The organism is Bradyrhizobium sp. 141, from assembly GCF_023074055.1.
GTDB lineage: Bacteria > Pseudomonadota > Alphaproteobacteria > Rhizobiales > Xanthobacteraceae > Bradyrhizobium.
The window spans coordinates 165,931-221,662 of sequence record NZ_JADPKR010000045.1; the positions used below are offsets into that span (position 1 = coordinate 165,931).

Sequence of the window (55,732 nt, forward strand, 5' to 3'; positions counted from 1 at the left end):
CGCAACATGGCGATCTTCTCCTGCGACATCGACTCCTTCGACTTCAAGGCCTCGAAGCCCGAGAAGGTGGTCGAGACCGTGATGAAGAAGCTCGACACCAAGGGCAAGGGCATCATCCTGATGCACGACTTCCAGAAGCACACCGCGGAGGCTCTGCCCGAGCTGCTCAAGCGCCTGAAGGCGGGCGGCTACAAGGTGGTGGCGATGCGCGCCAAATTCCCGGCATCGTCACTGCCCGAGTACGACCAAGAGCTGCTCAAGGACGCCAAGCTGCCGACCGTGAGCCGGCGCCCCGTCAACTCGGTGGTGACGACCGTTTCCGAATAGACGGCCATTGTCTTTCCGGATCGAAGGCTACGTCATTGTCTCAGCGGACGGCATGCTCGCCGACGCGGGTCACGTCATGCCCGACAGCCTGAAGTTCGACGGCGACAAGCTCTTCTTCGAGCAGGCGCTCGATCGCGCCGCGCTGATCGTGCACGGCCGCAACTCGCATGAGCAGCAGCCGAACTCACCGAAGCGCAAGCGGCTGATCCTGACCCGCAAGATCAAGGCGCTCACCGTTGATCCGGAGATGCCGAACGCGACGCTGTGGAATCCGGAACACGCGAGCTTCGAGGAGGCCTGCGCCTTTGCGGAGGTCGCCTCCGGCATGGTCGCCATCATCGGCGGCCCAGCCGTGTTCGACATGTTCATGGACCGTTACGACACGTTCTGGCTGTCGGAAGCCCCGCATGTGCGCCTGCCCGGCGGCGAAGGCTGTTTCGTCAGCGTGCCCCAGCGGACGCCGCACGAGGTGCTGGCGTCACGCGGGATGAAGCCGGACGCGCCCTACGTACTCGATGCGGCGCATGAGGTGACCGTCACCCCGTGGCGTAGGGCGTAGGCGCTATACGTCCCCGTACGCCGCTTCGGCCGGGCGCGTAGTGCGGCCGTATCCCATGATCATGAACAATGCGCCGATGATCGAGAGGTTCTTGAGCGCGTCGACCACCATCTTCGCGTTGTCGGGCGGCGCCTGGTTCCAGAAGTCATCGAACAGCACGGTCGCAACCGCAACGTAGATGATCAGCAGCATCGCGAAGAAGCGCGCGCCGAAATTCAGCGCGATCATCAGCCCCGCGATGATCTCGAGCCCGCCGACGGCAATCGCCAGCAGTTGCGGCGTGGTCATCGCGGTCGCGGTCTCAACCTGCTTGGCGTAAGGCGCAATCACCTCGTGCACTACGACCTTGGTGGCGATAAAGTCGGCCGTCGCCTGGATGGCAAAGAGCTTGGTCGCGCCGGTGTAGATGAACAGCACGGCGAACAGGATCCGCCCGAAAGTCACGAACGCTGGCATGATCGTCCTCTTGGCAAGCTCAGAGCACGGGGGTGCTCGGCAGGATTATGAAGAGTCGTGCGCCGGTTTACAAACGGGGAAATGGAGAACTGAAAGGAATCCAAAAATTGGCGGCCTCTTACCTTCTCCCCTTGCGGGAGAAGGTGGCTCGCCGCGAAGCGGCGAGACGGATGAGGGGTATCTATCGGCACCGGAACTCGCGAGATCTCGACTCGCGGAAACAACCCCTCATCCGGCGCTTCGCGCCACCTTCTCCCGCAAGGGGAGAAGGATTCAAACCGTCTGCGCGGCTAAAGCTCGCCTCAAGTAAACAACGTCGGCTGCCGCGCCGCGCGCTCCTGCGCTTCCACCACGGCGACGGCCGTCATGTTCAGAATGCCGCGCGCCGTCACGGAGGGCGTCAGAATATGCGCCGGGCGCGCCGGCCCGACCAGGATGGGGCCGACGGGAAGCGCGTCCGCCAGCGACTTGATCATCTGATAGGCGACGTTGGCGGTGTCGAGGGTCGGCATGATCAGGATGTTGGCCTCGCCCTCCAGCTGCGAGTGCGGCAGCACCATCTTCCGCGCAGCAGCGGAGAGCGCGGTGTCGCCCTGCATCTCGCCGTCGGCCTCGATCTCCGGATGCTTGTCCTTCAACAACTGCGTCGCCCGCCGCATCTTGCGCGAGGAATCGGTGTCGTAGCTGCCGAAATCCGAGTGCGAGACGAAGGCGATCTTCGGCTTGATATTGAAGCGCTGGACGTGGACCGCGGCGAGCGATGCGATCTCGGCGAGCTCCTCCGCGCTTGGATTGGGTCGAACCTGCGTGTCGGCGATGAAGAAGGCGCCCTTGCTGGTGATCAGTAGCGCCAGCGCCGCGTAGTCGCTGATTCCAGGCGAGAAGCCGACGATCTCGCGCACATGGCGCAGATGGCTCATGTAGCGGCCCTCGACGCCGCAAAGCATGGCGTCCGCCTCGCCGCGCGTGACCGCGAGCGCGGCGATCACCGTGTTGTTGGTGCGCACCACAGTCCGCGCCGCATCCGGCGTCACGCCGCGGCGGCCGGCGACCTCGACATAGGACTGCACGTAAGAGCGGTAGCGCGGATCATCCTCGGGATTGACGAGGTCGAAATCCTTGCCGGCGCGGATCGAGAGGCCGAAGCGCTTGATGCGCGCCTCCACGACCGAAGGACGGCCGACCAGGATCGGCCGCGCCAGGTTCTCCTCCAGCACCACTTGCGTGGCGCGCAGCACGCGCTCGTCCTCGCCTTCGGCGTAGATCACGCGCACCGGCTGGGTCTTGGCCTTGGCGAACATCGGCTTCATGACGAGGCCGGAGCGGAAGGCGAAGCGCTCGAGCAACGCCGTGTATTCGTCGAAATTGGTGATGGGCCGCGTCGCGACGCCAGATTCCATTGCCGCCTTCGCCACCGCCGGCGCGATGCGCAGGATCAGGCGCGGATCAAAGGGGCTCGGGATCAGCGAACCCGGGCCGAAGCCTTGCATCTCGCCGGTGTCGAAGCCTTGTGCGACGGCATCCGACGGCGCCTCGCGCGCGAGCTGGGCGATGGCCTCGACGGCTGCGTGCTTCATCTCCTCGTTGATGGCGCTGGCGCCGACATCGAGTGCGCCGCGGAAGATGAAGGGAAAGCACAGGACGTTGTTGACCTGGTTCGGATAGTCGGAGCGCCCGGTGCAGATCATGGCATCGGGGCGCACCTTGCGCGCCTCCTCCGGCATGATCTCAGGGGTCGGGTTGGCGAGCGCCATGATCAGCGGCTTGTCGGCCATGGCCTTGGCCATGTCGGGCTTAAGCACGCCCGGGGCCGAGAGGCCGATGAAGATGTCGGCGCCGCCGATGACGTCGCCGAGCGTACGCTTGTCGGTCTTCTGCGCGTAGACCGCCTTCCAGCGGTCCATCGTGGTGTTGCGGCCCTCGTGCACGAGCCCGTCGATGTCACAGACCCAGATGTTCTTGCGCTGCGCGCCCATCGACACCAGGAGATTGAGCGTCGCGATCGCCGCGGCCCCTGCCCCCGACGCCACGATCTTGACGTCCGACAGCTTCTTGCCGTTCAGCCTGAGACCATTGGTGATGGCGGCGGCGACGATGATGGCGGTGCCATGCTGATCGTCATGGAAGACCGGGATCTTCATGCGCTCCTTCAGCTGCGCCTCGATCTCGAAGCATTCCGGTCCGCGGATGTCTTCCAGATTGATGCCGCCGAAGGTCGGCTCGAGCGCGGCCACGGTCTCGACCACGCGGTCGATGGTGTCGGCGGCAATCTCGATGTCGAACACGTCGATGCCGGCGAATTTTTTGAACAGGACCGCCTTGCCCTCCATCACGGGCTTGGAAGCCAGCGGGCCGATATTGCCGAGGCCGAGCACGGCGGTACCGTTGGAGACCACGGCGACCAGATTGGCGCGGGTGGTCAGCGTGGCGGCTTCCGCCGGGTTCTTGGCGATCTCGGTGCAGGCCGCGGCAACGCCCGGAGAATAGGCCAGCGCGAGGTCGCGCTGGTTGGCAAGCGGCTTGCTTGCCTGGATCTCGAGCTTGCCGGGGCGCGGCAGACGGTGATAGGCGAGCGCCGCCTGGTGGAGATCATCAGAATAGGACGACATGCGGTGTCTCGCCTCGCGTTACCGGCCTCAAAATGCACGATCCGGAGCGGCTGTCCAAGCCGACCGTATTTCCGGGTCATGGAAACGGGATGAAGCACGGCGGGCGCCCCGGTGGCAACATCCGATTGCGCGCCCATCAACAGGACGCGCGGTCAAACGCTTGAAAACCATAGCTTTCTCTGGACCGCGCGGCGTTTCGCGAATATGGCAGGTTGCGCGGTGCAAAAGAGCAATCGGAGTAATGGAATGAGGCGAATCCTGATCGGCCTGATCGCACTCCTCGTGCTCGGTGCGGGCGGATGGTTCGGCTTCAACTTCTATGTCCAGCATCGCGCCACCGCCGAAGTCGAGGCCGCGTTTGAACGGATCCGTTCGAGCGGCGGCAAGGCGAGCCATGGCAAGATCGGGTTCGAGCTCGCGACCCGGACGCTGACGATCGAGGATATCGCGATCGCTCCCGGCGAGCCGCCGCAGGCCCAGATCAAGATCGCCGGCATCAAGGGCACCGGCGTTCGCCTGATCGACGATAACAACTTCTCGGCCGACAGCATCGACGTCACGGGTTTCGAAGTCGCGCTGGATCAGGTCGGCGCCGCGAAGCTGAAGGCGTCCTACAAGATCCCGCAACTGACCTTACGTGACTATGCCGGCCCCGTTCACGCCGGCAATGCGCCGACGGGCGACTCCCTGATCGAGCTTTACCGCTATGTGCTCGATCAGTACGCCAGCATCACGGCATCATCAGTCACGGCTCCGACGCTGACGATGACCTTCGATGCGAGCGGCAGCGCCGCCGGCAGCGGCGAGGTCGCCTATTCCGGGCTGGCGATCCAGAATCTGAAGCGCGGCAAGATCGATGCAATGAAGGCGGACCGCGCCGTCTTCACCATCAACATTCCGCAACCGGGCAAGCAGGACAAGCTGACCGGCGACCTCTCCAACATCATCGTCAACGATTTCGACGCCACCGCGATCGCCGCGGCGCTCGATCCGCAGAAGAGCGGCGACGACAGCTACCATCGCGTCTACCGGCAGATCGCGGCCGGGCCCTATGTGCTCAAATCGACGCAAGGCATGCGGATGGAGATCGACGGCATCACCTTCGAGGACATCGCGGTGCAGCCGTCAAAATTCCGGCCGGCCGAGATCGTTGCGCTCATGCCGACGGACCGGTCTGTCGTTCAGACCGCCGCACAATCGCGCGAGATGATGGAGAAGCTCGCCGGATTCTATGAGGGCTTTCGCATCGGCAGGATCGAGATCGGCAAGACATCCATGGGCACGCCGCAGGGGACGGCCAGGATCAATGCCGTCAGATACCGGGAGGGCGAGTTCGCGGTCGAAGGCGTCGATACACCGTCGCCGCAAGGGCAGTTCAAGATGGAGCGCTTCGCGCTGAAATCGTTCAGCGCGGCAAACCTGATGCGCTGGGCGGCAGGGCTCAGCAGCCACGGGCAGCCGCCCTCGCCCGACCAGATGCTGGGCCTATTCCGCGTGCTCGAAGGCGCCGAGATCAAGGGCGTGGTGGCGCCCTACAAGACCACGCGGCAGTTCGTCACCATCGACACGCTCAGCCTGAACTGGGGTCAGTTGGTCGGATCGATCCCGAGCAAGGCCAATCTGGTCGTGAAGATGGTCACGCCCACCGATCCCGCCAATCCGGCGCAGCGGCCGCTGATCATGGCGGGCGTCGACAAGCTCGCGATCAACCTCGATCTCGGCGCGGCCTGGACGGAATCGTCGGGCGCGTTTGAGCTCGCGCCCGCCACCATCGACCTCGGCAATCTCGCCAGGGCGCAGGCGCGCTTCGCACTCGCCAACGTTCCGCGCGGTGTGTTCACGACCGATCCGGTGCAAGCCATGAGCGATGCCGGGAAGATCGAGACCGGCGCAATCGAGCTCTCGTTGCGCGACAGCGGCGCCGTCGATCTCGTCGTGGCGCAGTTTTCCCGCATGCAGAATGTCAGCCGCGATGCCGCCCGCAGCGCCATCGTCGAGATGATCCGCGCGCAGGGCGAGAAGCTCACGGCCTCCCATCTCGATGCCAGGGCCGCGGTCGATGCGCTCGCCGGCTTCGTCGCGACCTCAGGGCAGACGCTGACCATCAAGCTGACCCCGCTCGGCAAGCTGCCGGTGCTTCAGCTCATGGATGTCCTCAACCACGAGCCAATCGTCGCGCTGGCGCAGTTCCGGATCGAGGCGTCGACGGGGTTGTAGAAGCGCGCGCGACAGTCTCGTGTCCCGGACGCGGCGCGGCATGAAATGACGCGACGCAGAGCCGGGACCCAGAAAGCCTGATGTTCGCTGAGACGTGGGCCCCGGCTCTGCAGCGCACCGCTGAAGAAGCGCTGCGCTGCGTCCGGGGCACGGGGCTCGCCCTCACTTCTGCGGCAGGTTGACCCGCACATGCAGCTCGCGGAGCTGCTTCGTGGTGGCGTCCGAGGGCGCGCCCATCAAGAGGTCCATGGCCTGCTGGTTCATCGGGAACAGCGAGATCTCGCGCAGATTGTTGGTGCCGCACAGGAGCATCACGATGCGGTCGACACCCGCCGCCATGCCGCCATGCGGCGGTGCGCCGTACTGGAAGGCACGGTACATGCCGCCGAAGCGGTCGACCACTTCCTGCTCGCCGTAACCTGCGATCTCGAACGCCTTCACCATCGCTTCCGGCACGTGGTTGCGAATGCCGCCCGAGGCGATCTCGTAGCCGTTGCAGGTAATGTCGTACTGGAACGCCTTGATGGTCAGCGGATCCTGGCCCTTCAGCGCGTCGAGGCCGCCCTGCGGCATCGAGAACGGGTTGTGCGAGAAGTCGACCTTCTTGTCGTCCTCATTGTATTCGTACATCGGGAAGTCGACGATCCAGGCGAGCTCGAACCGCTCCTTGTCGGTGAGGTTCAACTCCTCGCCGACCTTGTTGCGGGCCAACCCTGAGAATTTCCAGAACTTGTCGGGATCGCCGGCGACGAAGAAGGCGGCATCACCCTCCTTCACGCCGATCTGCGCACGGATCGCAGCAGTGCGCTCTGGCCCGATGTTGTTCGCGAGGGGACCTGCGCCCTCGCCGCCCTCGCGCCACATGATGTAGCCGAGGCCGGGCTGGCCCTCTCCTTGCGCCCACGAATTCATGCGATCGCAGAACGCGCGGCTGCCGCCGCCCGGTGCCGGGATCGCCCAGACCTGGTTCTTCGGGTCCTCGAGCATACGCGCGAACACCTTGAAGCCGGAGCCGCGGAAATGCTCGGAGACATCCTGCATCTCGATGGGGTTGCGCAGGTCCGGCTTGTCGCTGCCGTATTTGCGCAAGGCTTCCGCGAACGGAATCCGCCGCCAGCCCTTCGTCACGGGCTTGCCTTTGGCGAACTCCTCGAACACGCCGGTGATGACAGGCTCCATCGCCGCGAACACGTCTTCCTGCGTGACAAAACTCATCTCGACGTCGAGCTGGTAGAACTCGCCGGGCAGACGGTCGGCGCGCGGGTCCTCGTCGCGGAAGCAGGGCGCGATCTGGAAGTAGCGGTCGAAGCCCGACATCATCAGCAGCTGCTTGTACTGCTGCGGCGCCTGCGGCAGTGCGTAGAACTTGCCGGGATGGATACGCGAGGGCACCAGGAAGTCGCGCGCGCCTTCCGGCGAGGACGCGGTCAGGATCGGGGTGTTGAATTCGAAGAAGCCCTGCCCCTCCATGCGCCGACGCATCGACTTGATGATCTCGACGCGCGTCATGATGTTCTGGTGCAGTTTTTCGCGACGCAGATCGAGGAAGCGATATTTGAGCCTGATGTCTTCAGGATATTCCTGGTCGCCGAACACCGGCAGCGGCAAATCGCCGGCCGGGCCCAGCACCTCGATCTCGCTGACATAGATCTCGATCTTGCCGGTCGGCAGATCGTCATTGTCGGTGCCTTCGGGGCGGCGGCGGGCCTTGCCGTCCATGCGCACCACGAATTCCGAGCGCAGCTTCTCGGCCAGTGAGAACGCCGGCGAGTCCGGATCGATCACGCACTGGGTCAGGCCGTAATGGTCGCGCAGGTCGATGAACAGCACGCCGCCATGGTCGCGGACGCGATGGACCCAGCCTGACAGGCGGACCGTCTCGCCGATGTTGCTCTCGCGGAGCGCGCCGCATGTATGTGACCGGTAGCGATGCATGGTCGTCCCAAAATCAATGTCTGAGGAAGCGAATCGAACCGCCTTGTCATGGCCGGTCCGAAGTTGCGGCAGGGTTTACCCGACGAGACCGGGGGCGGCAACCAAGGGAACGGCCTGTTTTGGGCCGGAAGCCCCCATTTTTGGCATATCAGAGGCCGAGCCTTTGCCATCGGGCGTTCCAGCCCTATCTTGAGGCCATGACGGTTCATTTCCCCTTCCAGAACTCCTATTCGGCGCTGCCGGACAGCTTCTTTGCCCGCGTCGCGCCGACCCCGGTCGCGGCCCCCCGGCTGATCAAGCTGAACTGGCCGCTGGCGACCCAGCTCGGGCTCGATCCCGATTTGCTGGAGACCCCGGAAGGCGCGGCGATCCTGGCCGGCAAGACGGTTCCCGACGGCGCCGACCCCATCGCCATGGCCTATGCCGGTCACCAGTTCGGGCAGTTCGTGCCGCAGCTTGGCGACGGCCGCGCCATCCTGCTCGGCGAGGTCATCGACAGAGACGGCGTCCGCCGCGATATCCAGCTCAAGGGAAGCGGCCCCACCCCGTTCTCCCGCCGCGGCGACGGCCGCGCCGCGCTCGGTCCGGTGCTCCGCGAATACATCGTCAGCGAGGCCATGTATGCGCTGGGCATCCCGACCACGCGCTCGCTCGCCGCCGTCGTCACCGGCGAACACGTCATCCGCGAGACCGCGCTGCCCGGCGCGGTGCTGACGCGCATCGCCTCCAGTCACATCCGCGTTGGCACCTTCCAGTTCTTCGCGGTCCGGCGCGACACCGAGGCGATCCGCCGGCTCGCCGATCATGTCATCGCCCGTCATTACCAGGACTTGCTTCGTGTCGAGCGGCCCTATCACGCGCTGCTCGCGGCCGTCGTCGCGCGTCAGGCAGAGCTCGTCGCGCGCTGGCTCTTGGTCGGCTTCATCCACGGCGTGATGAACACGGACAACAGCTCCATCTCCGGCGAGACCATCGACTACGGCCCCTGCGCCTTCATGGACGCCTACAATCCCGCGCAGGTGTTTTCCTCGATCGACGAGATGGGCCGCTACGCCTACGCCAACCAGCCGCGCATCGCGCTGTGGAATCTGACAAGGCTCGCCGAATGCCTGCTGCCGCTATTCTCGGACGAACAGGAGAAGGCGGTCGCCGAAGCCCAGGACATTCTCGGCGCCTTCTCGGACGAGTTCAGCGCCGCCTATCAAGCCGGCCTGCGCAAGAAGGTCGGCCTGTTCACGATGCGCGACGGCGACGAGGCCCTGATCCAGGACCTGCTCGATGCCATGGCCAAGAACCAGGCCGACTTCACCCTCACCTTCCGCAAGCTCGGCGATGCCGCGGGCGATGACGCGGCCGACGTGCGCGCCCAGTTCATGGAGCCCGCGGCGTTCGACGAATGGGCCGGCCGCTGGCGCGCGCGCATCGCGCTGGAGCCGCAGACCGCCGCCGAACGGCAAGCCGCCATGCACGCCGTCAATCCCATGTTCATCCCGCGCAACCACCGCGTCGAAGCCGTGATCCAGGCCGCCGTCAACGATGACAATTACGCGCCGTTCGAGGAGCTGGTGAAGGTGCTGGCGAAACCGTTCGAGGACCAGCCGGAGTATGCAGCCTACGCCGATCCGCCGCTGCCCGATCAGCGCGTGTTGCAGACGTTCTGCGGGACGTGAGGCGAGCCGACGGCACCACCATCTCTAATTGACGCAGTGCATGGATGTCGCCTTGCGCGGTCCATCCCTGTTCTGCGGGCGTTGTGGACACGTCCTGTCCATGGGAACCGCTGTCATCAAACTGAAACACACGCGCTCTAACCGCCTGTCAGGGTCGTCTTGCCGGAGGCGTCCATCCTCCAACGGTCCCGACACAGCGCGCCATGCCCTTCAAGTTCATCCACCTCACCGACACGCATCTGGCGAATCCCGGCTTGACGCTCTATGGCCTCGACCCGCGCGCCCGGCTGGACGCTGCAATTGCCGACATCAACCAGCATCAGTCGGACGCCGCCTTCGCGGTCGTGACCGGCGACCTCACCCATTGGGGCGAGCCTGAATCCTACGCCAATTTCGCCGAGGCGATGGCGGCGCTAAGAATCCCGTACATCGCCATGGTTGGCAATCATGACCGCCGCGTCACCTGCCTCGACGCGCTGAAAGCCGCGCCGCGCGATTCCAACGGCTTCGTGCAGGGCACACGGACCACCGAGCACGGCCTGTTCGTCTTCCTGGACACGCTGGACGAGAGCAGCCATGCCGGCGAAATGTGCGCCAAGCGCTTCGGCTGGCTGGCGAGCACGCTCGCCGCCGCGCCCGCCGACCAGCAGTTCGTCGTGTTCATGCACCATCCGCCCTTCCCGGTCGGCGTCCACGCGATGGACGAGATCGGGCTGAAGCAGAGTGCCGAATTCGCCGAGGTGATTGCGCCCTATCGCGCGCGCATCCGCCATCTCTTCTTCGGCCATGTGCACCGGCCGATCTTCGGCAGCTACGGCAAGATTCCCTTCTCCACGCTGCGCGGCACCAACCACCAGGTCTGGTTCGAGCTCGACGCCAACGCGCCGCATTTGGCCAGCCACGAGCCGCCGGCCTATGGCGTCGTGTTGATCGACGACGAGAATCTCGTCGTGCATAGCCACGACTTCCTCGACACCAGTCTGCGCTTCCCCTTCGAGCCACCGGCGGGAATGGACGGCCGCGACTATGTGCTCAAGTTCCCGGCGCGGTGAGATGAGCCTCGCTGAACCCGCGGCTCTCCCGGTCGCGACCTCGGCGGCGCCGCGCCTGGATGTCCTGAAGCGCCTCACCACCCGTTTCAAAGCCTCGTTGCCGGCCTATTTGCTGCTGCTGCCCTCGCTTCTCTTCCTCGTGCTGTTCACCTATGGCGCGATGGGCCGCGTGTTCGTCGATGCGCTCTATCAGCGCGCCACGCCCAAGGCACCGGTCCGATTCGTCGGTCTCGACAATATCGGCGCGGTGCTGGCCGACCCCGCCTTCACCGGCGCCGTCATCAACAATCTCATCTACGCCGTCGGCACCGCGGTCCCGAGCATCGCCCTGGCGCTGCTGTTCGCGCTGGCGCTGTCGCGCACCCACGCTGTCAGCACTGCGCTGCGCGCCGCGCTGTTTTTGCCGGTGCTGATCCCGATGGTCGCGGCCTCCGCGCTGTTCATGTTCATCTTCCTGCCCAATGTCGGCCTGCTCGACTACTACATCGGCCGCCTGCTTCCCGTGCTGCCGAACTGGCTCGGCGACCCCGACATCGCGCTCTATGCGATCATGGTCATCACCATCTGGAAGAACGCCGGCTATTACATGCTGTTCTTCCTCGCCGGCCTTCAGGCCGTGCCCGAGGACGTGATGGAGGCCGCGCATCTCGACGGCGCCGGGCCTTACATGCGCCTGCGCCACATCATCCTGCCGGAGCTCAAGCCCACCTTCCTGTTCGTTACGGTCATCGCAATCCTGAACGCGGTGACGCAGGTCGACCACGTCTTCGTCATGACCCAGGGCGGCCCGTCGAATTCAACCAATCTCGTGCTGTTCTACATCTACCAGCAGGCGGTCGAGCATTACGACATCGGCAAGGCCTCGGCGGCGACGCTGCTGACACTCGCCGCGCTGATGAGCCTCACGGCGCTCTCGTTCCGCACCATGGCCAACCGCGAGGGCGGGGCATGACGCTGTTCAACCGAGTGTTCAGAGACTCCCCGCTCGCCACCCGGGGCGAGATCACGCCAAAGCTCGGCTTCGCGCTGACCGTGCTGCTCGCGATCGTCTGGCTCATCCCCTTCCTGTGGATGGTCGTGGCGACGCTGCGCCCGGCCTCCGACGGCATCAACGCCATGGCGGAGCTGATGCCGAGCCTGAAGCCGACGCTCGACAACGTCAAGGATGCCTGGGAGATCGGCGATTTCCCGCGCTACACAATCAACACCACGATCATCTGCGCCGGCATTTTGCTGGTGCAGTTCGTCACGATCACGCTGGCGGGCTTTGCCTTTGCGCGCCTGAACTTCGTCGGCAAGACGCTGATCTTCTATCTGTTCCTGATGCAGCTGATGCTGGTGCCAGTGCTGCTGATCGTGCCGAACCTCTCGCTGGTGGCGCAGCTCGGCCTCTACGACACGCTCACCGGCGTGATGATGCCGTTCTTCGCCTCCGCCTTCGGCACCTTCCTGATGCGCCAGGCTTTTGAGGCCATTCCGACCGAGCTGGAAGACGCCGCCCTGATCGACGGCGCCAGCCTGCTCCAGCGCATCCGCCACATCTACGTGCCGCTGTCGATGCCGAGCTTCTCGGCCTTCGCCATCATCTCCGTGACCAGCCACTGGAACGATTTCCTGTGGCCGCTGATGGTGATCAATTCGCCGGACAAGCGGCCGCTCACGGTCGGCCTCTCCGTCTTCACCAAGACCGCCGAAGGCACGCAGGCCTGGGGCACCATCGCCGCCGGCACGTTGATGGTGATCGCGCCGCTGCTCGTCACGTTCCTGATCTTCCAGAAGCGCTTCATCAGCTCTTTCGTCACCTCAGGCATCAAATAGGAGATTTCCGATGCTGTTCTCCCGCAGGCTCACGCTGGGCCTCGCCATCGCAGGCACAATGGCAGGCGCCCTCGCCTTTCCGGCTCTCGCCGGCGAAGGCCCGGCCGAGATCGATTTGTTCTTCCCCGTCCCCGTCGACGGCAAGCTCGCCCGCGACATGGGCACCCTGATCAAGGAGTTCAACGAGACCCATCCGGACGTCAAGGCGACCGCGGTCTACACCGGCTCCTATGACGACACGCTGATCAAGACGCGCGCCGCGATCAAGGCCGGCAAGCCGCCGTCCGCCGTGATCATGTCCGCCAACTTCCTGCTCGACATGCAGATCGAGAACGAACTCACCAATCTCGATGCGCTGATCAAGGCCGACGGCACCACCAAGGAGCAGTTCCTCGGTCAGTTCTTCCCGGCCCTGCAAGGCAACGCGGTGATCAACCGCTCGGTCTACGGCGTGCCGTTCCACAATTCGACGCCGCTGCTCTACATCAACGCCGACAAGGCCAAGGAGGCGGGCCTCGATCCGACCAAGCCGCCGCAGACCTGGGCCGAGCTCACCGATTGGGCCAAGAAGCTCACCAAGCGCGAGGGCGACAAGGTGACCCAATGGGGCATCGCGATCCCCTGCGCCTATGACTATTGCGGTTGGATGATGGAAACGCTCACCATGAGCAATGGCGGGCGCTACTATAACGAGGAGTTCGGCGGCGAGGTCTACTACGACACCCCCTCGATGCTCGGCGCGCTCACCTGGTGGAACGACCTCGTCTACAAGCACAAGGTCCACGCACCCGGTGCTACGCCCGGTCCGGCCGTCAGCACCTCCTTCATCTCCGGCAATGCCGCGATGATGATGCTCTCCACGGGCTCGCTCACTTATGTACGCGACAACGCCAAGTTCAACTACAAGGTCGCCTTCATCCCGCGCAACGTCCGCAACGCCGTGCCGATCGGCGGCGCCTCGCTGATCATTCCGGCAGGCCTCGAGGCCGACAAGCAGAAGGCGGCCTGGACGCTGATCAAGTGGATGACTTCGCCCGAAAAGAGCGGCTGGTGGAGCCGCGCCACCGGCTATTTCGCGCCCAACATGGCCGCGTACAAGACGCCTGACATGGTCGACTTCCTGAACAAGAACCCGGATGCCAAGACCGCCGTCGAGCAGCTCGACGTCGCAAAGCCGTGGTTTGCGACCTACAAGACCGTGCCCGTGCGCAAGAACCTCGAGGACGAGGTGATGCTGGTCCTCAACGGCAAGAAGCAGCCGAAGGAAGCCCTCGCCGCCGCCCAGAAGGCCGCCGACGAGACGCTCAAGCCGTACAACGCGGAGACCTCGCTGAAGCTGCCGTAAGGTCGCCGATAACACGCCAACAGCTTCGGCGCTCCGCGGTGCGGGGCGCCGAAGTCGTTTCTGGAGGACGCTCGCTCAGATCGTTACGACGATCTTGCCGAACTGCGTGTTCGACTCCAGGAAGGCCGATGCCGCTACGCAGGGCATGGGGCTCGCCTGGCTGCCCTATTGGCTGGTCCGCGAACGCCTCGGCACCGGCGCGCTGGTCGGTCTGTTCAAAGGCCGGCCGGAATTCCTGTACGACTGCCACGCGCTATGGCCACGTTCGCCCCGGATGCCGTCAAAACTTCGCGCTGCGGTCGACGTGCTCGCAGCGGCCCTGCCGAAGCTCATGACGTGATGCGGCCTCGATCCGCATTAACCCCCCGTCCACCATCCGGCCCGGCCCGGCCGCCGGTAACCATTGGAATTAACAGACCCTCAACGCACCCCCGACAAATCTATCAATGTTTCTGGAGATTTCGCCGTGGATCTGTTGGTTTTCGAGTTCCTGGGATTGGCATTGGTCGCCATGTGCGTGGTCGTGGTGGCGCTGCCCTGCGCCCGCAAATCCTCGCACCGGGTCCGCTACGAATAGGAATTTCGTCGGAAAAAGCGATTCCGGCCCAAATGCAAGGCTCGAATTCGCATCGAGCCCCTTGACATCACAGCGCTTTCGGCAGAACGGCTGATATCAAGTGTCATGGGCCGTTCATGGATTTGATTACCACCACCGCTGACCTCGCGGCTGCCTGCAGCCGGCTGGCCAAGCACCCCGTCATTACCGTCGATACCGAGTTCCTGCGCGAGACCACCTACTACCCGCTGCTGTGCGTGGTGCAGATGGCCAGCGCCGAGGAAGCCATCGTCATCGACACCCTGGCCGAGGGGATCGACCTCAAGCCGTTCTTCGAGCTGATGGCCAACGAGAGCGTGCTGAAGGTCTTCCACGCCGCCCGCCAGGACATCGAGATCATCTGGCACCAGGCGGGCATTATCCCGCATCCGGTGTTCGACACCCAGGTGGCGGCGATGGTGCTCGGTTACGGCGACAGCATCGCCTACGACGCGCTGGTCGAGAAGGTCGCCGGCCACCGCCCGGACAAGACCCACCGCTTCACCGACTGGTCGCGCCGGCCGCTGACCAAGGAGCAGATGCACTACGCGGTGTCCGACGTCACGCACCTGCGCGACGTGTTCGCCGCGCTCGACGCCGACCTCAAGAAGCGCCGCCGCAGCGAATGGGTTTCCATCGAGATGGAGGTCCTCACCTCGCCCAAGACCTACGACTTCCACCCCGAGCGCGCCTGGGAACGGCTGAAGACGCGGGTGCGCAAGCCGAAGGACCTCGCGGTGCTGATGGAGGTCGCGGCCTGGCGTGAGCAGGAAGCCCAGAGCCGTGACGTGCCGCGCGGCCGCGTGCTGCGCGACGAGGCGGTCACCGACATCGCAACGCATGCGCCGAACACGCTGGAAAAGCTCGCCCATCTGCGCTCGGTGCCGAAGGGATTTGAGAAGTCCAAATGGGGTGCGGACATCGTTGCCGCGGTCGAGCGCGGGCTGGCGCGGGATTTTGCGACGCTGCCGAAGCTGGAGAAGCCGCGCAACAACAACAATGGCGCCGCCATCGTCGAGCTCTTGAAGGTGCTGCTGCGCATGACCGCCGAGCGCCACGCGGTCGCCAGCAAGGTGATCGCGACGGTCGACGATCTCGAAGAGATCGCAGCCGACGACGAGGCGGACGTGCCGGCGCTGCGCGGCTGGCGCCGCGAGCTGTTCGGCGATGCCGCGCTGAAGCTGAAGCGCGGCGAGCTGGCGCTGGCGATCGAGAAAGGCCGCGTGATCGGGGTGCAGCGGGCGTAGGCCACGCCGCTTCCACACCGTCATTGCGAGGAGCTCTTGCGACGAAGCAATCCAGAGTCTTTCCGCGGAGGCGGTCTGGATTGCTTCGCTACGCTCGCAATGACGGAATTTAACGCAACAGCGTGCCCTATGCCGGCGTCAGCTTCGCGACTTCGCCTTTCATATCCTCCAGCACGCCCGAGATCGCGGCGACCAGATCGTCGATCTGGGCCTTGGTGACGATCAGCGGCGGGCAGATGGCGATGGCGTCGAGCATGTTGCGCGAGATCACGCCGCGCTCCTGGAGCATGCGGCTCGCGATGCCGCCGACCGCGCCGGGCGTCGCGGCCGCTGTCTTGCGGCCCTTGTCGAGCACGAGCTCGATCGCCGCGATCATGCCGACGCCGCGGACCTCGCCGACCAGCGGATGGCTGGTGAGCTCGCGTAAGCGGCCCTGCATGTAGCCGCCGAGCTCGGCGGCATGCGCGACCAGGCCGCGCTCCTCGATGATCTTGAGGTTTTCCAGCGCAATCGCCGAGCCGACCGGATGGCCGCCCGCGGTGAAGCCGTGGCCGAGCACGCCGATCTTGTTGCTCTCGTCCGCGATCGGCTCGAACATGCGGTCGTTCAGGATGATCGCCGACAGCGGGAAATAGCTCGAAGTGATCTGCTTGGAGACCACGATCGCATCGGGCTTGATGCCGTAGGTCTCGCAGCCGAACATCTTGCCGGTGCGGCCGAAGCCGCAGATCACCTCGTCGGCGACCAGCAGGATGTCGTACTTGTTCAAGACCTTCTGGATCTTGTCCCAATAGGTCGCCGGCGGCACGATGACCCCGCCCGCGCCCATCACCGGCTCGCCGAAGAACGCCGCGATCGTGTCGGGCCCCTCCTTCTGGATCAGCGCGTCGAGCTCCTCGGCCCGGCGCGTCGCAAACGCCTCCTCGCTCTCGCCGGGGGCGCCGTCCTTGTAGAAATGCGGCGAGCCCGTGTGCAGGATGTTCGGCAGCGGCAGATCGAACGAGCGATGGTTGTTCGGCAGGCCCGTGAGGCTGGCCGAGGCAATGGTGACGCCATGATAGGCGCGCATCCGGCTGATCACCTTCTTGCGCTGTGGCTGGCCGAGCGCGTTGGAGCGATAGGCGATCAGCTTCAAGACGGTGTCGTTGGCTTCCGAGCCGGAATTGGTGAAAAACACCTTGCTCATCGGCACAGGCGCGAGCGCGACCAGCTTCTCGGCGAGGTCGATCGAGGGCCCGTGCGATTTGGCGGAAAACGTGTGATAGAACGGCAGCGCCTGCATCTGCTTGTGCGCGGCCTCGACCAGCCGCTTCTCGTTGAAGCCGAGCCCGACGCTCCACAGGCCGGCCATCGCCTCGAAATAGCGCTTGCCCGACGCATCGAAGACATAAGGACCATCACCGCGCTCGATCACCAGCGGACCGGCCTGCTGATGCGTGCGCGCATTGGTATAGGGATGGAGCTGATAGGCCACATCCCGGGCCTCTTGCGAATTGGGCAGCATGGACATTTGCGAAGATCCTTGAAAGCGTCACGTCGCAGGCAGAGCCGGCGTCATCACTCGATGATCAACTACCTTGGCTATTGCGACAGCGCGAAGCTTGCAACGCCAATTCGTCGGCAGCAAGCGCTCAGCAGCGTTGCACAAAGCCACATGTTGGGATTGCGCAGCTCTCACGCCGCGTCGTCGTCATGCCCGTCGTCGGCACCGGCAACGGCTTCCCTCACCTCCACCAGCGCCATCGAGAGCAGATAGACCGTCGTCGGCAGACCTAGCCTGCGCGCCGACTCGGTGGCATGCGACAGATCGCTCGCCAGCTCCCTGAGCTCGTCTCCCCGTGACAATCTCTCACCCCATCCGCCGGTCGCGGCCGCCTACACCGCAACGGCGCCGCTGGTTCTGATCAGTTCGGCGCTGGACTGGATTGTAGCAAAGTTCCCGATGACATTCACTACCGCATGCTTGTAGGCGGCCGCATCGCCCGTAGCTGGGTGCCGGCAAGCCACGGCGTCAGTGACCACGTGGTAGCGATGGCTGCGGTGAAACCCGTCCACGGCGGTGGCCAGAATGGTCTCGTCCAGGGAAAAACCGATCAGAATACAGCGCATGGCGCGGATATTGGACATGTAGTCCACAAACCGGGCCGAGCTGTAGGCGGACGGCAACGGGTGCTCGAACGTCATCTCCCCCGGCCGCGGCCTGGTCTCCCCGATCCAATCGGTCAGCCTGGATGCCGGATTGAACCAGGCGGCCTGCGCGATGCGCTTCAGATGCATCACCGGCCACAGATTGCCGCGCCACAGCGTCAGCAGTTCCAGGCAACGCGCCGTGGCGGCGTCGCCGTCGCGGATGACGTGGCGGCGCCCGGGGGTCAGGTATTCGACCTGAAGATCCCCGCAGACCAGGATCGGCGGATCATCGTGGATAGAAGCCAGCATCGTGTTGCGCAGAGCTGCACCAATTTCAACGGTCGGCGAGCGCGAGGTCCCGCAGCGGTGAGGACACCGCCCGCCCCGCCGAGGCGTCGAGCACGCCCGGCCGGTCCCAATCGCCCTCAGGACGGATGATCACATAGGGATCGCTGTCGAGCGTGATCGCGTCCGGGCCCGGCTCGATCTCCAGCAGCATTTCCGTGTAGGAAAAATCCGAGAAGGTGATCTTGCGATTGTGGCCGAGCGGCTTGGCGCCGAAATGGGCCCAGAAATCGACCAGCCTGTCCTGCGCCTGACCGTAGATCTTGCGAAAGCCCTTGCGCTTCACGTAGTCGACGCTGGTCTGCACCAGCTTGAACGAGACGCGCGAGCGCCGGTATTGGTGACGCACCGCGAGCCGCTCCACCTTGGCGAAATCGCCGAAGAAGCGCACCCGCAGGCAGCCCGCAGGCTCGTTGCCGACGAAGCCGATGAAGTGCGCGGCGACCATGTCGTTGCCGTCGAACTCCTCCTCGAACGGACAATCCTGCTCGGCGAGATAGACCGCGGAGCGGATGGCTGTGACCAGCATGAGATCGCTGGGATCGCGCGCGAGGCGGATGGTGATATCGCGGGAACAGGGCTTGGCGAGAGGAATCCTAGTACCGTGCATCTGCAAAACTCCTTGCTTGGATGATCGCGCCGGGCATGCGCATCGGCTGCCGATGCCAGGGCCGCTCGTAGCACCAGAGATCGGGCTGGAAGCTCGGGACCGGCGCAAAGCCGGTGGCCTTCATGATGTCGCGTCCGGCCACCGTTGACGGCTGCGCATAGCAATCCGCATTGCCAAACCTTAGCTGTCGCAGATGCGCCGCAGCCTTGCCGAGACCGGCGATACCGCGCCCCGTCGCCGCGATCGCCCAGATGTAGATGGCGGCGACGTCCTCCTTCGCGGAAGCGAGATAGTGCGTCTCGGGCGCGGTAAGGCAGATCTCGTCAAGCAGCAGCGCATCGTGCCCGCGGTCATTGAGAAACAGGAAGGCCATGCCGCCGACGAGATGGCCCTTCCGGCTGAACGTCAGGATGCTCTGGGGATCGAACGTGAAGTATCGCGCAAGCTCGGCTGCCCCGATCTGCACGCCCGGCACCAGCCGGTGCGCCATCTGCGCAAGCGCGGCAATTTCGGAAAATTGCGCGCAGCGGACATCGACATCCGGGCTCAGCGGCAAGGCATCGAAATCATGCCTTGCGGCAAACGAACCCCTTTCCATACCCATATCGCGCCTCTATCGTTCGAGGCTTTCGTGCCCCGCTATGCCAATGAGCTTAGCGGCTGGAGATCAGGAGTATGCAGCAGTTATTGCACCGGGGTGCTGCGATGATGCAGCACCGTGAAGAAGCCCTGGGCGCGTCCTGGGACGATTTGAAATTGTTTTTAGCTTGCGCAAAATATAAAAGTTTTCGCAATGCCGCCGAGGAGCTCGGGCTCACCTCCACCACGCTGATGCGCCGGATCGACCGGCTCGAAGAGAGCATCGGCTGCAAGCTGTTCCTGCGCGACCAGAGCGGGCTCACGCTCAGCGACGAAGGCACCGCGATGATCGCCGACGTCACGCATATGGAGCGTCACGCCTTCAACGTCTTCCGCCGCGCTTCGCGATCGTCGAACGACACCTCGGGCACCGTGCGCGTCGCGGTGACGGAAGGCCCGGGCAATTTCTGGATCCTGCCGCGACTGATCGACTTCCAGAAGACCTACCGCAGGATCACCGTCGATTTGCGCTGTGCGATGGAGCAAACCGACGTCGCGCGGCTTGAATCGGACATCGCGATCCAGCTCGAGCCGCCGACCAATCCCGACCTGATCGTCGCCAAGCTCGGCCGCCTGCACATCTATCCCTTCGTCTCCAAGGAGTACGAAAACCTCTACGGCGTGCCGGCGACGCTCACCGAGTTGCAGAACCACCGCATCATCAAGCAGAGCGCGCCGCAGGTCGACGACGGCGCCTATGCCCGCGTGCTCGGACTGAAGTCGCTCGAGGGCATCGTCGGGATCAAGACCAATTCCTCGGTCGGCGTGCTCTATGCCGTCGAGCGCGGTGCCGGCATCGGCTTCCTGCCGACGGTCTCGATCGCGCTCGGCGCGCCGCTCGTTGCCGTCGATCTCGGCGTCAGCCACCATGCCGATCTCTGGCTCACCTATCACAAGGAATTCCGAACCTCCGAGCGCCACAAGATCGTGGTCGATTGGCTGAAGAAGATCTTCGATCCCAAGTCCTATCCGTGTTTCCGTGACGAGTTCATCCATCCGAACGCGCTGGTGCCGATGATGACCGCCGCGCGCGAGGGGTTTGGATTGACGGGATATGTCGCGGCGACGCCGGCGTAAGCTTCAACTCACCACCGGTATTCGAAGCCGACCGTGCCCTGGTGCGACGTCAGCTCGTTGCGGAACTTGCCGTCATAATTGACGTAGAGCCGCGCCACGCTGGTCAGGCTCAGCGAAGCCGAGGCGCCGGCATCCATGCCGTAACGGCTCTCGCCGATGCCGGGAACGACGATGCTCTGAGTTCCCAGGCTGACCTGGATCGATCCAAGGTCCTGGTGGAAATTGTCGACGAACTTGCCATAGGCGGACAGATCCAGGATCTTCTGGTCGATAACGAAGTAGCGGCCGATCTCGGCCCCGATCATGACGCGCGCGCGTGAGAGCGCGGTCGAGCCGACGTTGAGCGGATCGAGGCCGCCAGCCTCCTGAAACGCCGCGCTGGTGGCGCGCACATATTCCAGCGCGCCCTTGGGCACGACGCGCATCTGGTCCTTGGTCCAGTAATAGCTGATCTCGGTCAGCGCGCCGTCGACCGCGGCGCGATAGCTCGCGCTCGCAAGGCCAAGGCCGGTGTCGCGGCTGGAACGGACCTTGCCGAAACCGTGCACCACGGCGAAGGCCCAGGTCCACGGACCCTTGTCGACCGAGCCGTTGAAGCCGATTTGCGTCAGGTCGAGCGTTGCCGACTGCAGCGCCAGCGGCACGTCGACGTCGGTGTGGCTCTGGTCGACGGAGAAGCTGAGATTGACGCCAGGGGCCACGCGCGCGCCAAAACCGGCGACGCCGCCAACCGTCTTGCGCCTGTCGCCGACGAAGTCGCCTTGCGCGTCGGTGCGGACCGAGATGCCGTAGCCCTCGAACCAGGTGCGGTAACGCGGATCTTCCGTGCTCGCCGACGCCCCGCCGCCGCCGGGATTGGTCCGGAACGCCCGGTTAACGCCGCCGGATGCCTGGTTGCCGAGCCGCTCCAGGAAATTGGAGCCGAGATTGAGCGCGCTGCTGCCGGTCGACTGGTCGTAGTTGGTCGACGTCGGCGACGGGACCGGGGTCGGTGACGGCGTGGGCGTCGGGGTCGGCGTGGGCGTTGGGCTTTGCGCAAAGACTGGCGATGCCGCCGACATCGTCGCGACGATCGCAAACGCCATCGCGATCGCTGCCACGGCCCTGCGGACGCGGTCGAGCCCGATCGTCTGCCGTGTTTCGGAGGGCTGCGAGGTGCAGCACATGACGACTAATCCCAAAGCGGAGGGCGGCCCGCAAAAATGCAACACGAGCGGCTCGCGCATGCGGCGATTTGTGCCGAAGTGCCACGGAGGGTCAACCGGTTGGCTCGTTGTCACCGAGCCTATTGCCCTCGATTGTGGTTCCGCGGCCACAGGTCGCAAATAGCAGACGATGGTCCCCGCCCCCATCTTGAAAATTACGCGCAGCTTGCTAACGGGCGGTTTTCATGTTGCAATGTTGGACACAATCGGAATTGGCCGCGCTGCTGTGCGTTTCACGACATTGAGCCTCAAGACTCGAACAGACTTCCGGAAGCCCGTTTGTGGCGTGGCACGCGAAAAGCGGCCGCGTCTTTTTTATATCTAGTGGAGGAGACTAGCGATGCCGCAAAAGGGCACCGTCAAATGGTTCAACCCGACCAAGGGCTATGGGTTCATCAAGCCAAACGGCAGCGACAAGGACGTGTTCGTCCACATCTCCGCCGTCGAGCGTGCCGGACTCTCTACCCTCAACGAGAACCAGGTGGTTGAATACGACCTCGTGGAGAACCGCGGCAAAGCATCCGCGGAGAACCTCAAGGTCTCCTGATTTCTCTCAAAGCTGAAACGCGAGAGATCATGACGTTGCCCCCGGCTCTGCCGGGGGTTTTTGTTTGTGAGGACCGCCGCGAGGACGGCGCTTCAGCTCACCACCGGTGCAACCAGAAAATTCTCCGACGCCGAACTGCCCGCCGTCTTGCAGACATCGCCCTCGATCCGGACCTTGCCGGTCGCAAGCAAGCGCAGCGCTTCGGGATAGATGCGGTGCTCGACTTCGAGGATGCGCTCGGACAGCGTATCTCCCGTGTCGTGATCGCTGACGGGAACCGCGCCCTGCATCACGATCGGACCGGCATCAGTCTCGGGGATCACGAAGTGCACCGTCGCGCCGGACAGTTTGACGCCGGCGCGCAGAGCCTGGCCGTGCGGGTCAAGGCCGGGAAAGGACGGCAGCAGCGAGGGATGGATGTTGAGCATCCGCCCGTACCAGGCCCTGGTGAACTCGGCCGTGAACAGGCGCATGAAGCCGCCGAGACAGATCAGCTCGATACCGTGCTGGTCGAGCGCCGCCTGCAGCACCTTTTCGAAGCCGGCGCGGTCCTTGCCGAACGGCTTGCTCTCGATCACGAGCGTGTTCACGCTGCTCGCTTTGGCCCGCTCTAGTCCGAGTGCATCGGCCTTGTTCGAAATGACGAGCGAGATTTCGGCCGGGAAATCCGCCGCGCCTGCTGCCTTGATCAGCGCGGCCATGTTGGAGCCGCGGCCGGAGATCAGGATGGCGACGCGGCGCTTCATCACAGCGCCCGTCATTACAGTGCCATGTCGAGGTGACCGTTATAGACGACGCGGTGCTCGCCCTCGGCTGGGATCACGGTGCCGAGCTGCGCCACCGTCTCCCCGGCGTCGGTGAAGACCTCGATCGCCTTGTCAACCTTGTCCGGTTCGACGATTGCGATCATGCCGATGCCGCAGTTGAAGGTGCGCAGCATTTCCAGCTCGGCGATGCCGGCCTGCGCCGCCAGCCATTTGAACACCGGCAGCACCGGCAGGCGCGCAAGATCGATGCCGACGCCGAGTGTCTTCGGCAGCACCCGCGGAATGTTGTCAGTGAAGCCGCCGCCGGTGATGTGGGCGAGCCCCTTCACCGCGCCGGTCTCGCGGATCGCGCGCAGGCAGGATTTGACGTAGAGCTTCGTCGGCGTCAGCAGCGCGCCGCCGAGCGTCATCACGGGCGCGAACGGCGCCTGCGCCTCGAAGCCGAGGCCGGATTGCTCCACGATCTTGCGCACCAGCGAAAAGCCGTTGGAATGCACGCCCGACGAGGCGAGGCCAATCACGGCGTCGCCTGCGGCGATATCCTTGCGCGGCAGCAGCGTACCCCGCTCCGCGGCACCGACGGCAAAGCCGCCGAGATCGTAATCGCCGTCCTTGTACAGGCCCGGCATCTCGGCGGTCTCGCCGCCGATCAGAGCGCAGCCGGATTCGCGGCAGCCCTCCGCGACGCCCGCGACGATCGCGGCCGTGGCCTCGGGGTCGAGCTTGCCGCAGGCGAAATAGTCCAGGAAGAACAGCGGCTCGGCGCCCTGCACCACGAGGTCGTTGACGCTCATGGCGACGAGGTCGATGCCGATCCCGCCGTGCAGCCCGGTCTCGATCGCGATCTTGACCTTGGTGCCGACGCCGTCGGTGGCGGCCACCAGGACGGGGTCCTTGAATCCGGCCGCCTTGAGGTCGAACAGGCCGCCGAATCCGCCGATCTCGGCGTCGGCGCCGGGCCGTGCGGTGGCGCGCACCATCGGCTTGATCAGGTCGACCAGGCGGTTGCCCGCATCGATATCGACGCCTGAATCGGCGTAGGTGAGGCCGTTTTTGCGGTCGGTCATGCCCGATTTCCAGTGGGTTTGCGGCTGGTTACGTCGAATTCCGGGGACGCGCAATGGCTCGCATGGCGCACCGCCGTATACTATGTAGAGATATCAACCGGTTCAGCCTCCCGAGAGGCCGGATTTGAGGTCAGACCGGGTGCCGGGAAGCGCTTTCGTGAGTATACCGAACATCATTACCCTGGGCCGCATCATGCTGGTCCCGATCATCGTCTGGGCCATCGTGTCGAGCCAAATGGAGGTGGCGTTTGCCGTCTTCCTGATCGCCGGTATCAGCGATGCCGTGGACGGCTTCCTGGCCAAGCGCTTCAACATGACGAGCGAGCTCGGCGCCCTGCTCGATCCGCTCGCCGACAAGGCGCTGCTGGTCTCGATCTACATGGCGCTCGGCATCTGGGGCGCAATTCCGCGGTGGATCGTGATCCTGGTGGTCTCGCGCGACATCATGATCGTCGCCGCCGTCATTGTATCCTGGCTGTTCGACCGGCCCGTCGAGATGAAGCCGTCGAAGGTGTCCAAGCTCAACACCGTTGCCCAAGTTGCGTTCGCCGCCTTGGTGCTGGCGGCGCTTGCCTTCGGCTTCAAGCCGGCTCCTTATGATATCATCCTGATGGGTCTCGTCACGGTCTTCACGCTCTCCTCGGTGTCGCTCTATCTGGTCGAGTGGCTGCGGCACATGAGCACGATCGAGGCCAAATGAGAGAGGATACGGCCCCGCAAAAGGCCGACTCCCGCTCGATACGTCTGATCTCTTCAAATGACGCCGGCGCGCCGGCATGGAGCAAAGCAAGCGTGCCAGGCCGCGTCCACCCCCGACAATTGGCGTTTTCGCTTCCGCATGCGGAGAGCCTCAGTCGGGACAATTTCCTCGAAGGCCCCGCCAATGCGGCCGGTCTCGGCCTGATCGACAGCTGGCCGGAATGGCCGAACCGGATCATGTGGCTCGCCGGCCCGGAGGGAAGCGGCAAGAGCCATCTCGCCACGATCTGGGCCGAGGTATCAGGCGCCCGCTCGACCTCGGCCGCTGCATTGACCGCCACAGCCGTTCCGGGCGCGCTCGCCACCGGCGCGCTGGTCGTTGAGGATCTCAAGGCGGGGGAATTCGACGAACGCGCCCTCTTCCACCTGATGAATCTCGCCCGCGAGGACGGTGCCTGCGTTCTCTTCACCGGACGCGAGGTGCCGGCCTCGCTGGAGATCGAGCTTCGCGACTTGCGCTCACGTCTGCGCGCCGTACCCGTGGTCGCGTTGCTGCCGCCCGACGACCAGCTGTTCCGCGGACTGATCGTCAAATTCTGCGCCGACCGCCAGCTCGCCGTGGACGAGAGCGTGGTCGGCTACCTCGCCACCCGCCTGGAGCGGTCCTCGGCCGCCGCCCGCCACGCCGTGGATCTGCTCGACAGTGAAGCCCTCCGGCTCGGGCGCCCTGTCACAAGGGCGCTGGCCGCCGAGCTCTTACGGGACGGCTGATCGGTTCGTGGACTTCCAGAGCCGCTTGACGCGGCGCAGCGGCGGAACATCAATGTCATCGAAACGTCATCGCTCTAACACATGCTCCCGCCGGTTTTGCGCGTAAGTCGCAAATTGGGGCGAACTGGATGGACCGACTTCTGATGGATTCTGCGCAAGCTGTTGAAGTTAAAGAGAAAGCCCCCGAGACCGAGAGCTTGCCGGCGATCGCGTCGAGCCCCGAACGATTCATCAACCGCGAGCTCTCCTGGCTGCATTTCAATCGCCGAGTCCTGGAGGAATCGGTCAATCCCAGCCACCCCATGCTCGAGCGGGTGCGATTCCTGTCGATTTCAGCGAATAACCTCGACGAATTCTTCATGGTCCGCGTCGCCGGCATCAAGGCCCAGGTGCGCGAGGGCATTGCCGAACGCAGCCCCGACGGCCTGACGCCATCCGAGCAGCTCGCGCTGATCAACCGCACCGTCTCCGAACTTGCTTCCGACCAGCAGGCGATCTGGCGCGACCTGCGCGGCACGCTGGCCGATGTCGGCATCGTGCTGGTTGAGGGCAAGGAAGTCACGAAGGCGGAACGGACCTGGATCGAGGACTACTTCCTCAGCAACGTGTTTCCGCTGCTGACGCCGCTGGCGATCGACCCGGCCCACCCCTTCCCGTTCATCCCGAGCCTCGGCTTCACCATCGCGCTCCAGCTCACGCGCGCCGCCGACGGCAAGCAGATGAACGCGCTGATCCGCATGCCCGGTAAGATCGACCGCTTCATCCGCCTGCCGGCTGACGGCAAGGTCGTCCGGCTGATCTCGCTGGAACAGGCGACCGCCCTGTTCATCAACCGCCTGTTCCCCGGCTACAATCTGCACGGCCAGGGCGCTTTCCGCATCATCCGAGACTCCGAGCTCGAAATCGAGGAAGAGGCGGAAGACCTCGTCCGCCTGTTCGAGACCGCGCTGAAGCGCCGCCGCCGCGGATCGGTGATCCGGCTCGAGATCGACGCCAAGATGCCGGAGGAGCTGCGCAGCTTCGTGCAGCACGCGCTGTCGGCCGCCGACGACGAGGTGTTCCTGGTCGACGGCGTGCTGGCGATGAACGAGCTCTCGCAGCTCACCCGCCTCGACCGGCCCGATCTCGAATTCACCCCTTACGTACCACGCCATCCCGAGCGCGTACGCGAGCACGGCGGCGACATCTTTGCCGCGATCCGGCAGAAGGACCTCGTCGTCCATCACCCCTACGAATCCTTCGACGTGGTGGTGCAGTTCCTGCAGCAAGCCACCCGCGACCCCGATGTCGTCGCAATCAAGCAGACGCTCTACCGCACCTCCAACAACTCGCCGATCGTGCGCGCGCTCGCGGAAGCCGCCGAGGCCGGCAAATCCGTCACGGCGTTGATCGAATTGAAGGCGCGCTTCGACGAGGAAGCCAACATCCGCTGGGCGCGCGATCTCGAACGCGCCGGCGTGCAGGTCGTCTACGGCTTCCTCGAACTGAAGACGCACGCGAAGCTCTCGATGGTGGTGCGCCGCGAAGGCGGCAGCCTCACGACTTACGTCCATACCGGCACCGGCAATTATCACCCGGTCACCGCGCGCATCTACACCGACCTCTCCTACTTCACCTCCGATCCGACCATCGGCCGCGATGCCGCGCGCGTGTTCAATTTCATCACTGGCTATGCCGCGCCGAGCGATCTGGAAAAGATGGCGGTGTCGCCGTTGACCTTGCGCAAGCGCATCATCGAGCACATCCAGGGCGAGACCGCGCATGCGCGGCACGGCCGCCACGGCGCGGTCTGGATGAAGATGAATGCGCTGGTCGACCCCGACATCATCGACGCGCTCTACGAGGCCTCCCAGGCCGGCGTGCAGGTCGAGCTCGTGGTACGCGGTATCTGTTGCCTGCGCCCCGGCATTCCCGGCCTGTCCGAGAACATCCGCGTCAAGTCGATCATCGGACGCTTCCTGGAACACGGCCGAATCTACTGCTTCGGCATGGGCCAGGGTCTGCCGAGCGCCAAAGCGGCTGTGTATATCTCGTCCGCCGACATGATGCCGCGCAACCTCGACCGCCGCGTCGAGGTGCTGTGTCCGTTGCAAAATCCCACGGTGCATCAGCAGGTTCTCGAACAGATCATGGTCGCGAATCTCAAGGACAATGAGCAGAGCTGGCAATTGTTGCCGGATGGGTCCTCAACGCGTATGAAGACCGCGAAAGGCGAGGAGCCTTTCAATGTCCACAACTACTTCATGACAAATCCGAGTCTGTCTGGCCGTGGAAAGTCGCTCAAGGAATCCTCGCCGCGTCGTCTCACGCGCCGGAACGAACGCCATCAACCCTGATCGGGGATTTCCGACGTGAAGCGGCCGCGCAAGCGCGGCTCGAGCGTCGCGGTCATCGACATCGGCTCCAACTCGGTCCGTCTCGTCGTCTACGAGGCGCTGACGCGTAGCCTCATTCCGATCTTCAACGAGAAGACGCTATGCGGCCTCGGGCGCGAGGTGCAGAGCACCGGCCTGCTCGCGCCCGACGCCGTCGACAAGGCGCTGACCTCGCTCAAGCGCTTTCGCGCATTGTGCCGCGTGATGCAGGTCGGACGCGTGTTCGCGATCGCGACCGCAGCCTGCCGCGACGCCTCCAACGGTCCCGATTTCATCGCCAAGGCCGAGCGCATCTGCGCCGTGAAGATCGAGATCCTGTCGGGCCCGCGCGAGGCGCGGCTGTCGGCGCTCGGCGTGATCTCCGGCATCCATCATCCCGACGGCATCGTCGGCGACCTCGGCGGCGGCTCGCTCGAATTGATCGACGTGCGCAAGAACAGCGTGCGCAGCGGCGTGACGCTGCCGCTCGGCGGACTTGCGCTGCAGGATCTCGCACACAAATCGCTCAAGCGCGCCGACCGCATCGTGCGCGAGGCGCTCGACGAGGTGCCGCAGCTCACCGCTGGCCGCGGCCGCACTTTCTACGCAGTTGGGGGCACCTGGCGCGCGCTCGCGCGCATTCACATCATCCAGAGCGGCTATCCGCTCCAGGTGATGCACGGCTATTCGATTTCCGCGGCTGAGGCGCTTGATTTCTCGCGCCGCCTCCGCCGCCTGGCGGCCGCAAACATGCTCGCCGATATCGAGAGCGTCGCCGATGCGCGCCGCCCGCTCCTCACCTATGCGGCGCTGGTGCTCGAGCACATCATCCGCGTGGCGAAGCCGAAGACCATCTTGTTCTCGACCTTCGGCGTGCGCGAGGGCCTGCTGCACGAGAAGCTGCCGGAGGCGGAACGCAACAAGGACGGCCTGATCTGCGCCGCCGAAGAGCTGAACCAGCTGCTGTCACGCTCGGCCAAGCACGCCCACGAGCTGATCGCCTGGACCGACCGCCTCGCGCGCGTGGTGAAGCTGCGCGAGACTGAGGAGGATCGGCGGCTGCGCCACACCGCGTGCCTGCTGTCCGACATCGGCTGGCGCGTGCATCCCGATCATCGCGGCGAGCAGACGCTGAGCCTCGTCGTCAACGGCAATTTCGGCGCAATCACCCACACCGAGCGCGCCTTCGTCGGCCTGTCGGTGTTCTATCGCTATGCAGGCCTGAGCGAGGAAAACCAGCCGCCGGTCACCATGCAGGAGCTGCTGACGCCGGCGCAGCTCGAACGCGCGCGCCTCTTGGGCGCTGCGTTCCGCGTCGCGCATCTGATCTCGGCGGCGCGGCCTGGCGTCTTGCCGGCAACGCATTTCCGGAGCGTGGGACGCAAACTGATGCTGGTGTTCGAGCACCGCCTCGGCGACCTCGTCGCCGACCGCGTCGGCAGCCGCTTCCGTCAGCTCGCCCGCCTGATCAATCGCGCCGGCTCCATCGTGAGGCGGTAGCATCGGCTGAGGAAGTGCTCATCGCTCCCAGCGGGAGAGGTGACGTGCGCATCCCTCGGAAAAGCCTACTCCGCCGACGCCCTGGCGTGCCGCTCGGACGATTCCAGTGCGGCGGCGCTCAGGCTGCGCCGGCGCCAGATGGTGCCGACGACCAGCACGACGACAACGCCGAGGATCGCGCAGAGATATTCGCCGCCGGCGCCGCCATGGCCGAATTGCGGCGGGATGCGCAAGGCTCCGAGCATCGTGTCGAGCGAAGCACCGAACGGGCCCTCGAACAGTGTGTGCAGCTTCGGCGCGACGGCGGGATCGGTCGCGATCACCTCGCCCGCGATCCAGCCAAGCAGCGCAGCACCAGCCCAGACCAGGACCGGCAGCTTTGCGAGCAACGCCATGATCAGCGCCGCACCAGCGACGATCAGCGGCACGCTGATGGCAAGGCCGAGGATCAAGAGCGGCACGCTGCCATTGGCCGCGGCGGCAACCGCAATGACGTTGTCGAGACTCATGACGATGTCGGCGACCACGACGATCTGGATGGCCTGCCACAGATGCGAGGCGGACTCGACGTCGTCCTCGTTCTCGTTCTCCGGCACCAGGAGCTTGGCCGCGATCACGATCAGCGCGAGACCGCCGACGAGCTTGAGATACGGCAGCTCCATCAGGGTCGCGACGATGCCGGTGAAGATGATCCGCAGCAGCACGGCTGCGCCGGCACCGAAGATCATGCCCCACAGCCGGTGCCGCGGCGAGAGACCGCGGCAGGCGAGCGCGATCACCAGCGCGTTGTCGCCGGAGAGCAGGATGTTGATCCAGATGATCTTGCCGACCGCGATCCAGAAGGTCGGTTCGGCCATCTCGTTGCGGAACTGGGTGAAGAACGCCCCGATCGTAGCGGGATCGAAGATCTGCCAGAGCCAGTTCACAATACGTCCTTTCGCCCGTGTCGGCCTAAACTATCGGCTGATAGATCAGCCGACGATCTCGTTGCCCGAGAAGAACTGCGCGATCTCGATCGCGGCGGTCTCCGGCGCATCCGAGCCGTGCGCGGAATTCTCGCCAATCGACTTGGCGTAGAGCTTGCGGATGGTGCCGTCGGCGGCCTTGGACGGATCGGTCGCGCCCATCGCGTCGCGGTACTTGGCGATGGCGTTCTCGCCTTCCAGCACCTGGACCACGACCGGGCCCGAGGTCATGAACTCGACGAGCTCGCCGAAGAACGGCCGCGCCTTGTGAACGGCGTAGAAGGTCTCGGCCTGTTCCTTGGTCATGCGGATGCGCTTCTGCGCGACGATGCGCAGGCCGGCCTTTTCGATCACGGCGTTGACGGCGCCGGTCAGGTTACGCGCGGTCGCGTCGGGCTTGATGATCGAGAAAGTGCGTTCGATGGCCATAATCTTGTCCTTGGGAAGAAAGCGGTGGTTGTCGAGTTGCGGGGCTTATATCGGCGCCTTTGCGATCCGGCAAGCGACCGCCGGGATGACGTCACAGGCGCTTCGCCGCAGGACCGGGGCCGGCGATGTCGGCATGGATTACGACAATTTCACCCAGATGAACCCAATCTGAAGCCCCCATTCAGGCTTTGGTTCAGTCCGCCGGCTTAAGCTCCTTCCCATCGAAACCAAAGCCTGGCCATCAGGCGGACCGTTTCGGCGGCCTTTCCATCGACGCGGATTGCCCCCGCGCCGGCAGTTTTGAGGAGATCACCATGTTGAGGAAACTTTCGCTTGCCGCTGTCGCCGCGGTTGCGCTGGGCGCCGCGCTGGCGCCGACCTCGGCTTCGGCCCATTGGCACGGTGGCGGCTGGCACAGCGGCGGCGGTGGCTGGCACCACGGCCGTGGCTGGGGCGGACCGCGCTTCTATGCCGGCGGCCCCGTCTCCTACGGTTATGGCGGCTGCTATGTGCGCCGGTTGGTCCCGACCCCCTGGGGACCCCGCTGGCGGATGATCAACCGCTGCTACTGAGCCCGACAGCACCTTCCTAAAAAACCCACAGGTATCTGCGCCCCCACAGGTACCTTCCAAGAGGAGCCCCGGCGATCCCCCCGCCGGGGCTCCGCATTTTGGGCGGATATGGCGGGATTTATACAATTTTGACGAGAATGCCGTGATCCCGCGGAAGGGGCGAAACCATTTTGGGGGTCAATGACTTGGTACCGTGACTTTACTTTAAACACACGGAACCGCGCCATGGCTGGGCCTTTTGCCAATGACAGCGAACAGATCGACCGGCGCACCAGCCGCTCGATTTGCGATGCCGTGGGCGAACGGCTCCAGCAGAGCCTGCGGCCCGAGCCCCGGCTGCCGACGCACCTCGAGCAGCTCCTGAACGAGCTGAGGCAGCGCGACTGCGACCCGCACTGAGCAGCGGGTCCGGAAAAACGGGTTGCGTTTGACCCCGCCTGCGGTGACAAGGCCGCATGCTTGCTATCACCGACCTCTCCATCCGCCTCGCCGGACGCCTTCTGATTGACCAGAGTTCCGTGCAAATCACGCCCGGATCGCGCGTCGGCATGGTCGGACGCAACGGCACCGGCAAGTCGACCCTGTTCAAGGTCATCCGCGGCGAGCTCGCGGCCGAGCACGGTTCGGTGACCCTGCCGCCGCGCTGGCGCGTCGGCAGCCTGGCGCAGGAAGCCCCGAACGGACCCGAAAGCCTGATCTCGGTCGTGCTCAAGGCCGATCTCGAGCGCGACGCGCTGCTCAGTGAAGCCGAGAGCGCGACCGATCCGCACCGGATCGCCGAGATCCAGACCCGCCTCGTCGACATCGACGCGCATTCGGCGCCGAGCCGTGCCGCCGCGATCCTCTCCGGCCTCGGCTTCTCCGCCGCCGACCAGCTCCGCCCCTGCGCCGAATTCTCCGGCGGCTGGCGCATGCGCGTCGCGCTCGCCGCGACGCTGTTCGCGGCCCCCGACCTTCTGCTGCTCGACGAGCCCACCAACTATCTCGACCTCGAGGGAACGCTGTGGCTGGAGGATCACCTCGCGCATTATCCGCGCACGGTGATCGTGATCAGCCACGACCGCGACCTGCTGGAGAGCTCGGTCGACCAGATCCTGCATCTGGAGCGCGGCAAGCTCACGCTCTACAAGGGCACCTACTCCTCGTTCGAGGAGCAGCGCGCCGCCCGCGAGCTGCTCGACGCCAAGCAGGTCAAGCGCCAGGAAGCCGAACGCGCCCGCCTGCAAGCCTTCGTCGACCGCTTCAAGGCGAAGGCCTCGAAAGCGCGGCAGGCACAGTCTCGCGTCAAGATGCTGGAGCGGCTGAAGCCGATCACGGCGCTGGTCACCGAGGACGTGCGCGAGATCAGTTTCCCGGCGCCGGAGAAGATCCTGTCGCCGCCGATCATCGCGGTCGACAACGCCGCGGTCGGCTACGATCCGGCAAGCCCCGTGCTCAATCGCGTCACCCTGCGCATCGACAATGACGACCGCATTGCGCTTCTCGGCGCCAACGGCAACGGCAAGTCGACGCTCGTGAAACTGCTCGCCGGACGGCTGGCGCCTTTCTCGGGAAGAGTGACGCGCGCGGACAAGCTGTCGATCGCTTATTTCGCGCAACACCAGCTCGACGAGCTCAACGAGGATGCCTCCGCCTATGACCATGTCCGCAAGCTGATGGGCGAGGCGCCCGAGGCCAAGGTGCGGGCGCGCGCCGGCGCGATCGGCTTCTCCGGCAAGGCGGCCGACACCAAGATCGGCAAATTGTCGGGCGGCGAGAAGGCGCGGCTGCTGCTGGGCCTGGCCACCTTCTTCGGCCCCAACATGATCATCCTGGACGAGCCGACCAACCATCTCGACATCGACAGCCGCGCCGCGCTTGCGGAGGCCATCAATGAATTTCCCGGCGCCGTCATCATGGTCTCGCACGACCGCTATCTGATCGAGGCCTGCGCCGACCGGCTCTGGATTGTCGCCGACCGCACCGTCACCAATTACGACGGCGACCTCGACGAATACCGCCGCCTGGTGCTGTCCGCGCGCAACGGTGACCCCGCCCCGCGCGAGCGCAGCGCGGCCAGCGAAAAACCGCAGCGTGCAAGGTCGGACAATCGCGGCTCGCTGAAGAAGCGCATCGCCGATGCCGAAGCCGAGATCGCCCGCGTCAGCGACATCATCACCAAGATCGACACCGCCCTCGCCTTGCCCGACATTTTTACGCGCGATCCCAAGCAGGCCGCGCAACTGTCAAAGGCGCGTGCGAATGCAGCGGACGCGCTCGCACGCGCGGAGGAGCAATGGCTCGAGGCCAGCACGCAGTTTGACGCGGCCGCGGGCTAGCGCCCCCCGATCAAATTCGGAAAAACAACCCCATGCACCGTACCGGTGTTTTAACACCTCCGCCTAAGCACTTGAATTAGCTTACCGCCACCCCGAGGCGACATCGCCCGGAGCGGCAATTGCGCGCCCAACGGATCAATCCGCGAACTGCCCGGCCGCCTTGATGATCGGCGCCCAGCGGTCGATTTCACTCGTCAGCATCGCGCCCAGCGCCTCGGGCGTCGCCTTGTCCTGTGGGACCGGCTCGGTGTTGATGTCGTTGAACCGGGCGATCAGCGTCGGCTCCTTGAGCGCCGTCTGGAGCGCCGCGGTCAGCTTCTGAACGATCGCCGGCGGTGTCCCCTTGGGGGCATAGAGGCCGTGCCAGACGCCGAGCTCGAACCCCTTGAGGCCGGCCTCGTCGGCCGTCGGCAGATCGGGCAGGCTCTTCAGCCGCTCCTTGGTGGTGACCGCATAGGCCTTGACCTGCTTGGCCGTGATCGGACCGGTGGTGTTCGTCGCCTGGTCGCAGGTGAGATCGATCTGCTTGCCGAGCAGATCGTTCATGATCGGGCCGTTGCCCTTGTAGGGCACCGTGGTGAGCTGCTTCTGGATCGCCGTCATGAACAGCATGCCGCAGAGATGCGATGCCGCACCGAGCCCGGCATTGGCGTAGGTCAGCTTGTCGCCCTGCTGCTGGGCGTAGGCGACCAGATCCTTCAGCGTGTCGGCCGGGAAATCCGGACGCGCGATGATGGTCATCGGCGCGTTGGTCACAAGCCCGATCGGCGCAAAGGCCGTCTTCGTGTCATAGCTCAAATTGCGGTACAGCGTCGCGGCGGTCGAGATGCCGACATGATGGATCAGCAGCGTGTAACCATCGCCCTGGGCGCGCGCGGCGCGGGTCGTGCCGATGGTGCCGCCGGCGCCGGTCGCGTTCTCGACGATGACTTGCTGGCCCAGGGATTTCGCCATGCCGGCCGCAGTCAGGCGCGCGATGGTGTCGGTCGGCCCGCCTGCGGCGAACGGCACCAGCATGGTGATGGGCCTCGTCGGATAGTCCTGGGCGACGGCCGCGCCGAGCGGCAAGAGCAGAGCCGATACGAGGGCAATGAACCGCATAGTTTCCTCCAAATTTCTTCTCTCGCCATATGAGCGTATTCTTGGCCGCGGGGCCATCACGAAAGCGACTCGATCAGGAGTGTCGCGGCGTCGCAGCCGGACGGTTCCCTTCAAAGCCAATTGGCTTGCGGATCGATACGGTATCGGCGAGTTTGGGACCTCGCGGAGGGATCGTGGATGCCGACCGAGCTTGAGCCAGAGCGAGATGCGCTTGTCGGCCTGATCTATGATGCGGTGCTCGACGCTTCGCTCTGGAGCGCCGCTCTGGAAGGCATCGCAGACATCACTCACAGCGCGGCCGCGCTGATCCACGGCTACAGCGTCGATCGTAGCCTTTACACGTTCCACGACCTCGGGCGGATCGATCCCGAGTGCAAACGCCGCCACGAACTCTATCATGTCACCAATCCGTGGATGCGGTCGAACCGGTTTCCGGCAGGCCAGATGGTGCACACGGATGATTTGATCGAGCTGTCACAGCTCAAGCGCACCGCCTTCTATGACGACGTGCTCCGGCCGCAGAACCTTGCGCACGGCTTGATCGTCAACGTGGTCAGCCGTCTGGAACTCCGCGTCTCGCTCAATGTCGAACGCAGCGAAAGGAGCGGACCGTTCAGCGAGCGAGACACCGCGATCTTGAGCTCGCTGCTGCCGCATCTGCGGCGCGCCAGCGAGCTGCGACTGCGCATGCTCGACTACCAGGAGGCGGCACGGGCCGAACGTGACGCGCTCGACGCGTTGTCGACCGGAATCATCACTTTCGATGCCAGCCAGCGGGTGCTGTTCGCTAATTCTGCAGCCCGGGCACAGGGCGAAGAGCTGTCGCTTCGCGTCCTCGCCGGCCGCGACCTGTCAGGTCCCCCAAGCGCCGTGAACTTCATCCGTGCGCTGTTCGCCGACGCCCTTCGCAGCGGCGCCGCAGGAACATGTCGACTGCCGCGGCCGGACGGCAGAGAAATCGGAATCACCATGACGCCGGTGCGAGGACGCGCGTTCGATCACTCGTCACATCACAAGACGGCAAGTCCTGCAGCAGTGGCGCTCCTGGTCGACATATCGCGTACCGGCGAGGCCGCGAGCGCGTTATTGGCAGCCCGCCATGGCCTGACGGCGGCCGAATTGCGGGTCGTAACCGCGCTCACGCAGAGCAGCGGCATGAAGACGGCTGCGGCCATGCTCGGCATCAGCCCCAACACGCTCAAGTCCCATACCAAGCGGATATACGCCAAGGTTGGCGTTCGGGGGCACGCCGGGCTGGTGCAATCGATCGCCCAGGTCGCCCGGACACTCGATCCCCTCGGTTGACGCTCGCGCCCGAACACCCAGGCTGCGCCACCACCCCATGGGGTGACGACGAGCGATCAATCCGCGCAGACAATGGCCGCCCATACCTGGAGACCAATCATGTTACTTCGGCCAGCGCTCGTTCTGATCTCGCTTCTGTGGCTGGCGCAGCCGCTGCAAGCGGAGCCAAAATACCCGCAATCGAACATCCGCATCGTGCTGGGCTTCAGTGCGGGAAGCGCCCCCGACGTGGCCGCTCGCATCCTGGCCGAACACTTCAGGGCCAAGTGGGACAAGCCCGTCGTGGTCGAGAACATGTTGGGCGCGGGCGGCAACATCGCAGCGGACCATGTCGCCAAATCGGCGCCCGATGGCACCACCCTGCTGATGGCGGGCAATGCAGCGATCGTCATCAACCCATCCCTTTACGCAAAACTGCCATATGATCCCGCGAAGGATCTCGTGCCCGTAGCCCAGGTCACGAGTACGCCGAACATCCTCGTCTTGAACAAGGACATGCCGGCGGCGAGCGTTCAGGATCTGGTCGATTTGGCGAGGCGCAGCCCCGGCACCCTCACCTTCGCCTCGGCCGGAGTAGGCACCTCGACCCATCTGGCCGGCGAGCTGTTCCAAACCATGGCCGGAATCAAGCTCCAGCACGTGCCGTATCGCGACAGCGCGGCGCTGTTGAGCGATCTCATGGCCGGCCGCGTCACGATGTTCTTCGGCAGCATTGCCTCGGTGCTGCCGCACGTCCGCGACGGTGGAGTTCGTGCGCTGGCGGTCACTTCGCTGCGGCGCTCGTCGGCCGCGCCTGATCTGCCGACGTTGGATGAACTCGGCTTTCGTGGCTTCGACGCGATCGCCTGGTTCGGCCTGATGGCACCAGCGGGAACGCCTGCCTCGGTCATCGCCCTTCTGCACGATGAGGCTCAGAAGGCTGTGGAAGCACCGGCCGCGCGAGAGAAGTTCGCAGCGCTTGGCATGGAAGCGGTCACGCGCACGCCGGACGAGTTCGCCGCCCAGATCCGGGCCGAAACGCCGAAATGGGCGGAACTGATCAGGCGGGTGGGCATCGCGCCGATTCAGTGACAGGGCCCGACACGTTGGCCGGCGGCATCGCTGGAAAGATCGACGAATCGAGGGCACACCCATACCGCGACCACGTCGCATTCGGTGTGGCCGAGCGCGACCGTACCCGCTCGCTGCGCGCTACGTCTACCCCTCAGTCTCGTTCTCAAGCTTCGTCCGCAGGGCCGCGACGATACGCTGCACGGTTTGCAGGTCCTTGACCGGAAGCCCCTCCGAAAGGCCGTTGACCCACGGCGCCTGCAAAGCCATCGCGGCATCGAAGGCGCGCCGCCCCTTGTCAGTCAGGACGACAAGCTGCGCTCGGCGGTGATGCGGGTTGGCCTCGAAAGCAACAAGGCCTTCCGCGTGCAGATCGTTGACGATCCGCTGCACGTTTTGGCGATTGGCACCCAGATCGCGGGCAAGCCAGGCCACCGGCTGGGGGCGCCCCGCGTGCACGATGGCGCCAAGAATCTGCCAGCGGGCGCTCGTGAGCCCGAGCCGGGCCACCAAGCGGTCCCCTGCGGTCAAGAGCAGGCTATTCAGCCGGAACAAGTCAAGCATGAGGTTCGTCAGAGCATCACCGGCCGGCGTTCGCAGGGATTTCGGCATCCGTCACCATAAACTGTTATTGACATCATAATGTCAAATAGCTAGATCCACATAGTACCACATTGACATCATAAGACCAATTCGAACGGAGCCCGCCATGGCGCAGCTACGCCCACTGGACCCAAACTTTCCCATCGAACGTCAGCTTGGCATCGACACGAGCCCTGTGGTGCTGGTGAATCTGTTCACGCTCGACAAGGCCGACGAACAAAGCTTCCTCCAGGTCTGGCAAGACGATGCCGCCTTCATGAAGCGGCAACCGGGCTTCATCTCCACCCAGCTTCACCGCGCGATCGGCGATGGCCCGACATATCTGAACTATGCCGTCTGGGAATCGACTGCCCACTTCCGGGCCGCGTTCACGCATCCTGAGTTCAGATCGAAGATCTCAGCCTATCCCTCGTCCGCCGTCGCCTCTCCGCACCTCTTCCGAAAGGTCGCGGTGCCCGGCATCTGCGTCGCGTAGTTCGCTTCGAAAACGGCAGGACTCGATGACCAAGATCATCCACCCATTGGCGGGCGCGGTCGCATTGACGATGATTGCGGCCTTCTGGCTTTCCACGGCTCTCACCGAACTATTCGCCTCAGACGCGAGTGTAGCCATGGTCAAGACGGCCATACCCTGGGGCTTCCTGTTGCTGATCCCGGCGCTGGCGGTGACGGGAGGTTCAGGGTTCTTGCTGGCAAAGGGGCGACGCGCTGGCCTGATCGGCGCAAAGATCAAGCGTATGCCGTTCATCGCCGCCAACGGCATCCTGGTTCTCATTCCCGCCGCCTTGTTTCTTGCCTACAAGGCGAAGGCCGCGGAGTTCGACACCACATTCTACGCGGCGCAGACTCTCGAATTGTTTGCAGGCGCGATGAACATCGTTCTTCTTGGCCTCAATATGCGTGACGGCTTCAAGATGAAGGGCCGCTTCCGCGTTCGCCAACCTGATCACATCAAGCCGATGCTCTGAGGGCGCCATGACCATGCGCGAGCACCATAGCCTCGCCATCATCGGTGCGGGGCTCGGTGGGCTAACGCTTGCCCGTATCCTTCAGAACCACGGAGTCGATGCCGTCATATTCGAGCGCGACGCCTCCCGCGACGTGAGAAGCCAAGGTGGCTCGCTCGACATGCACGTGGAAGCTGGTCAACGCGCCCTCAAGGACGCGGGGCTCGAAGCGCAATTCCGCCGTATCGCCCGTCCGGAGGGACAGGGCTTGCGGATCGTCGACAAAGCCGGAACGCCGTATTGGAACGAAATCGGAGCGCTGGATGCATTCGACCGCCCAGAGGTCGATCGCGGCGCCTTGCGCGATCTATTGATCGATTCTCTGGAACCCGGGCGTCTACGCTGGGGCAACACTTTGACCCACATCGAGCCCGCTGAGCGGGGTCATAGGCTGCATTTTGGGAGCGGGAAGAGCATCACTGCTGGCGTCGTGATTGGCGCAGACGGTGCTTGGTCACGCGTGCGACCGCTGCTCACCCCGGCCACGCCCCTTTACACCGGCATCAGCTTCATCGAGATCGGCATTCCCGATGCCGAGAGTAACCACCCTGAGGTGGCAAGGATGGTTGGCCATGGAAGCTTCATGGCGCTTTGCGATGACAAGGGACTGCTCGCGCAGTGCAATGGGGACGGTCGCATCCGCGTCTATGTCGCTTTGCGCATGCCCGAAAATGGATTGGAGGCTTCCGGCATTCCATTCGAGCGCCCTGCCGATGCCCGACAGGCACTGCTCGCTTACTTCACCGACTGGGCGCCGGAGTTGACGGCGCTCATCCATGCCTGCGACGACAGCTTCATGGCGCGTCCAATCAACATGTTGCCGATCGGACTCACTTGGGAAGGCCAGCCAACTACGACGTTGATCGGAGACGCGGCTCATCTCATGTCGCCGTTCGCCGGCGCGGGTGCAAACCTCGCGATGTGGGATGCCGCTGAATTGGCGAGCGAATTGCTCGCCACGCCTCGTCCGAGCCAGGCAATCCGGGCCTACGAAGCGAAATTGTTCACGCGAGCCAAGGAAGCAGCCGAAGAAAGTGCAAGAAATTTGGAATTGTGCATCTCCCCCAACGGCGCAGAGCGCCTAGCAAAGCAGATGGCGATCTATGGAGCAGCACAATAGCTTCTCCGATGCACGAAAAGCCGATTCACTGTGGCGCAGGGATTCCCGCTTACGCCTGCTTCTTCTTCGGCTTGGTCGCCTTCGGCACCGGCTGCGGATCGGGATTGCCCTCGATCGAGGACAGGCGGCCGGAGGTGAAGCTGTAGATGCCCGCGCGCGGGCCGGTGCTCCAGGTCACCACGGCTACGCGCCGGCCGGCAGCATCGTTGGAGAGATTGACATTCGAGGGCGCACCGATGCCGCGCACCACGTCGCATTCGGTGTGGCCGAGCGCGACCGTGCCGCCCATCGGCGCCGTCGTCGACGCGTTGGCGTCGGCCGGCCCGGGAGGCGGCGCCATGCCGGGACAGGCACCGTCCGCGCTGACGAGATCCTCAGCTCCCACCGGCTTATCGGGGGTCAGCGGTGGCGACTCGATCGAGATGTTCTTGATGAAGAGGCGGCCGGGCTTCTGGAACCATTCAACGTCTTTCGACAACAGATCGGTCCCGCCCGAACAGCCCGCGACCAGCGGTGCTACGGCAGCCAACGCAACTATGAGCGACCTGGGAAGCTTTTGATGTCGCACGATAAACCAAATTCCCCGCGTGAAGGACCAGCCCTAAGCGATTGTACCAACATCACTTTGCGGCACGAAGGTGACCAAAGCCAGCATCGCCCGAAAAGTGCAAATTATCATTAATTGCGATCGACGCTAATTCCGACGCTGCCACCGGCCCCGCTCGTCAGCCTGCCAATAGGTGACATCAAATCCGCTCGCCTTGCAATCCGTCCAAGTGCTGCGGGCGAGCGCGAGCGCATCCGGATCGTCGCCGTTGAACAGCAGCACCATGCGCGCATAGCCCTGCGCGTCCTCCGGCAACGCGGCATTGTCGACCAGGAAGCGGACATGGGCGCCGTTGGGATTGCCCGCCTCGATCGCCAGCACGATCGGCTGATCGGCGGCATCGTTCACGCGCCATGTCGCGTGCGGCAGGAAGGAATCGTCGCGATAGGTCCATAAGTGCGCGTCGAGTGCGTCGGCCCGTTCTTCCGAGGTCGACTGCACCACGACACGCCAGCCGCGCTCGAGCGATTTCTCGAGAAGCGGCGGCAACACGTTCTCTACCGCCATGTTTTGCAGATGATAGAACAGGACTTCAGTCATCTCGGGTCATTTGCGCTCGTAATGGTCGGCGACCAGACGGTCGAGCAGACGGACACCATAGCCGCTGCCCCAGCTCTGGTTGATGTCGGTCTTCGGCGCGCCCATGGCGGTGCCGGCGATGTCGAGATGGGCCCAGGGCGTGCCATCGACGAAACGCTGCAGGAACTGCGCCGCGGTGATCGAGCCGCCATGACGGCCGCCGGTGTTCTTCATGTCGGCGAACTGGGAATCGATCAGCTTGTCATATTCGGGACCGAGCGGCATGCGCCAGACCTTGTCCCCACTCTCCATGCCGGCCGCCAGCAGGCGTTCGGCAAGCTCGTCATTGTTGGAGAACATGCCGGCATGCTCGGTGCCGAGCGCGACCACGATCGCGCCGGTCAGCGTCGCCAGATCCACCATGAATTTCGGCTTCACCTTCTTGGCGACGTACCAGAGCACGTCGGCCAGCACGAGGCGGCCTTCCGCGTCAGTGTTGATGATCTCGATGGTCTGGCCCGACATCGAGGTGACGATATCGCCCGGCCGCTGCGCATTGCCGTCGGGCATATTCTCGACGAGGCCGATGGCGCCGACCACGTTGGCCTTGGCCTTGCGCGCCGCCAGCGCGTGCATCAGGCCGACGACGCAGGCCGCTCCCCCCATGTCGCCCTTCATGTCCTCCATGCTGCCGGCCGGCTTGATCGAGATGCCGCCGGTGTCGAAGCAGACGCCCTTGCCGACGAAGCTGACCGGCGCCTCGCCTTTCTTGCCGCCGTCCCAGCGCATGATCACGGTACGGCTCGGCCGCGCCGAGCCCTGGCCGACGCCGAGCAGCGCGCCCATGCCGAGCTTCTGCATCGCCTTGACGTCGAGCACCTCGACCTTGACGCCGAGCTTGCGGAGCTGACTGGCGCGGCGCGCGAATTCTTCCGGGAAGAGCACGTTCGGCGGCTCGTTGACGAGGTCGCGCGCGATGATCACGCCGTCGACGACGTGGCCGGCCGCGGTAAACGCCTTCTTCGCGGCACCGGCATCGCCGACCGCAAGCGAGATGTCGGCGCGCGAGCCGCCCTCCTCGCCATCCTTCTTCGTCTTGTAACGGTCGAACTTGTAGGCGCGCAGGCGAAGGCCCGAGGCGATCGCAACCGCCTGCTCGCTCGTCATGGCGCCATCGGGCAGCTCCGCCATAATGGTCATGGTGGTCGTCCCGGCGGGAAGCTTGCTCGCCGCTACACCGCCGAATTTGAGGAAATCGTTCGCCTTCAGGCCGGCTGCCTTGCCGGCGCCGATCACGAGCAGACGGGTGGCTTTCACCCCTTCCGGCGCCAGGATGTCCAGCGCGGCACCGCTTTTACCTTTGAAAGCGGCGGCCGTGGCCGCGCGCTTCACGAGTTCGACAGCGCCGCCCAGCGCCTTGGCCGTCGCCGGACCGACCTGCAGGCTGTCGTCGCAGAACACGACCAGGATGCCACGGGCGGCAGCAGACAATGGGACGAAGCCGACCTTGATGGCATCGGACATAGGTAACTCCTTCAAAAATCTTGGTCTTTCCGTCATTCAGGGCCCCGACCCTGGCCGGACCTGAACGACGATTCACTGAGCCTTCCGCACTATGGGCCAGCGGCCCGGCAGATGCCAAGCACCCCCCGTGGCATCAAGGCCACAACGGGTGAAATATTAACCATATATTGAGGGTGCCACGGGGCAGCCATTTTGTTGACGGATCAAAGGGATGGTAGTGAGAGAGTAAGCTGGCGGAAGAGGCGCTGGCCAGCCTTGGGGATCCCCTCATCGGGGATTGGTTGGACAGCGGAATTTCGGCCGACATTGGGGACTTGGTGGGATTCGTGCGGTAGCGCATGGGGTCGATCGATAAGTATATCTTCCGCACGACGCTGGCGTCGTTTGCGCTGGTCCTGGTCAGCCTCACCGGCGTGATCTGGATTACGCAGGCGTTGCGCGGCATCGACCTGATGACGAGCCAGGGTCAGACCATCCTGACCTTCCTCGGCATCACCAGCCTGGTCGTGCCGGCCCTGGTCCTGATCATCTCGCCGATCGCGCTGATGATCGCGATCTCGCACACGCTGAACAAGCTCGCGACCGATTCCGAGATCATCGTGATGAATGCCGCCGGCTTCTCGCCGTTCCGGCTGTTCTTTCCGTTCTTCTACGCCACCTGTGTGGTGGCGCTGCTGGTTGCCTTCATCGCGGCCTATCTCGCCCCCGACGGCATGCGCCGGATCAAGCAGTGGGATGCCGAGATCACCGCGGATGTGCTCACCAACATCCTGCAGCCTGGCCGCTTCGCCCGGCTCGACGAGAACCTCACGATCCGGATTCGCGAACGCCAGCCCGGCGGCATCCTTGCCGGCATCTTCATCGACGACCGCCGCGACCCGAACGAGCGCGTCTCGATCGTCGCCGAACGCGGCGAGGTCGTGAAGAACGAGACCGGCTCGTTCCTGGTGCTGGAGACCGGCAATCTCCAGCGCTTCGAGGCGGGCAAGCGCGATCCGGCGCTGGTGGCTTTCGGCCGCTACGGCTTCGACATGTCGAAATTCTCCAAGGGCCGCGACGTCACCCTCGGCATTCGCGAGCTCTATCTCTGGGAGCTGTTCTCGCCGTCCGAGAACGATCCCATCTACAAGCAGATTCCCGGGCAGTTCCGCTCGGCCCTGCATGACAGCCTGCTCGCGCCGATCTATCCCTTCGCCTTTGCGGTGCTGACCTTCGCGTTCCTCGGGGCGCCGCGCACCACCCGCCAGAGCCGTAACTTCTCGATCGGCTCATCGATCATCGCGGTGTTCGGCCTGCGCATGGCGGGCTTTGCCTGCTCGGTGATGGCGGTGAAGTCGCCGGGCCCGGTGCTGCTGCAATATGCGATGGTTTTCGGCGCCATCGGCGTCGGGCTGTGGATGATCATCGGCGGCGTCGTGGTCGAGCCGCCCCCTGGCCTGATGGACGCCATCAACAGGTCGAACGCGCGCATCGCGCGGCTGTTCGGACGTCCGGCCGCCGCATGAGCATGCTCACCAATACACTCGGGCGCTATTTCGCCGGCCGCTTCGTGGTCGCCGCGCTCGGCGTGTTCGCGAGCATTTTCCTGCTGCTGGTGCTGGTCGACTACATCGAGATGGTGCGCAAGACCTCGGGGCTGGCATCCGCCTCGGCGCTCATGGTGGCCCAGACCTCGCTGTTCCGGGTGCCGCAGCTGCTGGAGAAGCTCACGCCGTTCTGCATGCTGGTCGGAGCCATGACCTGCTATCTCGCCCTCTCCCGCCGGCTCGAGCTCGTGGTGGCACGCGCCGCCGGCATCTCCGCATGGCAGTTCATCTCGCCGGCGCTCGGCAGCGCGCTCCTGATCGGGGTGATCGCCACCGTCGCCTACAATCCGATGTCGGCCAATCTGCGCGAAGCCTCCAAGCGCATGGAGGCCGAGTTGTTCGGCTCGGCGCCCGGCGGCGGCATCCAGGACGCCTCCGGTTTCTGGCTCAACCAGGTGACCAGCGACGGCCAGACGATCATCAATGCGGCGCGCAGCGAGCAGCAGGGCGTCCGGCTCACGGGGCTTACGCTGTTCCGGTTCGACCCGGAGCAGCACTTCAAGGAGCGGGTCGAGGCGCGCGAGGCGACGCTCGAGAACGGCCGCTGGCTGTTCAAGGGCGTCCGCCGCTTCTCGCTGGACTCCCCGCCGATCGACCAGGCCAGCCTGGAGATTCCGACGACCCTGACCGAGGCGCAGGTTCGCAACAGCTTTTCCACCCCCGAGACTGTGTCCTTTTGGCAACTACCGAACTACATCCGCTCCTCCGAGAGCTCAGGGTTCGCGACAGCCGGATACCGACTCCAGTATCAGAAGCTTCTGGCGCAGCCGTTTTTGCTGGCTGCCATGGTGATGCTCGCGGCCTCCGTGTCGTTGCGCTTCTTCCGGATGGGCGGCGTGCAAAAGATGGTTTTGAGTGGCGTGGGCGCAGGCTTTCTGCTCTACGTTTTGTCGAAAGTGACTGAAGACTTGAGCAAGGCTGAGTTGATGCATCCGATCGCTGCGGCGTGGTTGCCCGTGGTGGTGGGCGGCCTCACCGGCTTTTTGGCCTTGTTGTACCAGGAGGACGGTTAGTGGCTGCCGTCCATCGAGGACTCGTGTCTCGTTTGACGCGGCGCACCGTAGTGCGCGCGAACGGATGCGGCTTGTCCGTTCGCCGGCTGTTGCTCGCCGTCGTCACTGCTGCCTCGCTCGGCGGGCTGATCGATGTCGGCGCCATGGCGCCGGCCTCCGCCCAGAGCTTCACCTACAATCCGCTGCCGCCGCGTCCGAAGCCGCCCAAGGCTCCCAACGACAACCAGATGCTGGTGCAGGCGACCGAGGTCGACTACGACTACAACAATTCGCGCGTCTCGGCGGTCGGTAACGTCCAGCTGTTCTACAACGGCACCAGCGTCGAAGCCGACAGGGTCATCTACGACCAGAAGACCAAGCGGCTGCATGCCGAAGGCAACATCCGCATGACGGATGCCGACGGCAAGATCACCTATGCCGAGATCATGGATCTCTCCGACGATTACCGCGACGGCTTCGTCGATTCGCTGCGCGTGGACACCGCCGACCAGACCCGCATGGCCGCGAGCCGCGCCGACCGCTCCAGCGGCAACTACACGGTGTTCGAGAACGGCGTCTACACGGCCTGCGCGCCGTGTAAGGACGATCCGAAGAAGCCGCCGCTGTGGCAGGTCAAGGGTGCGCGCATCATCCACGACCAGCAGGAGAAGATGCTGTATTTCGAGACGGCACAGATCGAATTCTTCGGTGTGCCGCTCGCCTACATGCCCTATTTCTCGACGCCCGACCCGACCGTGAAGCGCAAGTCCGGCTTCCTGATGCCGGGCTATTTTCCGGGCACGACGAACACCGGATTCGGCGCCGAAGTCCCCTATTATTGGGCGATCGCGCCCGACATGGACGCAACCATCACCCCCCGCTTCATGTCGCGGCAGGGCGTGCTGCTGCAGGGCGAATTCCGTCAGCGCCTGATCGACGGCGCCTACCAGATCCGCGCCTACGGCATCGACCAGCTCGATCCCGGCGCCTTTGCGGGGCAGCCCGGCGACCGCCAGTTCCGCGGCGCCGTCGACACCAAGGGTCAGTTCGCGCTGAACGACAAATGGGTCTGGGGTTGGGACGGCGTCCTGATGTCCGACTACTATTTCTTCTCGGACTACCGGCTTTACCAGTACCGCGATCCGCTCGGCTCGTTCCTGCTGCTGCCGACGGAGGCGCTGTCGCAGCTCTATCTGACCGGCGTCGGCAACCGCAGCTTCTTCGACGCGCGCACGATGTACTGGCTGAGCTATTCGGGTAACCAGAGCCAGGTGCCGATCGTCTATCCGGTGATCGACTATTCCAACGTGCTCAACTATCCGGTGTTCGGCGGCGAGTTCAGCTACAAGACCAATTTCGTGAACATGTCGCGTGACGAGGCGGTGTTCGATCCGATCACGACGATCGCCAACACCAACAGCCTGTGCACGACGGCGTCGGCCGATCCGCTGGCCCGCACGCCGTCGCAGTGCCTGCTGCGCGGCTTCCCCGGCACCTATACCCGCCTCACGGCCGAAGCGCAGTGGCGCAAATCGTTCACCGATCCGCTCGGCCAGATCTGGACGCCGTTCGCCAGCCTGCGCGCCGACGCGATCAACTCCTCGGTCTCCAACCAGCCGGGCGTGTCGAACTATCTTCCCGTCGGGGACACCCAGGCGTTCCGCCTGATGCCGACCGTGGGCCTGGAATACCGCTATCCCTTCATCAATATTCAGCCCTGGGGATCGACCACGGTCGAGCCGATCGCGCAGATCATAATCCGCCCGAACGAGACGTATGCCGGCAAGCTCCCGAACGAGGACGCCCAGAGCATGGTGTTCGACGCCTCGAACCTGTTCAGCGTCGACAAGTTCTCCGGCTACGACCGCGTCGAGGTCGGCGGCCGCGCCAATGTCGGCGTGCAGTCCACCACGCAGTTCGACAAGGGCGGCGCCGTCAAGGTGCTGTTCGGCCAGTCCTACCAGCTGTTCGGCATGAACTCCTTCGCGGTTCAGGACACCATCAATACCGGTCTGGATTCCGGCCTGGACAAGCCGCGCTCCGATTATGTCGCGAGCGCCAGCTACTCGCCCAACAGCACCTACACGTTCAGCGTCCGCTCCCGCATGGATGAGCAGACCTGGAACGTCCAGCGCTTCGAGGCGGAAGGCCGCGCCAACTTCAATCGCTGGGCAGTCAGCGTGCTCTACGGCAATTACGCGGCGCAGCCGGAACTCGGCTATCTGACTCGCCGCGAGGGCATCCTGACCTCGGGCTCGATCAAGCTCGCCACCAACTGGGTGGTGTCGGGTTCGGCGCGGTGGGACCTCGAGGCCAACAAGATCAACCAGTATGTGCTCGGTGCCGGCTACGTCGACGATTGCTTCGTGCTGGCGGCGAACTACGTAACTTCGTATAGCTATTCTGCGGGCACCGCGCCGCCCGTGCTGAGCCATGCGTTCATGTTCCAGATCGGCCTGCGCACGCTGGCGACCTCGTCGACGGCCAGCAGTTCCGCCGGCCTCCAGTGAACGATAAGTGCCGGCCGCGCTTGCCCCCATCACAGGCTCGACGCGGTTGACATGCGAGCGACAATCATGACGACCCCATTGCCCGTCTTCCGCCTCCTGCTCGCCCTCGGTGCCGGGCTGATCCTGACCGGACTGCCCTCGCCGTCGCGTGCGCAGAACATCGTCGTCATGGTCAACGGCGATCCGATCACCGATTTCGACATCGATCAGCGCGCCAAGCTCGACCAGCTGACGACGCAGAAGACCCCGCCCCGGCAGGAGGTCATCAACGAGCTGATCGACGACAAGGTGAAGCTCAAGGAAGGCAAGAAGTACGGGGTCGATCCCGGCGTCTCCGACATCAACCAGTCCTACGAGGGCATGGCGCAGCGCATGCGCATCTCGCCGGAGCAGCTCACCAAGTCGCTCGAATCCAAAGGCGTCCGCCCCGAAACGCTGAAGGGCCGCATGAAGGCCGAGATGGTCTGGACTAGCCTGGTGCGCGGCCGCTTCAAGGAGAAGCTGCTCGTCGGCGAGCGCGACGTCGCTCAAGCCGTGCAGGCCCAGACCGGCGACAAGCTTCAGATCGAAGGCACCGAATACAAGATGCAGCCGATCGTGCTGATCGTGCCGCGCGGCTCATCCGCGGCCTTCCTGGAAACACGGAAGAAGGAAGCCGAGACCTATCGCTCGCGCGTCGGAAGCTGCGAGGAAGCCAATTCGCTGTTCCGCTCGACGCCGAACGCCACCATCCGCGACACCGTCACCAAGACCACCGCGGAACTGCCCGAAGCGCTGCGCAAGGTGCTCGACGATACGCCGATCGGCCATTTGACCGCGCCCGAGCTGACCAAGAACGGCATCGAGATGGTGGTGTTGTGCGCGCGCAAGCCGACCATGATCGACACGCCGAAGAAGCGCGAGGTCCGCGAAAAAATGTATCAGGAGAAATACGAGAAGACCCAGAAGGCCTATCTCGATGACCTCCGCAAGGCGGCGATGATCGAATATCGCAACCGCTGATGGCCCATCGCGCAGCAAAGCCCCTTCCCCTTGCCCTGACCCTGGGAGAGCCCGCCGGCATCGGCCCCGACATCACGATCGCAGCCTGGCTGAGGCGCCGCGAGCTGAACCTGCCCGCCTTCTACCTGCGCGGCGACGAGGCGCTGGTCGCGCAGCGCGCCAAAGCGCTCGGCGCCGCTATCAGCATCGCCGCGGTGAGCCCCGGCGAGGCCGAGGCCGCCTTCACTGACGCCCTGCCCGTGGTCGCCACCGGCGAGCGCGCCACAGCCGAGCCCGGCAAGCCCGACGCATCGAGTGCATCGGCCGCGCTCGCCTCGATCCGGCAGGCGGTCTCGGATGTCCGCGAGGGCCGCGCCGGCGCCGTCGTCACCAATCCGATCGCCAAGAGCGTGCTCTACCGCGCCGGCTTCCGCCATCCCGGCCACACCGAATACCTCGCCGAGCTCGCAGCAGAGGACGGCCGCGTGCCGCAGCCGGTGATGATGCTGTGGTCGCCGCAGCTCGCCGTGGTGCCCGTCACCATCCATGTCTCGATGCGCGAGGCGCTGGCCCAGCTCACCAGCGAGCTGATCGTCTCGACCGTTCGCATCGTCGCGACCGAGCTGAAATCCCGCTTCGGCATCGCGCGGCCGCGCATCGCGGTCTCCGGCCTCAATCCGCATGCCGGCGAGGACGGCTCGCTCGGCCACGAGGAGCAGACCATCATCGCGCCGGCGCTGAAAACGCTGCACAGCGACGGCATCGAGGCCAGAGGCCCGTTGCCCGCCGACACCATGTTCCACGAGGCTGCGCGCAGCACCTATGATTGCGCCGTCTGCATGTATCACGACCAAGCGCTGATCCCGATCAAGACCGTCGCCTTCGACGACGCGGTCAACGTCACGCTCGGCCTGCCCTTGATCCGCACCTCGCCCGATCACGGCACCGCGTTCGACATCGCCGGCACCGGCAAGGCCAATCCGGCCAGCCTGATCGCAGCCTTGAGGCTCGCCAGCCGCATGGCGGCTGCGACCGCCTGATGAGCGCGATCGACGACCTCCCGCCGCTGCGCGAGGTCATTCGCCAGCACGCGCTGTCGGCGCGCAAATCGCTCGGCCAGAACTTTCTGCTCGACCTCAATCTCACCGCGCGCATCGCCCGTGCGGCCGCGCCGCTGGAAGACTCCACCATTGTCGAGATCGGCCCCGGCCCGGGCGGACTGACACGCGCGCTGCTCGCGCTCGGCGCAAAGCGCGTCATCGCCATCGAGCATGACGAGCGCGCGATCCCGGCGCTTCAGGATATCTCCGCGCGCTACCCTGACAGGCTCGAGATCGTGCATGGCGATGCCATGACCTTCGATCCGCGTCCGCTGCTCAATGGCGAACGAGCAAAAATCGTCGCCAACCTGCCCTACAACATCGCGACCCAGCTTCTGATCAACTGGCTCACCAGCGAGCCCTGGCCGCCCTGGTACGATATGATGGTCCTGATGTTCCAACGCGAGGTCGGCGAGCGCATCGTCGCGCGCGAGGACGAGGAGGCCTATGGCCGGCTCGGCGTGCTCGCCAACTGGCGCTGCGAGACCAAGATCCTGTTCGACATTGCGCCGTCCGCCTTCGTGCCGCCGCCGAAGGTCACCTCCTCCGTCGTGCGCCTCAAGCCGCGCGCAGAACCGCTGCCTTGCGATCGCAAAATGCTCGAGCAGGTCGCCGCCGCCGCGTTCGGCCAGCGCCGCAAGATGCTGCGGCAAAGCCTGAAGTCGCTCGGCGTCGATCCGGCACGGCTTGCACAAGCCGCCGGCGTCGATGCGACGCGGCGTGCCGAGACCATTCCCATTTCCGGCTTTGTTGCCATGGCCTGTGAATTGGCCAATATACGGACCGAAACAGAGCGATAATTTCGGAGGAAGAAATATGGCGCTGATGCGCAGGCAGTCCCTGGTCAAGTTCGACGCGCCCTTGTGCGAGACCATCGTCGACACGCCGAAGCCGCAAGGACGCGAGGTGCTGGTGCGCATCGAGCGCTGCGGCCTTTGCCACTCCGACCTCCACATCCAGGACGGCTATGCCGACCTCGGCGGCGGCAAGAAGCTCGATACCACGCGCGGCATGACGCTGCCCTTCACGCTCGGCCACGAGATCGCCGGCGTGGTCGACGAAGTCGGCCCGGACGTCGCCGCCGGCCTGGTCGGCACGAAGAAGGCCGTCTTCCCCTGGATCGGCTGCGGCCAGTGCCGCGATTGCGCCAATGGCGACGAGAATCTGTGCGTCAAGCAGCGCTTCCTCGGCGTCTCCATCGACGGCGGCTTCGCCACCCACGTGCTGGTGCCCGACGCCAAATACCTGCTCGACTATGATCCCCTGCCCGTCAACCAGGCCGCGACCCTGATGTGCTCGGGCGTCACCGCCTATGGCGCGCTCAAGCGCCTGGTCGACCGTCCGCGCCAGCGCAACCTCTTGCTGATCGGCCTCGGTGGCGTCGGCATGATGGGCCTGTCGTTCGCGCAGGCGATGTTCAAGCAACCGATCACGGTCGCCGACCTCTCGCCGGCCGCGCGCGACACCGCGCTGAAGAACGGTGCCGCTGTCGCCTATGACCCATCCGAGCCCGACGTGATCAAGCGCATCCTGAAGGAGACCGAGGGCGGCTTCGACGAGATCGTCGATTTCGCCGGCAATGAGAAGTCGATGGCCTTTGCGGTCGCCGTCGCCGCGCGCGGCGGCAAGATCGTGGTTTCCGGCTTGATGGGCGGCCAGTTCACGCTGCCGATGGTGCAGTGGGTCTACAAGCGCATGACCATCGAAGGTTTCATGGTCGGCACGCTCACTGAGGCCCAGGAACTGATGGCGCTGGCCCGCGCCGGCAAGATCAAGCCGACGCCGATGCGCGAGGAGCCGATGGGCGATGTCCAGAAATGGATCGACGAGCTTCGCGCCGGCAAGGTCGTCGGCCGCATCGTGCTGAAGAACTGACCCAGCGCGTGCTGCGGGCCCGACGCAAGTCGCGCCCGCAGCACGGAACGCCTTCCGCCCCGCTGCGTTGGCAGCGCATGTCCATTCGTTGCACCGTCGAAAGCGCATTCTTCATCGCCTGGAGCTGCCTGGAGCAGAGCGGCGAGCTCGGCCCGCCGGACGAGAGCGCCAACGTGATTCTCGACGCGATCGAAGCCCAGCTCAGGACCGGCGAACGCCGGCAGCTGATGCTCGCCAACAGGGCGATCGACGCCTACCGCGCGCATGCGGCGCAACACCGATCCTGGGCGGACCGCGAAGCCCGCTTCGGGTGATGATCATCGCTGCCCCCTCGGACCCGGCGCCATTCGAGCGGATCTAGGCCGGCGGTCTCACGCACGCGGCGGCGACTGCCGTTTCTGGTGCAGATAGGCCGGGCTGAAATCGCCGAGCTGCTGCAAGTCGCGCCATTTCAGCACGATCAGCTCGCCCTCGCGCAGATCCATGGCTCCGCTGCGCCTGAGCTCGGCCAGTGTGCGGTTCACCGTCGCGATCGCCATGCCCAGCGTCTCGCCGAGCTGCGCCAGGCTGATCGGCATGCGGCAGCGATTGCCGCGGACGAGCTGCGCGGCGCGAGCGCGGTAGAACAACTCGCAGAACAGGTGTGCCATGCGCGCCTGCATCGGCCGGGCGCTGTTGTTGGTGATGGCCTCGCGAAAGATCGCGGCATCGAGCAGCGTCTCGCGCCAGACCGCCAGCCCAAAGCTTGGCCGCCGCCGGAAGGCGATGAACAATTCGCGATGCGGGATGAAGGCGACTGAGGCCGGCCCCAGCGCGCTCAATCCGTGGTCCATCTGGTCGATGAACAGGCCCTGCGCATCCGGCAGGTCGCCGGAGAGATGGAACGCGAGATATTGCCGCCCACCGCCGCCCAGCAGATGGTAGCGCGCAACCATGCCGGTGACGACAAGCACCGAATGTTCGGGTTCGTCGCCCTGACGGATGAAATCCTGATTGGGCTCCAAATCGCGCAGCGTGAAGGTAAGCGCCCGGATTTCCGCAAGATCCTCCTCTGCGAGCGCGGTGTGCTCGCAGAGGTTCCGGATCAGCACGTCGTGGGCTTTTTCCATGGGGCCGCAAAAAATGGCGCCGGTTCTATCAAATGATCCGTCCGGCTTGGGTTCAGCGGACTAGAACGCGAGTCGGAAGCACAGGTTGCTAACCGGTTTGCGACCGTACCGGGTCGCATCCAACCCGTCCCCCTCGACAGCGAATCGAGCCGCCCCTTCATGAGCCCTACGACGATCCTGGAGCGCATCCACAGCCTGTTCAGGCCGGATACGAGCGAGCACCTCGACAGCATCAGCGATGCCTTGGCCGCGGGCACGCTGAAGGAGCCGGTCCGGCCGATGTCCGATCAGGAACTCGCCCGCGCCATCCGCGAGTTCCGCTCGGCGCCGGTGCCGCGCGACGGCTGATGCAGCACGCGAGGCTCATGCCGCATCCGAAGTTCATCGCGCGTCTGCAGGCCATCGAAGGCCTGTCCGAGGACGAACGCCGGCAGGTCGCCGCCCTGCCCTCCACGCTGCGCCAAATTGCCGACGGCGAGATCGTGCTGCGCCAGGGCGAGGCCACCTCGCGCTGCGTCTTCGTCGTGAGCGGCTTCCTCTACCAGGCCCGCATCGTCGGCGACCGCAGCCAGATCCTCGCGTTCCACGTTCCCGGCGACATGCCCTGCCTGCACACGCTGCTGGTCTCGCCGATGGATGCGGACCTCGTCGGCCTTGGACCGACCATCGTCGGCACAGTCGCGCACAGCCAGCTCAAGCAGCTTCTCGACGGCTCCCACCACCTGACACGCGCGTTCTGGCGCGAGACGCTGATCGATGCGGCGATCTCGCGGCAATGGATCGCCCGCCTCGGCGCGCAGGCGGCCTTGCCCAAGGTCGCGCACCTCATCTGCGAGCTCGCCGCAAGGCTGGAGCTCGTCGGCCTCGTCACGGACGGCTGCTTCCAGATGCCGATGACACAGCGGCACGTTGCCGATGCCTGCGGGCTGTCGATCGTCCACGTCAACCGCACCATCCAGGAACTGAGGCACCGTGGATTGATCGCTTGGGAGAGCAGCGAGATCGAGCTGCTGCAACCCGAGGAGCTGCGCAAGCTTGCGGATTTCAGGCCCGACTATCTGACGTGAGCGCGGCGGACAAATGCAAGGTCCGGCGCGCTGGATCAGCTACTTCTTCTTGTCGCCTGTCCTGCGCTGTCCGGACGCGCCTTTGGTTTCAGGCTGGTTTGCCCGATTGGCATTCATGCCTGTGGTGTCCATCGTCCCTCGCTCCGTGGCACCGTTGGTATTTTCCGGCCTGTCCATGCCGGTCTGCGGAGCCGGCCCCGTATTCTGGGCAATGACCGGGCCGGACATGGCTGCAAATGCGACCGCGGCAATGAGTGCTTTCATGGGCATCTCCCTCGTCTGATGAATGACGTGGCCGTACGCGAGTTGTTCCCAGGTGTTCCGGCCGCCGCGCGGGAACTGCGGCGAAGCATCGCCTTACGATCGCGATCGCACCCATGATCTCTGCAGCGGGCCGCCGGGTCCGACCACCGGGTCCCTCTTCGGCTTGCGAGTCTTGGCGATACGCTTGACGGCGTCGGGACGCTCTCGCGTGTCGGTGCACTCGTCGTAGGTCCCGTCCTGCGGATACGCGCCGACGACGAGAAAGTCCCGGCTGGACTCGATGAGCCGGTGTCCCGTGCCTGCGGGAAGGACCAGAACATCGCCGGCCTTCACGCTCAGGATCCGCCCCTTGATCCCGCCGCACTCGAGTCTGGCCGTGCCGCGTGCCACGCCCATCACTTCATGAATCTGCGAATGATAGTGAACGAAGTCGTACACGGTGTCGCGCCACGACCTGCCCCAGCCATTCGTATCGAACAGCGTGTCGATGATGACCTCGGGAGGAAACCGCCGGCTCTTCAGGTTCACCGCGCCGCGATAGAGCAGCACTGGAAATTTCGGATTGTTCGGAACGATGCCGTCGTCGCGAAAATGCAGGGCTGCCGGTTTACGGGCTCGCACCAGCGCACGCAAAGTTGCCGCATCGGGATGGTGTTCCACCAGCTTCTTGGCGAAATTCTTGACCTGATCCTTGATCGGCATGGCGTCTCCTCAGCCGCGATTCAACGACGGCAGAGGCGAGAAGTTTCCTGGGTGGAACGGGGATGAAAGCTCGAGTCTGCAAACGGCCTCCCCTTCTCGTCGTTCATCCATAACCTTGGGGGGTGCCCGTGAACGGTCCTTGGCGGCGTTCGGCGACCCGTGGCAAAACCGCAAGATCGGTCGAGCACGTCATGTCCGCGTGCGCTTTAGCTGGTGCTGCCACGGAGAACGGAACGATGACGGCGGCGCTTCAGAACTACCATGCCCGGATGCAGCGGGTGCTGGATCACATCGACCGGCATCTCGACGACAATCTGGACCTGGAGACGTTGAGCAGCGTCGCAGCCTACTCGAAATATCATTTCCACCGGCAGTTCACGGCGACCTTCGGGCTGTCAGTGCATCGCTATATCCAGCTCGCCCGCATGAAGCGCGCTTCATACCGGCTGGCCTACAGCGACGCCGAAAGCGTCACGGATATCGCGATGGATGCCGGCTACGACGCACCTGACGCCTTCGCCCGCGCCTTTCGGCAACGGTTCGGCCAATCGCCGTCGTCGTTCCGGAAGTCTCCCGACTGGGAGCCGTGGCTTGCGGCCTTCGGGCCTCTCGACAACGCGAGGAGCAAGCTCATGCAGAAGACCTTTATCAGCGACGACGTAACGATACGCGATGTCCCCACGACGGCGGTGGCGATCATGGAGCACCGGGGCGATCCGGCGACGCTTCCCGCCACCATCCAGCGGTTCATCGTCTGGCGCAAAGCCGCCGGCCTGCACCCCAGCACAAGCCCGACCTTCAACGTCTGGCGTTCCGAGCGGCGGCCTGCCTCGCCCGCCGACTACAGCGTGGACCTTTGCGTCGGAACCGGCCAACCGATCGAGC

55 protein-coding genes and 1 pseudogene (2 of these 56 running past the window's edge) are annotated in these 55,732 nt (G+C 64.7%); 35 read left to right on the forward strand and 21 right to left on the reverse strand.

The features are described from left to right. Positions 1–327 carry the 3' portion of a polysaccharide deacetylase family protein gene (locus IVA81_RS13070; protein ID WP_247317358.1) on the forward strand. 699 nt of this gene lie to the left of the window's left edge, so 327 of the gene's 1,026 nt are visible here — the last part of the coding sequence; its start codon lies beyond the left edge, outside the window; it ends in the stop codon at positions 325–327. A 7-nt stretch (positions 328–334) separates the two neighbouring features. Continuing rightward, complete coding sequence (locus tag IVA81_RS13075; RefSeq protein ID WP_247317363.1) at positions 335–886, forward strand: dihydrofolate reductase; 552 nt, start codon at positions 335–337, stop codon at positions 884–886. Between the two features lie 3 nt (positions 887–889). Here IVA81_RS13075 and IVA81_RS13080 read toward each other — a convergent pair whose 3' ends face one another. Beyond that, positions 890–1,342: a DoxX family membrane protein gene (locus tag IVA81_RS13080; protein ID WP_247317366.1), complete on the reverse strand. Its 453-nt coding sequence runs from the start codon at positions 1,340–1,342 to the stop codon at positions 890–892. A 302-nt stretch (positions 1,343–1,644) separates the two neighbouring features. Then, on the reverse strand, positions 1,645–3,951 hold the full coding sequence (locus IVA81_RS13085) for an NADP-dependent malic enzyme (RefSeq protein ID WP_247317379.1): 2,307 nt from the start codon (positions 3,949–3,951) through the stop codon (positions 1,645–1,647). Between the two features lie 246 nt (positions 3,952–4,197). Between IVA81_RS13085 and IVA81_RS13090 the strand changes: the two genes are divergently transcribed. Next, positions 4,198–6,168, forward strand: a complete 1,971-nt coding sequence (locus IVA81_RS13090; protein WP_247317396.1) for a hypothetical protein — start codon at positions 4,198–4,200, stop codon at positions 6,166–6,168. 162 nt (positions 6,169–6,330) lie between these two features. Here IVA81_RS13090 and aspS read toward each other — a convergent pair whose 3' ends face one another. Beyond that, on the reverse strand, positions 6,331–8,103 hold the full coding sequence (gene aspS / locus IVA81_RS13095) for an aspartate--tRNA ligase (RefSeq protein ID WP_247317412.1): 1,773 nt from the start codon (positions 8,101–8,103) through the stop codon (positions 6,331–6,333). 197 nt (positions 8,104–8,300) lie between these two features. Between aspS and IVA81_RS13100 the strand changes: the two genes are divergently transcribed. The 7 genes and pseudogenes from IVA81_RS13100 to rnd all read left to right on the forward strand — a co-directional run bounded on the left by IVA81_RS13100 (position 8,301) and on the right by rnd (position 15,830). After that, entirely contained in the window at positions 8,301–9,773 is a 1,473-nt protein-coding gene (locus tag IVA81_RS13100; RefSeq protein ID WP_247317415.1) for a protein adenylyltransferase SelO, read from the forward strand. A gap of 203 nt (positions 9,774–9,976) precedes the next feature. Then, complete coding sequence (locus tag IVA81_RS13105) at positions 9,977–10,825, forward strand: phosphodiesterase (protein ID WP_247317435.1); 849 nt, start codon at positions 9,977–9,979, stop codon at positions 10,823–10,825. Between the two features lies 1 nt (position 10,826). Beyond that, positions 10,827–11,777, forward strand: coding sequence for a sugar ABC transporter permease (locus tag IVA81_RS13110; RefSeq protein WP_247317453.1), 951 nt, complete (start codon positions 10,827–10,829; stop codon positions 11,775–11,777). Further along, positions 11,774–12,643, forward strand: coding sequence for a carbohydrate ABC transporter permease (locus IVA81_RS13115; RefSeq protein ID WP_247317470.1), 870 nt, complete (start codon positions 11,774–11,776; stop codon positions 12,641–12,643). Before IVA81_RS13110 ends, IVA81_RS13115 begins: the two co-directional genes overlap by 4 nt. Positions 12,644–12,653: 10 nt before the next feature. Then, complete coding sequence (locus IVA81_RS13120) at positions 12,654–13,988, forward strand: ABC transporter substrate-binding protein (RefSeq protein WP_247317486.1); 1,335 nt, start codon at positions 12,654–12,656, stop codon at positions 13,986–13,988. Positions 13,989–14,112: 124 nt separating this feature from the next. Then, positions 14,113–14,328, forward strand: a pseudogene (locus IVA81_RS13125) (LysR substrate-binding domain-containing protein); the annotation flags it as partial. 353 nt (positions 14,329–14,681) lie between these two features. Beyond that, the gene (gene rnd, locus IVA81_RS13130; RefSeq protein ID WP_247317488.1) at positions 14,682–15,830 is read left to right on the forward strand and encodes a ribonuclease D; all 1,149 of its coding nucleotides are present in this window, start codon (positions 14,682–14,684) and stop codon (positions 15,828–15,830) included. A gap of 127 nt (positions 15,831–15,957) precedes the next feature. Here rnd and IVA81_RS13135 read toward each other — a convergent pair whose 3' ends face one another. The 5 genes from IVA81_RS13135 to IVA81_RS13155 all read right to left on the reverse strand — a co-directional run bounded on the left by IVA81_RS13135 (position 15,958) and on the right by IVA81_RS13155 (position 19,519). Further along, positions 15,958–17,340 carry an aspartate aminotransferase family protein gene (locus IVA81_RS13135; RefSeq protein ID WP_247317491.1) on the reverse strand — a complete coding sequence of 461 codons (1,383 nt, stop codon included), beginning with the start codon at positions 17,338–17,340 and terminating at the stop codon, positions 15,958–15,960. 164 nt (positions 17,341–17,504) lie between these two features. Further along, positions 17,505–17,675 (reverse strand): hypothetical protein, encoded by a 171-nt coding sequence (locus tag IVA81_RS13140; protein ID WP_247317494.1) that lies wholly within the window; start codon positions 17,673–17,675, stop codon positions 17,505–17,507. Positions 17,676–17,705: 30 nt separating this feature from the next. Further along, the gene (locus IVA81_RS13145; protein WP_247317497.1) at positions 17,706–18,269 is read right to left on the reverse strand and encodes an isochorismatase family protein; all 564 of its coding nucleotides are present in this window, start codon (positions 18,267–18,269) and stop codon (positions 17,706–17,708) included. Between the two features lie 25 nt (positions 18,270–18,294). Then, the gene (locus IVA81_RS13150) at positions 18,295–18,915 is read right to left on the reverse strand and encodes a GNAT family N-acetyltransferase (protein WP_247317526.1); all 621 of its coding nucleotides are present in this window, start codon (positions 18,913–18,915) and stop codon (positions 18,295–18,297) included. After that, positions 18,902–19,519: a hypothetical protein gene (locus IVA81_RS13155; protein ID WP_247317529.1), complete on the reverse strand. Its 618-nt coding sequence runs from the start codon at positions 19,517–19,519 to the stop codon at positions 18,902–18,904. The genes IVA81_RS13150 and IVA81_RS13155 overlap by 14 nt, the downstream gene beginning before the upstream one ends. 71 nt (positions 19,520–19,590) lie before the next feature. Here IVA81_RS13155 and IVA81_RS13160 point away from each other — a divergent pair, with 71 nt between their 5' ends. After that, positions 19,591–20,631 (forward strand): LysR family transcriptional regulator, encoded by a 1,041-nt coding sequence (locus IVA81_RS13160; protein ID WP_247317547.1) that lies wholly within the window; start codon positions 19,591–19,593, stop codon positions 20,629–20,631. A gap of 8 nt (positions 20,632–20,639) precedes the next feature. Here the strand turns inward: IVA81_RS13160 and IVA81_RS13165 are convergent, their stop codons facing one another. Continuing rightward, the gene (locus tag IVA81_RS13165; protein WP_247317550.1) at positions 20,640–21,797 is read right to left on the reverse strand and encodes an autotransporter outer membrane beta-barrel domain-containing protein; all 1,158 of its coding nucleotides are present in this window, start codon (positions 21,795–21,797) and stop codon (positions 20,640–20,642) included. Positions 21,798–22,176: 379 nt separating this feature from the next. Here IVA81_RS13165 and IVA81_RS13170 point away from each other — a divergent pair, with 379 nt between their 5' ends. Continuing rightward, entirely contained in the window at positions 22,177–22,383 is a 207-nt protein-coding gene (locus IVA81_RS13170; protein WP_007591938.1) for a cold-shock protein, read from the forward strand. 92 nt (positions 22,384–22,475) lie between these two features. Here the strand turns inward: IVA81_RS13170 and purN are convergent, their stop codons facing one another. Both purN and purM read right to left on the reverse strand, forming a co-directional pair. Beyond that, complete coding sequence (gene purN, locus IVA81_RS13175) at positions 22,476–23,129, reverse strand: phosphoribosylglycinamide formyltransferase (protein WP_247317566.1); 654 nt, start codon at positions 23,127–23,129, stop codon at positions 22,476–22,478. Positions 23,130–23,143: 14 nt separating this feature from the next. Beyond that, entirely contained in the window at positions 23,144–24,217 is a 1,074-nt protein-coding gene (purM, locus tag IVA81_RS13180; RefSeq protein ID WP_247317569.1) for a phosphoribosylformylglycinamidine cyclo-ligase, read from the reverse strand. 157 nt (positions 24,218–24,374) lie between these two features. On the opposite strand from purM, the gene IVA81_RS13185 reads away from it, so the two are divergent. From IVA81_RS13185 to ppx, 4 genes are all read left to right on the forward strand, one after another. Beyond that, complete coding sequence (locus tag IVA81_RS13185) at positions 24,375–24,917, forward strand: CDP-alcohol phosphatidyltransferase family protein (protein WP_025035876.1); 543 nt, start codon at positions 24,375–24,377, stop codon at positions 24,915–24,917. Positions 24,918–25,009: 92 nt separating this feature from the next. Then, positions 25,010–25,687: a DnaA/Hda family protein gene (locus tag IVA81_RS13190; RefSeq protein ID WP_247317596.1), complete on the forward strand. Its 678-nt coding sequence runs from the start codon at positions 25,010–25,012 to the stop codon at positions 25,685–25,687. Between the two features lie 143 nt (positions 25,688–25,830). Next, positions 25,831–28,023, forward strand: coding sequence for an RNA degradosome polyphosphate kinase (locus tag IVA81_RS13195; RefSeq protein WP_247317857.1), 2,193 nt, complete (start codon positions 25,831–25,833; stop codon positions 28,021–28,023). A gap of 15 nt (positions 28,024–28,038) precedes the next feature. Continuing rightward, on the forward strand, positions 28,039–29,541 hold the full coding sequence (gene ppx / locus IVA81_RS13200; protein WP_247317614.1) for an exopolyphosphatase: 1,503 nt from the start codon (positions 28,039–28,041) through the stop codon (positions 29,539–29,541). A 65-nt stretch (positions 29,542–29,606) separates the two neighbouring features. On the opposite strand, the gene IVA81_RS13205 is transcribed toward ppx, so the two are convergent. Beyond that, positions 29,607–30,467: a TerC family protein gene (locus IVA81_RS13205; RefSeq protein ID WP_247317628.1), complete on the reverse strand. Its 861-nt coding sequence runs from the start codon at positions 30,465–30,467 to the stop codon at positions 29,607–29,609. Between the two features lie 45 nt (positions 30,468–30,512). Further along, the gene (gene ndk / locus IVA81_RS13210; RefSeq protein ID WP_140979454.1) at positions 30,513–30,935 is read right to left on the reverse strand and encodes a nucleoside-diphosphate kinase; all 423 of its coding nucleotides are present in this window, start codon (positions 30,933–30,935) and stop codon (positions 30,513–30,515) included. A 314-nt stretch (positions 30,936–31,249) separates the two neighbouring features. Here ndk and IVA81_RS13215 point away from each other — a divergent pair, with 314 nt between their 5' ends. The 3 genes from IVA81_RS13215 (at position 31,250) to IVA81_RS13225 (ending at position 33,825) form a co-directional block, all read left to right on the forward strand. After that, the gene (locus tag IVA81_RS13215; protein ID WP_247317645.1) at positions 31,250–31,507 is read left to right on the forward strand and encodes a sulfur globule protein precursor; all 258 of its coding nucleotides are present in this window, start codon (positions 31,250–31,252) and stop codon (positions 31,505–31,507) included. Between the two features lie 225 nt (positions 31,508–31,732). Further along, positions 31,733–31,906, forward strand: coding sequence for a hypothetical protein (locus IVA81_RS13220; RefSeq protein WP_247317648.1), 174 nt, complete (start codon positions 31,733–31,735; stop codon positions 31,904–31,906). 56 nt (positions 31,907–31,962) lie between these two features. Beyond that, entirely contained in the window at positions 31,963–33,825 is a 1,863-nt protein-coding gene (locus IVA81_RS13225) for an ABC-F family ATP-binding cassette domain-containing protein (protein WP_247317652.1), read from the forward strand. A 135-nt stretch (positions 33,826–33,960) separates the two neighbouring features. Here IVA81_RS13225 and IVA81_RS13230 read toward each other — a convergent pair whose 3' ends face one another. Further along, on the reverse strand, positions 33,961–34,926 hold the full coding sequence (locus IVA81_RS13230; RefSeq protein ID WP_247317696.1) for a tripartite tricarboxylate transporter substrate-binding protein: 966 nt from the start codon (positions 34,924–34,926) through the stop codon (positions 33,961–33,963). A 177-nt stretch (positions 34,927–35,103) separates the two neighbouring features. Here IVA81_RS13230 and IVA81_RS13235 point away from each other — a divergent pair, with 177 nt between their 5' ends. Further along, entirely contained in the window at positions 35,104–36,231 is a 1,128-nt protein-coding gene (locus IVA81_RS13235; protein ID WP_247317701.1) for a LuxR C-terminal-related transcriptional regulator, read from the forward strand. A gap of 99 nt (positions 36,232–36,330) precedes the next feature. Next, a complete protein-coding gene (locus IVA81_RS13240) occupies positions 36,331–37,302 on the forward strand; it encodes a tripartite tricarboxylate transporter substrate binding protein (protein ID WP_247317703.1) in 972 nt (323 codons plus the stop codon). Between the two features lie 126 nt (positions 37,303–37,428). On the opposite strand, the gene IVA81_RS13245 is transcribed toward IVA81_RS13240, so the two are convergent. Next, the gene (locus IVA81_RS13245) at positions 37,429–37,893 is read right to left on the reverse strand and encodes a MarR family winged helix-turn-helix transcriptional regulator (protein WP_247317707.1); all 465 of its coding nucleotides are present in this window, start codon (positions 37,891–37,893) and stop codon (positions 37,429–37,431) included. Positions 37,894–37,990: 97 nt separating this feature from the next. Here IVA81_RS13245 and IVA81_RS13250 point away from each other — a divergent pair, with 97 nt between their 5' ends. The 3 genes from IVA81_RS13250 to IVA81_RS13260 are packed head-to-tail and all read left to right on the forward strand — an operon-like array spanning position 37,991 to position 40,011. Then, positions 37,991–38,359 carry an antibiotic biosynthesis monooxygenase family protein gene (locus IVA81_RS13250; protein WP_247317709.1) on the forward strand — a complete coding sequence of 123 codons (369 nt, stop codon included), beginning with the start codon at positions 37,991–37,993 and terminating at the stop codon, positions 38,357–38,359. A 25-nt stretch (positions 38,360–38,384) separates the two neighbouring features. Beyond that, positions 38,385–38,852: a hypothetical protein gene (locus tag IVA81_RS13255; protein WP_247317713.1), complete on the forward strand. Its 468-nt coding sequence runs from the start codon at positions 38,385–38,387 to the stop codon at positions 38,850–38,852. A gap of 7 nt (positions 38,853–38,859) precedes the next feature. After that, positions 38,860–40,011 (forward strand): NAD(P)/FAD-dependent oxidoreductase, encoded by a 1,152-nt coding sequence (locus IVA81_RS13260; protein ID WP_247317716.1) that lies wholly within the window; start codon positions 38,860–38,862, stop codon positions 40,009–40,011. 49 nt (positions 40,012–40,060) lie between these two features. On the opposite strand, the gene IVA81_RS13265 is transcribed toward IVA81_RS13260, so the two are convergent. The 3 genes from IVA81_RS13265 to IVA81_RS13275 all read right to left on the reverse strand — a co-directional run bounded on the left by IVA81_RS13265 (position 40,061) and on the right by IVA81_RS13275 (position 42,661). Next, positions 40,061–40,540, reverse strand: a complete 480-nt coding sequence (locus IVA81_RS13265; protein ID WP_247317718.1) for a hypothetical protein — start codon at positions 40,538–40,540, stop codon at positions 40,061–40,063. A gap of 165 nt (positions 40,541–40,705) precedes the next feature. Beyond that, positions 40,706–41,158 (reverse strand): DNA polymerase III subunit chi, encoded by a 453-nt coding sequence (locus IVA81_RS13270; RefSeq protein WP_247317721.1) that lies wholly within the window; start codon positions 41,156–41,158, stop codon positions 40,706–40,708. Positions 41,159–41,164: 6 nt separating this feature from the next. After that, positions 41,165–42,661: a leucyl aminopeptidase gene (locus IVA81_RS13275; RefSeq protein ID WP_247317737.1), complete on the reverse strand. Its 1,497-nt coding sequence runs from the start codon at positions 42,659–42,661 to the stop codon at positions 41,165–41,167. Between the two features lie 338 nt (positions 42,662–42,999). Between IVA81_RS13275 and lptF the strand changes: the two genes are divergently transcribed. The 8 genes from lptF to IVA81_RS13315 all read left to right on the forward strand — a co-directional run bounded on the left by lptF (position 43,000) and on the right by IVA81_RS13315 (position 52,019). After that, positions 43,000–44,166: an LPS export ABC transporter permease LptF gene (gene lptF, locus IVA81_RS13280; protein WP_247317740.1), complete on the forward strand. Its 1,167-nt coding sequence runs from the start codon at positions 43,000–43,002 to the stop codon at positions 44,164–44,166. Beyond that, positions 44,163–45,260 (forward strand): LPS export ABC transporter permease LptG, encoded by a 1,098-nt coding sequence (gene lptG, locus IVA81_RS13285; RefSeq protein ID WP_247317743.1) that lies wholly within the window; start codon positions 44,163–44,165, stop codon positions 45,258–45,260. Before lptF ends, lptG begins: the two co-directional genes overlap by 4 nt. Further along, a complete protein-coding gene (locus IVA81_RS13290; protein ID WP_247317745.1) occupies positions 45,260–47,749 on the forward strand; it encodes an LPS-assembly protein LptD in 2,490 nt (829 codons plus the stop codon). Before lptG ends, IVA81_RS13290 begins: the two co-directional genes overlap by 1 nt. Positions 47,750–47,815: 66 nt before the next feature. Continuing rightward, positions 47,816–48,751, forward strand: coding sequence for a SurA N-terminal domain-containing protein (locus tag IVA81_RS13295; protein ID WP_247317747.1), 936 nt, complete (start codon positions 47,816–47,818; stop codon positions 48,749–48,751). Next, positions 48,751–49,770 carry a 4-hydroxythreonine-4-phosphate dehydrogenase PdxA gene (pdxA, locus tag IVA81_RS13300; protein ID WP_247317750.1) on the forward strand — a complete coding sequence of 340 codons (1,020 nt, stop codon included), beginning with the start codon at positions 48,751–48,753 and terminating at the stop codon, positions 49,768–49,770. Before IVA81_RS13295 ends, pdxA begins: the two co-directional genes overlap by 1 nt. After that, complete coding sequence (rsmA, locus tag IVA81_RS13305) at positions 49,770–50,630, forward strand: 16S rRNA (adenine(1518)-N(6)/adenine(1519)-N(6))-dimethyltransferase RsmA (RefSeq protein WP_247317753.1); 861 nt, start codon at positions 49,770–49,772, stop codon at positions 50,628–50,630. The genes pdxA and rsmA overlap by 1 nt, the downstream gene beginning before the upstream one ends. 16 nt (positions 50,631–50,646) lie before the next feature. Then, the gene (locus IVA81_RS13310) at positions 50,647–51,705 is read left to right on the forward strand and encodes an alcohol dehydrogenase (RefSeq protein ID WP_247317771.1); all 1,059 of its coding nucleotides are present in this window, start codon (positions 50,647–50,649) and stop codon (positions 51,703–51,705) included. A 77-nt stretch (positions 51,706–51,782) separates the two neighbouring features. Next, on the forward strand, positions 51,783–52,019 hold the full coding sequence (locus IVA81_RS13315; protein ID WP_247317774.1) for a hypothetical protein: 237 nt from the start codon (positions 51,783–51,785) through the stop codon (positions 52,017–52,019). Positions 52,020–52,076: 57 nt separating this feature from the next. Here IVA81_RS13315 and IVA81_RS13320 read toward each other — a convergent pair whose 3' ends face one another. Next, complete coding sequence (locus IVA81_RS13320; protein WP_247317777.1) at positions 52,077–52,814, reverse strand: Crp/Fnr family transcriptional regulator; 738 nt, start codon at positions 52,812–52,814, stop codon at positions 52,077–52,079. Positions 52,815–52,973: 159 nt separating this feature from the next. Here IVA81_RS13320 and IVA81_RS13325 point away from each other — a divergent pair, with 159 nt between their 5' ends. Both IVA81_RS13325 and IVA81_RS13330 read left to right on the forward strand, forming a co-directional pair. Then, positions 52,974–53,162 (forward strand): hypothetical protein, encoded by a 189-nt coding sequence (locus tag IVA81_RS13325; protein WP_247317780.1) that lies wholly within the window; start codon positions 52,974–52,976, stop codon positions 53,160–53,162. Positions 53,163–53,179: 17 nt separating this feature from the next. Then, positions 53,180–53,881 (forward strand): Crp/Fnr family transcriptional regulator, encoded by a 702-nt coding sequence (locus IVA81_RS13330; RefSeq protein WP_247317796.1) that lies wholly within the window; start codon positions 53,180–53,182, stop codon positions 53,879–53,881. A gap of 39 nt (positions 53,882–53,920) precedes the next feature. Here the strand turns inward: IVA81_RS13330 and IVA81_RS13335 are convergent, their stop codons facing one another. Together IVA81_RS13335 and IVA81_RS13340 are read right to left on the reverse strand one after the other, a co-directional pair. Next, positions 53,921–54,145, reverse strand: a complete 225-nt coding sequence (locus IVA81_RS13335; RefSeq protein ID WP_247317799.1) for a hypothetical protein — start codon at positions 54,143–54,145, stop codon at positions 53,921–53,923. A gap of 93 nt (positions 54,146–54,238) precedes the next feature. Further along, positions 54,239–54,847 (reverse strand): cupin, encoded by a 609-nt coding sequence (locus tag IVA81_RS13340; RefSeq protein ID WP_247317803.1) that lies wholly within the window; start codon positions 54,845–54,847, stop codon positions 54,239–54,241. 236 nt (positions 54,848–55,083) lie between these two features. On the opposite strand from IVA81_RS13340, the gene IVA81_RS13345 reads away from it, so the two are divergent. Continuing rightward, on the forward strand, positions 55,084–55,732 hold the 5' portion of the coding sequence (locus tag IVA81_RS13345; protein ID WP_247317807.1) for an AraC family transcriptional regulator. The gene runs 233 nt beyond the window's last position; 649 of the gene's 882 nt are visible here — the first part of the coding sequence; the start codon lies at positions 55,084–55,086; its stop codon lies off the right edge, out of view.

What these genes read in the sequence shown, in the direction of transcription:
- IVA81_RS13080 (WP_247317366.1), bottom strand. Translation starts at nt 1,342, where the DNA reads ATGCCAGCGTTCGTGACTTTCGGGCGGATCCTGTTCGCCGTGCTGTTC.
- IVA81_RS13085 (WP_247317379.1), bottom strand. Translation starts at nt 3,951, where the DNA reads ATGTCGTCCTATTCTGATGATCTCCACCAGGCGGCGCTCGCCTATCAC.
- IVA81_RS13090 (WP_247317396.1), top strand. Translation starts at nt 4,198, where the DNA reads ATGAGGCGAATCCTGATCGGCCTGATCGCACTCCTCGTGCTCGGTGCG.
- aspS (WP_247317412.1), bottom strand. Translation starts at nt 8,103, where the DNA reads ATGCATCGCTACCGGTCACATACATGCGGCGCGCTCCGCGAGAGCAAC.
- IVA81_RS13100 (WP_247317415.1), top strand. Translation starts at nt 8,301, where the DNA reads ATGACGGTTCATTTCCCCTTCCAGAACTCCTATTCGGCGCTGCCGGAC.
- IVA81_RS13105 (WP_247317435.1), top strand. Translation starts at nt 9,977, where the DNA reads ATGCCCTTCAAGTTCATCCACCTCACCGACACGCATCTGGCGAATCCC.
- IVA81_RS13110 (WP_247317453.1), top strand. Translation starts at nt 10,827, where the DNA reads ATGAGCCTCGCTGAACCCGCGGCTCTCCCGGTCGCGACCTCGGCGGCG.
- IVA81_RS13115 (WP_247317470.1), top strand. Translation starts at nt 11,774, where the DNA reads ATGACGCTGTTCAACCGAGTGTTCAGAGACTCCCCGCTCGCCACCCGG.
- IVA81_RS13120 (WP_247317486.1), top strand. Translation starts at nt 12,654, where the DNA reads ATGCTGTTCTCCCGCAGGCTCACGCTGGGCCTCGCCATCGCAGGCACA.
- rnd (WP_247317488.1), top strand. Translation starts at nt 14,682, where the DNA reads ATGGATTTGATTACCACCACCGCTGACCTCGCGGCTGCCTGCAGCCGG.
- IVA81_RS13135 (WP_247317491.1), bottom strand. Translation starts at nt 17,340, where the DNA reads ATGTCCATGCTGCCCAATTCGCAAGAGGCCCGGGATGTGGCCTATCAG.
- IVA81_RS13145 (WP_247317497.1), bottom strand. Translation starts at nt 18,269, where the DNA reads ATGCTGGCTTCTATCCACGATGATCCGCCGATCCTGGTCTGCGGGGAT.
- IVA81_RS13150 (WP_247317526.1), bottom strand. Translation starts at nt 18,915, where the DNA reads ATGCACGGTACTAGGATTCCTCTCGCCAAGCCCTGTTCCCGCGATATC.
- IVA81_RS13155 (WP_247317529.1), bottom strand. Translation starts at nt 19,519, where the DNA reads ATGGGTATGGAAAGGGGTTCGTTTGCCGCAAGGCATGATTTCGATGCC.
- IVA81_RS13160 (WP_247317547.1), top strand. Translation starts at nt 19,591, where the DNA reads ATGCAGCAGTTATTGCACCGGGGTGCTGCGATGATGCAGCACCGTGAA.
- IVA81_RS13165 (WP_247317550.1), bottom strand. Translation starts at nt 21,797, where the DNA reads ATGTGCTGCACCTCGCAGCCCTCCGAAACACGGCAGACGATCGGGCTC.
- IVA81_RS13170 (WP_007591938.1), top strand. Translation starts at nt 22,177, where the DNA reads ATGCCGCAAAAGGGCACCGTCAAATGGTTCAACCCGACCAAGGGCTAT.
- purN (WP_247317566.1), bottom strand. Translation starts at nt 23,129, where the DNA reads ATGAAGCGCCGCGTCGCCATCCTGATCTCCGGCCGCGGCTCCAACATG.
- purM (WP_247317569.1), bottom strand. Translation starts at nt 24,217, where the DNA reads ATGACCGACCGCAAAAACGGCCTCACCTACGCCGATTCAGGCGTCGAT.
- IVA81_RS13195 (WP_247317857.1), top strand. Translation starts at nt 25,831, where the DNA reads ATGGATTCTGCGCAAGCTGTTGAAGTTAAAGAGAAAGCCCCCGAGACC.
- ndk (WP_140979454.1), bottom strand. Translation starts at nt 30,935, where the DNA reads ATGGCCATCGAACGCACTTTCTCGATCATCAAGCCCGACGCGACCGCG.
- IVA81_RS13215 (WP_247317645.1), top strand. Translation starts at nt 31,250, where the DNA reads ATGTTGAGGAAACTTTCGCTTGCCGCTGTCGCCGCGGTTGCGCTGGGC.
- IVA81_RS13220 (WP_247317648.1), top strand. Translation starts at nt 31,733, where the DNA reads ATGGCTGGGCCTTTTGCCAATGACAGCGAACAGATCGACCGGCGCACC.
- IVA81_RS13225 (WP_247317652.1), top strand. Translation starts at nt 31,963, where the DNA reads ATGCTTGCTATCACCGACCTCTCCATCCGCCTCGCCGGACGCCTTCTG.
- IVA81_RS13230 (WP_247317696.1), bottom strand. Translation starts at nt 34,926, where the DNA reads ATGCGGTTCATTGCCCTCGTATCGGCTCTGCTCTTGCCGCTCGGCGCG.
- IVA81_RS13235 (WP_247317701.1), top strand. Translation starts at nt 35,104, where the DNA reads ATGCCGACCGAGCTTGAGCCAGAGCGAGATGCGCTTGTCGGCCTGATC.
- IVA81_RS13240 (WP_247317703.1), top strand. Translation starts at nt 36,331, where the DNA reads ATGTTACTTCGGCCAGCGCTCGTTCTGATCTCGCTTCTGTGGCTGGCG.
- IVA81_RS13245 (WP_247317707.1), bottom strand. Translation starts at nt 37,893, where the DNA reads ATGCCGAAATCCCTGCGAACGCCGGCCGGTGATGCTCTGACGAACCTC.
- IVA81_RS13250 (WP_247317709.1), top strand. Translation starts at nt 37,991, where the DNA reads ATGGCGCAGCTACGCCCACTGGACCCAAACTTTCCCATCGAACGTCAG.
- IVA81_RS13255 (WP_247317713.1), top strand. Translation starts at nt 38,385, where the DNA reads ATGACCAAGATCATCCACCCATTGGCGGGCGCGGTCGCATTGACGATG.
- IVA81_RS13260 (WP_247317716.1), top strand. Translation starts at nt 38,860, where the DNA reads ATGACCATGCGCGAGCACCATAGCCTCGCCATCATCGGTGCGGGGCTC.
- IVA81_RS13270 (WP_247317721.1), bottom strand. Translation starts at nt 41,158, where the DNA reads ATGACTGAAGTCCTGTTCTATCATCTGCAAAACATGGCGGTAGAGAAC.
- IVA81_RS13275 (WP_247317737.1), bottom strand. Translation starts at nt 42,661, where the DNA reads ATGTCCGATGCCATCAAGGTCGGCTTCGTCCCATTGTCTGCTGCCGCC.
- lptF (WP_247317740.1), top strand. Translation starts at nt 43,000, where the DNA reads ATGGGGTCGATCGATAAGTATATCTTCCGCACGACGCTGGCGTCGTTT.
- lptG (WP_247317743.1), top strand. Translation starts at nt 44,163, where the DNA reads ATGAGCATGCTCACCAATACACTCGGGCGCTATTTCGCCGGCCGCTTC.
- IVA81_RS13295 (WP_247317747.1), top strand. Translation starts at nt 47,816, where the DNA reads ATGACGACCCCATTGCCCGTCTTCCGCCTCCTGCTCGCCCTCGGTGCC.
- pdxA (WP_247317750.1), top strand. Translation starts at nt 48,751, where the DNA reads ATGGCCCATCGCGCAGCAAAGCCCCTTCCCCTTGCCCTGACCCTGGGA.
- rsmA (WP_247317753.1), top strand. Translation starts at nt 49,770, where the DNA reads ATGAGCGCGATCGACGACCTCCCGCCGCTGCGCGAGGTCATTCGCCAG.
- IVA81_RS13310 (WP_247317771.1), top strand. Translation starts at nt 50,647, where the DNA reads ATGGCGCTGATGCGCAGGCAGTCCCTGGTCAAGTTCGACGCGCCCTTG.
- IVA81_RS13315 (WP_247317774.1), top strand. Translation starts at nt 51,783, where the DNA reads ATGTCCATTCGTTGCACCGTCGAAAGCGCATTCTTCATCGCCTGGAGC.
- IVA81_RS13320 (WP_247317777.1), bottom strand. Translation starts at nt 52,814, where the DNA reads ATGGAAAAAGCCCACGACGTGCTGATCCGGAACCTCTGCGAGCACACC.
- IVA81_RS13325 (WP_247317780.1), top strand. Translation starts at nt 52,974, where the DNA reads ATGAGCCCTACGACGATCCTGGAGCGCATCCACAGCCTGTTCAGGCCG.
- IVA81_RS13330 (WP_247317796.1), top strand. Translation starts at nt 53,180, where the DNA reads ATGCCGCATCCGAAGTTCATCGCGCGTCTGCAGGCCATCGAAGGCCTG.
- IVA81_RS13335 (WP_247317799.1), bottom strand. Translation starts at nt 54,145, where the DNA reads ATGAAAGCACTCATTGCCGCGGTCGCATTTGCAGCCATGTCCGGCCCG.
- IVA81_RS13340 (WP_247317803.1), bottom strand. Translation starts at nt 54,847, where the DNA reads ATGCCGATCAAGGATCAGGTCAAGAATTTCGCCAAGAAGCTGGTGGAA.